Below are 57,069 nucleotides of genomic sequence, written 5' to 3'. Positions count from 1 at the left end.
GGCTCCTGGAGATCACCGGCGACTGGCAGAAGTTCAAGGGCCTGCCGGGCACCGAGGGCACCCTCAAGGTCGCCGAGCCGAAGCCGTCCAAACTGGACCTCTTCAACGCCGCGCTGGCCGCCGCCGACAACGAGCCGGTCGCCGAGGCCGTGACCCCGAAGAAGAAGGCCAAGAAGGACAAGGAAGAGGACGCCGCCGAGGCGACCGAATCCGCCGAGGCCGCCGAGTAATGAGCGTCGTCGTCGCCGATGCCGTAGAGCACCTGGTTCGCGGCATCGTCGCCAATCCGGAGGATGTCCGCGTCGAGCTGATCACCGGCCGTCGCGGACGTACCGTCGAGGTGCATGTGCACCCCGATGATCTCGGTAAGGTCATCGGCCGCGGCGGTCGTACCGCGACCGCGCTGCGTACCCTCGTCGCCGGGATCGGCGGCCGGGGTATCCGGGTCGACGTGGTCGATACCGATCAGTAGATGGAACTCGTGGTGGGCCGGGTCGCCAGATCGCACGGTGTGCGCGGCGAACTGGTCGTCGAGGTCCGCACCGACGAACCCGAGGCCCGTTTCGCGCCCGGGGTGACGTTGCGGACCCGCGCACCGCGTAGCAAGGAAGTCCGCGACTTCACCGTGGAGTCGGCCCGGGAACACTCGGGCCGGCTTCTGGTGCAGCTGGCCGGTGTCGTCGACCGCACCGCCGCGGACGCCCTGCGTGGGGCCCTGTTCCTGGTGGACAGCGACGAGCTGGGCCCGTCGCAGGATCCCGACGAGTTCTACGATCACCAGCTCGAGGGCCTGAACGTGACCCTCACCGACGGCACCGCGGTCGGTACCGTCACCGAGGTCCTGCATTCGGCCGCCGGTGAACTGCTCTCGGTCCGGGCCGCCGCGGACGGCCGCGAGATCCTGATCCCGTTCGTGACCGCGATCGTCCCCACGGTCTCGCTCGCCGAACGGCTGATCGTGGTCGATCCACCCGAAGGGCTACTGGATCCCGAATGAGGCGGTCGGCGTCATGAGAATCGACGTGGTCACCATCTTCCCCGAGTACCTGGACCCGCTGCGCACCGCGCTCCTGGGCAAGGCCATCGACAAGGGCGTGCTCACGGTCGATGTGCACGATCTGCGGCACTGGACCCACGACGTGCACAAATCCGTTGACGACTCCCCGTACGGCGGCGGGCCGGGCATGGTGATGAAACCCACCGTCTGGGGCGACGCCCTCGACGCGGTGTGCCCGGACGACGCGCTGCTGGTGGTTCCCACCCCGGCCGGTGTGCCCTTCACTCAGGAGACGGCCCGGCGCTGGGCCGATGAGCGGCATCTGGTGTTCGCCTGCGGGCGCTACGAAGGTATCGACCAGCGGGTATTCGAGGACGCGGCGCGCCGGGTGCGGGTCGAGGAGGTCAGCATCGGCGATTACGTCCTGATCGGCGGGGAGGCGGCGGTGCTGGTGATGACCGAGGCCGTGGTCCGGTTGATCCCGGGTGTGCTGGGCAATCAGTTGTCCCACGAACAGGATTCCTTCTCCGACGGCCTGCTCGAAGGCCCCAGCTATACGCGCCCGGTGACTTGGCGCGGACTGGACGTACCGCCGATCCTGCTCTCGGGCGATCACGCCAGGGTCGAAACCTGGCGTCGCGAACAATCCCTGATCCGCACCCGTGCACGCAGGCCGGATCTGGTCCCGGACGACGACTGACGCGACCGGCCCACGCCTCTCAGGGGATCAGGCCCAGCCGCCGAGCGGCGACGACGGCCTCGTGCCGGGAACGGACGCCGAGTTTGTGCATGGCGCTGCGCAGATAGCTCTTCACGGTTTCGGCGCCGACGCAAAGTCGTTGCGCGGCTTGCTGATTGGAACAACCCAGCGCTATCTGCAGCAGGACATCGGTTTCCCGGCGGGAGAGCCGGGGCGCGCCCGATACCGGTTCGCCGGTCAACGCCCGGGTCAGTCTTTCACCCAGGGCGCGCAATTCGTCCCGCAGCGCCCCGCCGGGCGCGGCCTCCGCGAGCGCCCGCAGCTCGGCCTGCACCGCCCGTAATTCCTCGGTCGCCGCGGCGTCGGCGGCGGGCTGCGGTGCCGCGGCCTCCATCAGGCGCAACCGCCGATCGACCTCGTCGCGGACCGTGATCTCGGTGGCCAGGCGACGGCCCGCGAGCAACAGCGCGTCGGCCGCCCGATCGCCGATCGGGCCGACCCCGCGACTGGCCGCGTACAGCACCGCCCGCGCCCGGCCGGCCACCACCACCGGCACCGCCACCACCGAACGGATCCCCTCGCCGAGCACCGGGCCGTCGTAGTGATGGGTGATCGACATCGCGCTGCGGTAATCGGCGACCGAGGCCGGGCGGCGGCTGTCGAGCACCTGGCCACCCAAACCCGACGCGCGGGTCACCGACAGTCCGCGTAATCCCGGGGTACGCACCCCGGAGAACTCGGTGAGCCGCAGGGTATCGGCGCGCACTTCGCCGCCGAACAGCACCGGTACGCCGATGGTCGGGGACAGGCGCCGGATCTCGGCGCGGAGGGCGTCGCCGTCGCGGGGACGCAGCAGGGGAGTCGCGCTCAACGATGTCACCCCTTTTCGGGGGTAGTGCCGGAATGAGTGTGACCTACATCCTATGGCAACACCGGATGCCGACGATCGAGGAGATACGAGATGGGCGCCCACCCGAACGTGCGAGTGCGCGAACTGCTGGACTCCTACGACCATGCCGACGCCTGTGCCGCGTATCTGCTGTGCGACCGGCACCCGGCCGAGGACGTCGCGTTCACGGTGATCGACGAGGATCTGTCGGCCGTCGACCTGACCTACGGTGAGCTGCGGGAACGGTCGCGACGCTGTGCCGCCGCGCTGGCCGGCCTCGGGGTGGGCCCAGGAGACCGGGTGGCCACACTGATGGCGAAATCCGCGGATCTGGTGGTGGTGCTACTGGGTCTGTGGCGCTGCGGTGCCGTTCACGTTCCGCTGTTCACCGCCTTCGCTCCGCCCGCGATCGCGTTCCGGCTCCGGGCGAGCGACACCTCGGTCGTCGTCGCGGACCCGGATCAGGCCGTCAAACTGGCGCCGGGTGGTGATCTTCCCGCCGATCCGCCCTGGCAGACCATCGTCGCCGGCGATACGGCGCTACCGGGCGCCCTGCGGCTGGATGACCTGCTCGCCGCCGCGGGTGCCGCCGCGCCGCCGGCCATCGTCGGTGGGGACGGACTGCTGGTCCAGCTGTTCACCAGCGGTACGACCGGAACTCCCAAGGGGGTGCCGATCCCGGTGCGTGCCCTGGCGGCGTTCCACGCCTATCAGGAGTTCGCCCTCGACGTGCGGCCCGAGGACGTGTTCTGGAATGCCGCCGATCCGGGCTGGGCCTACGGCCTCTACTACGCCATCCTGGGCCCGCTCGTCTCCGGAACGCGCAGCCTGCTCCTGCACGCGGGCTTCGCGCCGGAGCTCACCTGGCGGGTTCTGGAGCGTTTCGGGGTCACCAACTTCGCCGCCGCCCCGACCGTCTACCGGTCGCTACGCGCCGCGGGGCCCGCGGGCACCCCGATCCGGCTGCGCCGGGCCTCGTCCGCGGGGGAACCGCTGACACCCGAAGTGGTCGCCTGGTCGGCCGACGCGCTCGGGGTCGCGGTCCGCGATCACTATGGGCAGACCGAACACGGCATGGTGATCTGCAATGCCTGGCACGACGATCTGAACGTCGAGGCGCCCGGCGGTTCGATGGGCCGGTCGCTCCCCGGGTGGGAGTGCGCGGTACTCGCCGACGACGCCGATACCGAGGCGCTGCCCGGGCAACTCGGCCGGATCGCCATCGATACCGAACGCAGCGCGCTGCTCTGGTTCCTCGGCTACCTGGACGCACCCGAGCAGAGCGCCTCCCGCTACACCGCGGACGGCCGCTGGTATCTGACCGGCGATGCCGGATACCGGGACCCGGAGGGGTTCTTCCACTTCTCCGCCCGTGACGACGACGTGGTCATCATGGCCGGGTATCGGATCGGGCCGTTCGAGGTCGAGAGTGTGCTGGTGCTGCACGACGCGGTGGCCGAGGCCGCGGTCGTCGGCCTGCCCGACGAACTGCGCGGCGAGGTGCTGGAGGCGTTCGTGGTGCTGCGCGGGGGAATCGACGGCACCGAGGCGCTCGCCTCGGAACTGCAGACGCTGGTGAAGAAGAAATTCGCCGCGCACGCCTACCCGCGCCGCGTGCATTTCGTATCCACGCTGCCCAAGACACCCAGTGGCAAGGTGCAGCGATACCTGCTCCGGCAGCAGGGGCGGGTGGCGGCGGGGTGAGCGTGCGGTCGACGTGATCGCCGCGGCGCACCGGCCGCCGTGTGATCGCCGCCGGCGTACCGGCCCCGCGCGGTCGCCGCGGTGTAATGGGCACAGACCGGCTGTCGGCCGGCGGCGGTAGGGTGCGGGTCGTGACGACAGCGCCAGAGACCTCGGGTCCCGACACAACCCACACCGACTCGACACCGGGCCCCGATACCGCCCCGGCGGTATCGGCCACCGTGAGTCGCCGGATCGCCGATGAACTGGCGGTGCGGGAGAATCAGGTCCGGGCCGCCGTCGAACTGCTCGACGGCGGGTCGACCGTGCCGTTCATCGCGCGCTATCGCAAAGAGGTCACCGGCGGCCTGGACGACGCCCAGCTGCGTACCCTCGAGGAACGTATGCACTATCTGCGCGAACTCGACGAGCGTCGCGCCACCATCATCGAATCCATCCGCGGTCAGGGCAAACTCGACGACGCACTGCACAACCAGCTGCTCCTCGCCGAAACCAAGGCGCGGCTCGAGGACATCTACCTGCCCTACAAGCCCAAGCGCCGCACCAAGGCCCAGATCGCGCGGGAGGCCGGTCATGAGCCCGTCGCCGACGCGCTGCTCGGTGATCCGGACACCGATCCGGCCGGCTATACCGCCGAACAGCTCGACGGCGCGCGCGCGATCCTGGTCGAAAAGTTCGCCGAGGACGCCGATCTCGTGGGCGAACTGCGCGAACTCATGTGGAGTCGCGGCCGGGTCACCGCCGCGGTGCGCGCGGGTAAGGAGGAGGCGGGAGCGAAGTTCGCCGACTATTTCGAATTCGCCGAGGAGTTCTCCAGCCTGCCCTCGCACCGCATCCTGGCGCTGCTGCGTGGTGAGAAGGAAGAGGTGCTGAGCCTGCACCTCGATCCCGAACCGGCCGATTCCGAACTGGCCCCGGGCGAACGCAGTGTCTACGAGGCGCGGATCGCGCAGCGGTTCGCGATCGCCGATCAGGGCCGTGCGGCCGATGGCTGGCTGCTCGATACGGTGCGCTGGGCCTGGCGCACCAAATTGCAGGTCAGCCTCGGTATCGATAGCCGGATGCGGTTGCGGCAGGCCGCCGAACGCGATGCCGTCGACGTTTTCGCCACCAATCTGCGGGATCTGCTGCTCGCCGCGCCCGCCGGTACCCGCGCCACCATGGGCCTGGACCCGGGCTACCGCACCGGCGTCAAGGTCGCCGTGGTCGACGGCACCGGCAAGGTGGTCGCCACCGAGGTGATCTATCCGCACAAACCACAGAATCAGACCGAGAAATCCGTGGCGGTACTCGCCGCCCTGGTCGAGCGTTTCGGCGTGGAACTCATCGCCATCGGCAACGGCACGGCGTCCCGGGAGACCGATGCGCTCGCCGCGCAGCTGATCGAACGCATCCCGGAGAACAAGCCGACCAAGATCGTGGTGTCCGAGGCGGGGGCCTCGGTGTATTCCGCGTCGGCCTATGCCTCGCAGGAGCTGCCCGATCTGGATGTGTCGCTGCGCGGCGCGGTCTCCATCGCCCGCCGTCTGCAGGATCCGCTGGCCGAGCTGGTCAAGATCGAACCGAAATCCATCGGTGTGGGGCAGTACCAGCACGATGTTTCCGAAACACTGCTGGCCCGTTCGCTGGGCGCGGTGGTGGAGGACGCCGTGAACGCGGTCGGCGTCGATGTGAACACCGCATCGGTCCCACTGTTGTCGCGGGTCTCGGGGATCACCGGTTCGGTGGCGGAGAGCATCGTGGCCCACCGCGACGGCAACGGCCCGTTCCGCAGTCGTACCGCGCTGCTTGATGTTCCGCGGCTGGGGCCCAAGGCCTTCGAACAGTGCGCGGGCTTCCTGCGGATCCGTGCGGGCGACGACCCGCTGGACACGTCGGCGGTGCACCCGGAGGCCTATCCCGTGGTGCGGCGCATCCTGGACTCCACCGGTAGCGGTATCGCCGAGATCATCGGCAACGGCGCCGTACTGCGCACCCTGCGGCCCGCGGATTTCACCGACGAGACCTTCGGTGTGCCGACTGTCACCGACATCATCAGCGAACTGGAGAAACCCGGCCGGGATCCGCGTCCGGAATTCAAAACCGCGGAATTCGCCGCCGGTATCGAGAAGGTCGCCGATCTGCAGCCGGGCATGGTGCTCGAGGGCGTGGTCACCAATGTCGCGGCGTTCGGCGCCTTCGTCGATGTGGGCGTACACCAGGACGGTCTGGTCCATGTCTCGGCGATGTCGAAGAGCTTCGTGCGTGACCCCCGTGAGGTGGTCAAATCCGGTGACGTGGTCAAGGTGAAGGTGCTCGAGGTCGACCTCGCGCGACAGCGCATCGGATTGTCGCTGCGCCTCGACGACGAGCCCGGTGCCGGGAAACCCGAGCGTGGCCCCGGCGATCGCGGGCGCGGTCAGGGCGGTCCCGAGGGCGGCGATCGCGGCGGGCAGGGCCAGGGCCGGGGCGCGAAGAGCCGTGGCGGCCAGGGCAAGGGCGGCCGGGGCGCTGGTGGTCAGGGTAGCGGGGGTCAGAACAGTGGTGGCCAGAACAGTGGTGGCCAGGGCGGCGGTGGTCAGGGCGGCGGCGGAGCGCGCGGCGGAGGTCAGTCGCGCAATCGAGGCCAGGGACGTGACGGGCGGCGGGATAATGCACCTGTGAACGGCGCCATGGCCGACGCGCTGCGCCGGGCGGGTTTCGGGAAATAGACGGCTTCGAACCGAAGGGGGGCCGGATATGCGGGAGTGGATGTCGGAGGACGTGATCGCCGCGGGCCGGCTCCCGCTGCTGTGTTTCCTGTTCGGATTCATCATCGGATTCCTGGTGATCCGGGTCAGCGTCCGGCTGATCCGGGCCCAGGTGCGGTGGTGGCCGGGCAACCTGAAATCCGGCGGGGTGCATATCCACCACATGGTGTTCGGTGTGGTCATGGTGCTGATCTCCGGTATCGGGATGATCGCCGACGGCGGTGACAGCGGGACGGCGGTGGCCTCCGGGCTGGCGGCCGCCTTCGGAGTGGGGGCCGCGCTGGTCCTCGACGAATTCGCGCTGCTCTACTACCTGCGCGATGTGTACTGGGAGAAGCAGGGCCGCACTTCGGTGGACGCGGTATTCGTGGCGCTCGCGGTGACCGGTTTGCTGCTGCTGGGGTTCCACCCGCTGTGGCTGCTGGAGATCAACGGTCTGCGCGATCAGCCCGGCGCCTGGATTCGGGTCCTGGTCGTGGTGTTCGCGCTGGTGAACCTCGCGCTGGCCGCCGTGGTGATCGCCAAGGGCAAGATCTGGACCGGTCTGTTCGGCATGTTCTTCCTGCCGCTGCTGGTGGTCGGGGCACTGCGGTTGAGCCGTCCGGGAGCACCGTGGGCGCGCTGGCGTTACGGTCCCAGCCGACGGCGCCTGATGTACCGGGCGATCGTGCGTGAACGCCGATACCGCCGCCCCGTCATCCGGGCCAAGATCTTCGTCCAGGACCTGATCGCGGGAAAACCGGATGTCGAGCATGTACGGTCGGCGGCGGAAGAGGAGCTGGCCCGCCGGGTGATACCGGCGCCACCCGCACCGGCGCGGCATCATCCGTTGCTGCACGAACTGCATCTGCACCTGTGGTCGCACAGCGAGGACACCGATACGGCGGCGGCCACCGAGGACGCGCGCGAACGGACGGGGCCGGTTTCCGGAAGCGATCGCTGATCTGGCACAATGCTCGGGTTGCCCTGGGCGTGTATCAGGCCCCGGCGCATCCCACATTCGGAGCACGAACCGGTCGAGCGGTAGCGCCGCCAGGTTCCTCTGTTCGCGCGACCATCAGAAGGATGATCATGAACACCCTTGATTTCGTCGACGAGAGCTCGCTGCGCAGCGACGTACCCGACTTCCGGCCGGGTGACACCCTCAATGTGCACGTGAAGGTCATCGAGGGCTCGAAGGAACGTATCCAGGTCTTCAAGGGCGTCGTCATCCGGCGCCAGGGCGGTGGCATCCGCGAGACCTTCACCGTCCGCAAGGTGTCGTTCGGTGTCGGTGTCGAGCGCACCTTCCCGGTGCACAGCCCCACCATCGATCACATCGATGTGGTGACCCGCGGTGACGTCCGCCGCGCGAAGCTGTACTACCTGCGGGAGCTGCGCGGCAAGGCCGCCAAGATCAAAGAGAAGCGCTGACCTGCTCTTCCCCGCCGCGGTGCGCGTGCCACGATGCACGGCGATGACCTCGGCGAATTGCACTTGTAGCCCGGTGCCGCGTATCCGTTGCGGCGCCGGGCTACGCTGTTCGCGTGGCAGACGATAGGTGGTCGGTGTCGGGGTCCGAATCGGCGGACAGGCAGCCGGGGAGACGTCGGGCGCGACGGCCCGTCAAAGCGAAGAAGCAGCGGCCTTTCTGGCAGGAGCTGCCCATTCTGCTCGTCATCGCCGCCATCATCGCCGCCCTCATGGTTACTTTCGTGGGACGGCCCTATGTCATCCCCTCCCAGTCGATGGAACCCACGCTGCACGGTTGCGCCGGCTGCACCGGTGACCGGATCTATGTGCAGAAGGTGAGCTACTACTGGAGTGAGCCGAAGCCCGGCGATGTGGTGGTTTTCGTGGGGCCGCCGTCGTGGAACGGCCACTACCGCTCGATCCGCTCGGACAATCCGGCGATGCGCGGGGTGCAGAATTTCTTCTCGTATTTCGGCCTGGTGCCCCCCGATGAGAACGATCTGGTGAAACGCGTGATCGCGGTCGGCGGGCAAACGGTCGAATGCTGCGACGACCAGGGCCGGGTCATGGTCGACGGGGAACCGCTGAACGAGCCGTACGTCGAAGACGACTACCCGTGGATGCCGGGACAGCAGAACGCCTCCTATCCCGTGGGCCGGGTCTTCGGACCGGTGACCGTGCCCGAGGGCAACCTGTGGGTGATGGGGGACAACCGCAACGAATCCGCCGATTCGCGCGCCCATATCGGCGACGAGCTGCAGGGCACCGTGCCGGTCGCCAACATCCGCGGCAAAGCCGTGTTCAAGATCTGGCCGCCGGGTCGGATCGGGCCGATCGAGGGAGTGGATCCGCAGGAGAAGTGAGCCGGGGACGCATCGAGTGGGTACGAACGCAGGAACGAAACCGATACGGGACGGGAACTGGCCGCCGCGGGTGGTGATGCGCCGCGCCGCCGGGCTGCGCACGCTGGAATCGGCGCTGCACCGCAGTGGTCTCGGGCCGGTCGCCGGAGTAGACGAGGCGGGTCGCGGGCCCAGTGCGGGACCGCTGGTGGTGGCCGCGTGCGTGCTCGGGCCGAAGGCCCACAACTCGCTGGCCGGACTCGACGATTCCAAGAAGCTGGCCGAGGCGACCCGTGAAGCCCTCTATCCGGTGATCACCCGGCTGGCCGTGGCCTGGTCGGTGGTGGTGGTACCGGCGGCGGAGATCGATGCCATCGGCATCCATGTGGCCAATATCGAGGGTATGAGGCGCGCCGTCGCCGGCCTCGGTCTCACGCCGGGCTATGTGCTCACCGACGGTTTCCGGGTGCCCGGGCTGCCGGCGCCCTCGCTACCGATCATCGGGGGAGACGCGAGCGCGGCGTGTATCGCGGCGGCGAGCGTTCTGGCCAAGGTCACCCGGGACCGGATGATGGTCGAACTGGATCAGCGGTTACCCGGCTACGGGTTCGCCGAGCACAAGGGCTACAACACGCCGCGGCACGAGGAAGCGCTGCGCAGGCTCGGACCCTGCCCGGAACACCGCCGGTCCTGGCGCAATGTCCGGGACTGCGCCGTACCGGCGCCCACTGCCGCGGAACTGCTGGCGGAGGTCACCGCAGGCTCGGGCGGCGCGGCCTGACCGGGTCGAGCGGCGGTCGCCGTCCCGTGGCGACCGGCCGCGGTGTAGCCCACGGTGACACGCCCGGGCGGTATGAGCGATGATGTCAACACACGCAATGCGGCGAGAAGGAGGACGTTCCACCAGATGAGTGCCGAGGACCTCGAGAAATACGAAACCGAGATGGAGCTCTCCCTCTACCGGGAGTACAAGGACATCGTCGGTCAGTTCTCGTACGTGGTGGAAACCGAACGTCGCTTCTATCTGGCCAATTCGGTGGAACTGCGGCCGCAGAACGCCGACGGCGAGGTGTACTTCGAAGTACGGATGAGCGACGCCTGGGTCTGGGATATGTACCGCCCGGCGCGGTTCGTGAAGCATGTCCGGGTGATCACCTTCAAGGATGTCAATATCGAGGAGCTGGAGAAGCCCGACCTCCGTCTGCCCGAATAAGCGGTCGATCTCCGGCACTGCCGCACCGGTCCCCACTGTGGAGCGGGAGAAGTGCGGTGGAGACCGGGCGCCGGTAGACCCCAGCCGCCCGGCCGGGGCAGCTCACAGGCATCGATCCGGCCCGGCCGAGTTGTTGTCCACAGGGGCGGGGTTATCCACAGGGTCCTCGTTTCCGCAGGTCGTGTCTCAGGGCGGTCCCGATACCGGGCCGATGCTGGGCGGGTGGCACACAACACGGCGCTCGGCGCACAAGGGGAGGAACTGGCGGCGCATTATCTGCGATCCGCCGGTATGGAGATCGTCTGCCGCAACTGGCGGTGCCGGTACGGCGAACTGGACCTGATCGTCCGGGACGGGGGAACCACCGCGTTCGTCGAGGTGAAAACCCGGTCGGGGATCGGCTTCGGCATCCCCGCCGAGGCCGTCACCTTCCAGAAGCGGCAGCGTATCCGCCGCCTGGCCCTGCTGTGGCTGGCCGAGCAGGAGGGCCCCTGGCGGCGGATCCGCTTCGATGTGGTGTCGGTCCTGCTGCCCCGCGGCGGCGAACCGGTGATCGACCATCTGCCGGCGGTGTTCTGATGCCGCTCGGGAGGGCCTGCTCGATCGCGGTGCGCGGGATCGACGGGCAGGTGGTGGAGATCGAGGCCGATATCGGACAGGGGTTGCCGTCGGTGCACCTGGTGGGCCTGCCGGATACCTCCCTACAGGAATCACGGGACAGGGTTCGCGCGGCGGTGGCCAATACCGGCGAGAAATGGCCCGACGGACGGGTGATCCTGGCCCTCTCCCCGGCGACCCTGCCGAAGGTCGGCTCGGTCTACGATCTGGCGCTGGCCGTGGCAGTTCTCGACGCTGCCGATATCGTGCCCTCCGGACGGCTGGCCGGGACGGTCCTGCTGGGCGAACTCGCGCTGGACGGCAGGCTGCGACGGGTCCGGGGCATCCTGCCCGCCGTCCTGGCGGCGCGGGGCGCGGGGCGCAAGGTGGCGGTGGTTCCGGCGGAGGCACTGCCCGAAGCCGGGCTGGTGGCGGGCATCCGGGTCCTCGGAGCGCCGACGCTGCGGGCCACACTCGACTGGTTGCGCGGGGAAGGCGAACTCGCCGAATCCGGCGCGGCCCTCATCCGGCAGATGCCTCCGGCCGGAGATCTGGCCGATGTCGCCGGTCAGCAGGAGGCCCGATGGGCCCTCGAGGTCGCCGCCGCGGGCGGACACCATCTCCTGTTCACCGGAGCGCCGGCATCGGGAAGACCATGCTCGCGCAGCGGTTGCCCGGGGTGCTGCCGCCGTTGTCGGAGGACGAGGCGCTGGAGGTCACCGCGATCCATTCGGTGGCCGGCATCCTCTCCGACGATCAGCCGCTGATCACCACCCCGCCGTTCGTCGCGCCCCATCATTCGACCTCGGTGAGCGCGATGGTCGGCGGCGGCTCGGGCGCGGCCCGGCCCGGCGCGGTGAGCCGCGCGCATCGCGGAGTGCTGTTTCTGGACGAATGCGCCGAGGTCGGGGCGAAAGTCCTGGAGGCTTTGCGCACACCCCTCGAGGAGGGCGAGGTACGAATCGCCCGGCGCGACGGGGTCGCCCGGTATCCGGCTCGATTCCAGCTGATGCTGGCCGCCAATCCGTGCCCCTGCGCCCCGGCGCGGGAGGTGGACTGTATCTGTGCGCCACTGACCAGGCGGCGCTATCTCGGCAAACTGTCCGGTCCGCTGATGGACCGGATCGATATCTGGATGCAGATGCATCCGGCGGGCCCCGGATTGACGGCGGGCGAGTCGGAGAGCAGTGCCGCCGTGCGCGAACGGGTCACCGCGGCACGGGAGGTCGCTGTCGCCCGCTGGCACGAATACGGGTGGCGGACCAACGCCGAGGTACCGGGCCACGCTCTGCGCCGCCGGTTTCCACTACCGAGCGGGACAACGGCCCCGGTGGAGGCGGCCTTGCGGATGGGCCGGATCTCCGCGCGGGGTGCCGACCGCGCGCTGCGGGTCGCTTGGACGATATGCGATCTGCGGGGTGGCGGTGAACCGACGGCGCACGATGTGATGCAGGCGCTGAACTTCCGGCAGCGGGGTGCGCAATGAGCGCCGCTGTCGGATCGCCGGGAGCGCAGGGGGCCGCCGGTGAATCCGAGGAGCGGCAGCTCGCCTGGGCCTACCTGTCCCGGGTGGTGCTCGGACCATGTCCCGCGCTCAGCGCGCTGATCGATTCGGTGGGGGTACGGGAGGCCGCCCGGGCGGTCCGGGAGAGTTCGCTACCGGAGGTCTTGCGCGCGGCGACCGAGCACCGCCGTGAGCTCGACCTGGCCGCCCGGGATATCGAGACGATGCAGGGGCTCGGCGGGCGGCTCGTGACCCCGGACGATCCGGAATGGCCCGCCTGGCGGATCCTCGGACTCGCCCAACTGACACCCGGCCGCGATCCGGACGGCGCCGTACCGCTGGTGCTCTGGGTGCGGGGCGACCGGTGTCTTGCCGAACTCACCGAACGGGCACTGGCTGTGGTCGGGGCCCGTTGCAGCACCGGTTACGGCGACCGGGTCACCGGAACGATCTGCGGCGAACTGGCGGCCAACGGCTGGACGATCGTTTCCGGCGCGGCGTTCGGTATCGACGGTATGGCCCATCGCGCGGCGCTGGCCGTCGGCGGCGCCACCATCGCCGTGCTGGCCTGCGGTACCGACCGGCCGTACCCGGCCCAGCACGACCGTCTCCTCGCCCGAATCGCGGAAACCGGCCTGGTCATCAGCGAGTATCCGCCGGGTACGCCCGCCCGCAAACATCATTTCCTCGCCCGTAACCGCTTGGTGGCGGCCCTGTCCGATGCCGTGCTGGTGGTGGAGGCCGGAGTCCGCAGCGGTGCCCGCAACACGGTGAAATGGGCTCGCCGGATCGGCCGGCCGGCGCTGGCCGTGCCCGGGTCGGTCGATTCGGCGGCGTCGGCGGGTTGCCACCGGATGATCCGCGACGGAGAAGCTGTGCTGGTCGGCGGCGTCGACGATGTCGTCGCCGAAGCCGCGCCCCTGCACCTGCCGCTCGCGGCCGGGCCACAGGGCTGGCCGGCGGCTCGGCTCGGGACGGTGGAGGCCCGCGTCTACGCGGCGCTGCCCGCAGCGGGCGGCCGCTGGCCGCACCAGCTCTGCGCGGAGACGGGGTTGGCGCCGGGTGAGGTCCGGGCGGCACTGGCCGCGCTCGATCTGTCGGATTCCGCACGCTGCGGGGGAGAGGGTTGGTTCCGGACCGAGCACACCGCGGCCTCGTCTCCGGAGTGAGTTCTCGGTAGGCGCCGCCGGGGAATGCGATGCGTGCGTCCGGCTTTCCCGGTGATATCCGCGCGGGGGCTTGCGGTAGCGGAGGCGGCGGGTGACGGTGGAGCCGTGGCGGAGTTACCCCAGGACCTGGAAGCGTTGCTCACCGAGTACGGGAGACATCTCCGGCTCGGGCGGAACCGGTCGGCGCATACGGTCCGGGCCTACCTGGGGGACGCTCGATCGCTGCTGGCGCATCTGGTCGGGCGCACCCCCGATGCGTCGGTCGCCGAACTCGATCTCCCCACCCTGCGTGCCTGGCTGGCATTGCACGCCGATCGGGGGGCGGCCCGGACCAGTACCGCGCGCCGGGCGTCGGCGGCCCGGGCCTTCACCGCGTGGCTCACCCGGACCGGGCGGCTCACCGTGGACCCGGGGCTACGGCTCGCGGCGCCGAAGGCGCATCGAAGCCTGCCCGCCGTACTGGGTCAGGAGCAGGCCGGACGAGTCCTGGGCGCGGTGGAATCGGGGGCCGCTCAGCGGGATCCGATGGCCCTGCGGGATCGGCTCGTCATCGAACTGCTGTACGCCACCGGCATCCGGGTCAGCGAACTGTGCGGCCTCGATATCGACGATCTCGACCGGGAACGTCACCTCGTCCGGGTGCTCGGCAAGGGGAACAAGGAACGGTCCGCGCCGTTCGGAGGGCCCGCCGACCACGCGATCCAGGAATGGCTGACCTACGGTCGCCCGCTGCTGGCCGCTCCCGATTCCGGCCGCGCGCTGCTGCTGGGGCGGCGCGGGCGGCGGCTGGATCAACGGCAGGCGCGCAGCGTCGTCCACGCGGCGGTATCGGCGATACCGGGGACCGCGGATATGGGTCCGCACGGGCTGCGGCACACCGCGGCGACCCATCTGCTGGAAGGCGGCGCCGACCTGCGGATCGTGCAGGAACTACTGGGGCACGCCAGTCTGGCGACGACTCAGCTCTACACCCATGTCTCCGTCGACCGCCTCCGGAAGGCGCACGACCAGGCCCATCCCCGGGCCTGAACGGGTGGGTGCCGCCGCGGCCGGGCCCGGATCGCGGCGCGCACCCGGCGGCGTACCGCGATGACCCACGGTGGCGTTAGGCTGACCAGCGGATCCGTCCAACTGTGACCGGCCGGTGGCTCGGAGGTGAGCGTGCAGACCACGATCGGCGCGGGCGCCGGATGAGCCCGCGAGACCTCGGGTCCCCGGAGCCCGGCCGCGATGAACCGCAGGCCGAGCGCCCGGTGCTCGTGGACTACCGGTTCACCCTGGCCAACGAGCGCACGTTCCTGTCGTGGATACGTACCGCACTGGGGTTGCTGGCGGGTGGGGTCGCTGTGCACGCGGTGGTGCTGGAGCAGTGGGAGGGAAGTTTCCGGACGGCACTGGCGGTGAGTTGTCTGCTGCTGTCGCTGCTGGTCGCCACCGGCGCCTATCTGCATTGGCGGCGTATCCGTGCCGCCATGCACGCGGGCCGGCCGTTACCCGGGACCGTGCTCGTGCCCCTGCTGTCCGCCGGGACGGCGTTCGTGGCCGCGCTGGCCTGCCTCGCCGTCCTGCTGCACTGAGGTCGCGGACAGTGGTCGATCCCCTCGAACTACGGCTGGCGGCGGAACGCACGGCGCTGTCCTGGCGGCGGACCTGCCTGGGTGCGGTGGCCGTCGGCCTCCTGCTTTTGCGCACGGTTCTCGAAACGGGCTGGACCGCCGCTGCGCTTGCTCCCGGTATCGCCTGTCTGGTCCTGCTCCTGGTTGCCGCGCTGGGGTATCGGCGCAATCTGCTGCTGCGGCATGCCGAGGCCGGTTCGGCGGGACCGACGATCCGCTGGGTCACCGTGTCCGTGGTGGTGGCGGTTCTGGTCACCGTGGGCTTCACCGTCACCACGTCGGGACCGACCCGCCCGGACACTCGCTGGACTGCGCCGGCCGACGCGGTCTACGTTCCGGCCATGGCCGCTGAAACGCCCGGGACGGCCGAGGGAACCTCGGTGCGCGACAGGCTGCGCGCGGCCCTGACGGTCGCGATGCGGGCCCGCGATCGGGGGACGACCGCACTGCTGCGCTCGACGCTCGCGGCGATCGACAACGCGGAGGCCGTCGACATCGGCGAACATCGCGCCTCGGCCATCGAAGCGGCTCCCACGGGTCCGGCCGCCGCGGAGGTCCCGCGCAGGCACCTCACCGAGGCCGATATCGCCGCCCTCGTGCGCTCCGAGATCGCCGACCGCCTGACCGCCGCGGGCGAATACGACACCGCGGGTCGCGGCGACCGCGCCGCCGAACTCCGCGCCGAAGCCGCCACGCTCACCACCTTCCTCTGATCCGGCGGCCGAGACCGTGCGATCCGGTGATCGGACCGGCGTGAACCACCGATCATCAGGTCGAGGTCGAGGTCGAGGTCGAGGTCGAGGTCGAGGTCACGTCTCGGCCAGGACGGTGGATCAACGGACTGGATCACCGCACGGCCTGCCACCGGTTCCGATTTCATCCGGACACTGCCGGCATCTCTCATGTGGACCCTGCCGTCATCCGGACACTGCGTCCCTGCTCTCATCCGGACGCGGGGTCCACCGGTTTCAGGCGGATCGGGGAGAGCTCCAGCAGACCGAGCGGATCGAGATATTCCCGGTCGCCGTGTTCGGTGCGTTCGCGGCGTAGCCCCCAGTGCAGGCAGGCCGCCGCGCCACAGCCCTCGTGCCCGTCCTTCAACACCCCGACAGGCGTACCGCGGCTCACCCTCCTGCCCACCGTCACCTCCGCTTCCACAGGTTCGTATGTGGTGCGCAGAGCGCCGTCGTGGGCGATCGACACCACCGGCTTTCCCGCCACCTCGCCGGCGAACACCACCACCCCCGGACCCGCGGCGTATACGGTCTGCCCCGGCGACCCGGCGAGATCGACGCCGCGATGCCCCGGCAGCCAGTCGTGTTCGGGCGGGTCGAACGGCCGCACGAGCGCCGGCCGCGGCCGCAGCGGCCAGCCGAAGGTGCCCTCCGGGACGGCGGCCGCCACCCCGGACGGCAGCACCGCGGACACCATCACAACCAACGCCGACCGCACCGCGAACGCCCGGCCGGGCGAACCCCCTCCTTTCGCCCGGCCGGACCGCGGGCGGGTCATCGGGTGCGAGCCGGGCAGGGGCAGGGTGTCGTCTCCCGCGGGGCGAGCCTGATCAGCGCCCGCACCAGATCGACCAGGAGCGGAACCACTCCACACAGCGTTCCGGTCGCGGAGCCGCGCTCCACACCCGAACCGGAGCCGTGCGCCACCCCCGAACCGGAGCCGGAGCCGCATCCGGCCGACCCCATCGATCCTCCGCCCCGAGCGGGACCGGGTGCCCGGCGTGGTCCCGGCGCCGCGGTGTTGTCCTTCACGGTGCGCGTCGGCTCCCCGGCGGCGGTGCGCGGCGGCCGACCCGATCGCGTCCCGGACATTTCGCCGGCCGACCGTTCCCTCCCTGCGATTCCGGCCGCACCGCCATCACCGACGACGACCGGGCCGCCCGCCCCTCCGTCGAATGCCGGTGCGGCGTGCGCGGTGAGCGTGGTTCCCGGGCCGAGCGGGATCGCCAGGAACACCGTTGTGAAGACAATGCCCCACAGCATCCCGGGTCGGTGGCGCGCCGAAGGTCGCTTTTCCGGACCGAGGTTGCGGTTGCGGAGCCGAGGCAGGACCGGTGCGGCACGGTCTCGAGGGCCGGGGCGGAGGATCGGATTCCGGCCGGGTGAACGCCGGGCTCGGCGGTCGGGAGCACTTCGGACCGGGGTGTGCCCGGGGAACGGCGTGGCGTGCGGCGGCACGCCGGGAAACCGGGTGGGCGGTCCGGAGATGAGCGGGTGCGATTCCGCTGTCGCGCGTCCGGGCTCCGCATCGGCGTGCCGGTGGCCGGGCGGGGAGCCGCGGTGATTCATTCTGCGTTCGTAACGGCGGGCCCGGCGTTCGACATCGCTCGGCCCCGCCGGGGCCACCGGTCCGGGATCGGGGCAGTGGCGGGACTCGGCCGGCGGCCGGTCTGCCACGGGAGCGCGGTGCGCCAAGGCAGCGGCGCGGGTGGTTCCGGCGCCCGGAACGTGGGCGTGACGAGGCGATGCCCGAGGCCGGAACAGGCCGCCGCGCGGGTCGGCCCGTCGCTCCGCCGTGCGCTGGGGCCACTCGCACGGCGCTCGCCGGGCCGCCGGCTCTGCGGCCGATGTGTCGCGGTGGCGGATCGTCGTATGTGGCCAGGGCGGCGGGGCGGATAGACGATCGCCGCGCGATGCGTCGGCAGGCCGTGTCCCGGTGGTGTCATCACAGGTCATATGCCGAGCCTGCCGGGGTGCACGGCGGGCCGGAACCCGCAATTCGGCAGCTGTGGATAACCCGCCTCTGTGAACAGAGAATATTTCACTCGACGGCTTCCGGCAGGTCGCCGGCGGCCGGTCCGACCGGCCGATTTCCGGTTCTCGCAACGCAGGTCGTAAACTGGCCGAGCGGTCTGTGTTCGCGCTGTACCCGTGTACGCACTGTATTCGTATTCATACGGTATTCGCGCACGCACCGACCGACTTCGCGCACCACCGTGCTTGTTCATCACGGCGCTGCTTGCCTCGTGCTCCTCCACGGAGCCGACGGTCGTCGGCGCAATTCCGGAACAGGGAACTCTCGGCTGGTCCCGATCGACGATCGGGCCCGAGCGTTCGTGGTGCCAGGGCAGCGGGCCGCCGGCCTGCTGCGACAACCGGCAACGAAAGAGAGTACGAGAGCCATGGCTGTCGTAACCATGAAGCAGCTGCTCGACAGCGGCGCGCATTTCGGGCACCAGACCCGTCGCTGGAACCCGAAGATGAAGCGGTTCATCTTCACCGACCGCAACGGCATCTACATCATCGATCTGCAGCAGACGCTGACCTACATCGACAAGGCCTACGAATTCGTCAAGGAGACCGTCGCCCACGGCGGCACCGTCCTTTTCGTCGGCACCAAGAAGCAGGCCCAGGAGTCCATCGCGGCCGAGGCCACGCGGGTCGGTATGCCGTATGTGAACCAGCGCTGGCTGGGTGGCATGCTCACCAACTTCTCCACCGTGCACAAGCGCCTGCAGCGCCTCAAGGAGCTCGAGGCCATGGAGCAGACCGGTGGCTTCGAGGGTCGCACCAAGAAGGAAATCCTCATGCTCACGCGTGAGATGAACAAGCTGGACCGGACCCTCGGTGGTATCCGCGATATGCAGAAGGTGCCCTCGGCCATCTGGGTCGTCGACACCAACAAAGAGCACATCGCCGTGGGCGAGGCCCGCAAGCTGAACATCCCGGTCATCGCCATCCTGGATACCAACTGCGATCCGGACCTGGTCGACTACCCGATCCCGGGTAACGACGACGCGATCCGCTCGGCCGCGCTGCTCACCAAGGTCGTCGCCTCCGCGGTGGCCGAGGGCGTGCAGGCCCGGGCCGGCCGGTCCGCGGGCGACGACAAGCCCGAGGCCGGCGCCGAGCCGCTGCCGGAATGGGAGCAGGAGCTGCTGGCGCAGGCCGCGCCGAGCGCCGACGCTCCCGCCGCCGACCCGGCCGCCGCCGAAGCTCCGGCGGAAGCTCCGGCCGAGACTCCGGCCGAGGCCTGAGTCGTCACCGCGCGTTCGGGCGGCGCTCACCGGCCACTGCCGAGGTGAGTGCCGCCCGAACGGAACTTTTCCACAGTGGTGGTCACGGCTCGTGGAGTCGTGACCACCACTGCCCGGTACCAGACTTTCTCGAAGGAGGCTCGCCCCCGATGGCGAACTACACCGCCGCTGACGTGAAGCGGCTGCGGGAGCTCACCGGCTCCGGAATGATGGACTGTAAGAACGCGCTGGTCGAGACCGAGGGCGATTTCGACAAAGCCGTCGAGCTGCTGCGCATCAAGGGCGCCAAGGATGTCGGCAAGCGGGCCGAGCGCACGACCGCGGAGGGCCTGGTCATCGCCAAGGACGGCGTGATGGTCGAAATCAACTCCGAAACCGATTTCGTGGCCAAGAACGCGGAATTCCAGGCGCTGGCCGATCAGATCGCCGCCGCCGCAGCAGCCGCCAAGCCCGCGGATGTGGACGCGCTCAAGGCCGTGCCCCTCGACGGCGGAACCGTCGACGAGGCGCTGCAGGCGCTGGCCGCCAAGATCGGCGAGAAGCTGGAACTGCGTCGTGTCGTCTCTCTGGACGGCCCGGTCGCGACCTACCTGCACAAGCGGGCGTCGGATCTGCCGCCGGCCGTCGGCGTGCTCATCGAGTACACCGGCTCGGGTGACGCTGCCGCCGAAGCCGCGCGGGCCGCCGCCATGCAGGTCGCCGCGCTGAAGGCCAAGTACGTCTCCCGGGACGAGGTGCCCGCCGATCTCGTCGAGAACGAGCGCCGTATCGCCGAGCAGACCGCTCGCGAGGAGGGCAAGCCCGAGGCCGCCCTGCCGAAGATCACCGAGGGCCGGGTCAACGGATTCTTCAAGGATGTCGTGCTGCTCGAGCAGCCGTCGGTCACCGACAACAAGAAGACCGTGAAGGCGTTGCTGGACGAGGCCGGTGTCACCGTCACCAAGTTCGCCCGCTTCGAGGTCGGCCAGGCCTGACCCGTCACCCCGCGTAAACCCCCGCCGCGACCGCCGCGACGGGGGTTTCGTTCTGCGCGGCCCGCTCCTGGGTCGGCGCGGTGCCCCCGTCCTCGGGGTGCCGGGGGCGGTAGGGCAGGATAGAAGCCGCTTTCTGTTCCCCTCGCCCGTCGCGGCGTACCGCGCGGGCCGCGGAACGGGGTGGCACCGCCGCGGCGGCCACCACGGACGCGACTGCACCACGAAACCGACTACCGATCGCCGAAGGAGACGCCAGCCGATGACGCACCCGGGGACCGACCGCCCAGGATATCGCCGGGTACTGCTGAAGCTCGGTGGTGAGATGTTCGGTGGCGGCATGGTGGGCCTGGATCCGGATGTGGTGCAGACCGTGGCGGAGCAGATCGCGGAGGTCGTCTCGACCGGTGTGCAGGTCGCGGTGGTGATCGGCGGTGGCAACTTCTTCCGCGGCGCCGAACTCGAGGAACGCGGTATGGAACGTGCCCGTTCGGACTACATGGGCATGCTCGGTACCGTGATGAACAGTCTCGCGCTACAGGATTTCCTGCAGAAACAGGGCGTGGACACCCGGGTGCAGACCGCTATCACCATGGGGCAGGTGGCCGAACCGTATCTGCCGCTGCGCGCCAGACGGCATCTGGAGAAGGGGCGGGTCGTGATCTTCGGCGCCGGGATGGGGATGCCCTATTTCTCGACCGATACGACCGCCGCGCAGCGGGCGTTGGAGATCGGTGCCGAGGTGGTGCTGATGGCGAAGGCTGTCGACGGTGTGTTCACCGCCGACCCGCGGCTGGATCCCGACGCCACCATGTACCACGAGGTCACCCACAAGGAAGTGATCGAACGCGATCTGAAGGTCGCCGACGCGACGGCGTTCAGTTTGTGCATGGACAACCAGATGCCGATGCTGGTGTTCAATTTGTTGACCAAGGGCAATATCGCCCGGGCGGTGGCCGGTGAGAAGATCGGCACATTGGTTCGATCCTGATACCGCGGGCCCGCGGGTCATGACGATGACGACGCAGTGGAGGAAACGGTCGTGATTGAAGAAGCGCTCTTCGACGCCGAGGAGAAGATGGAGAAGGCCGTCTCGGTGGCGAAGGACGATCTCGGCAGAATCCGTACCGGGCGCGCGAATCCGGGTATGTTCTCCCGGGTCGTGGTCGACTACTACGGATCGCCGACACCGATCACCCAGATGTCGAGTATCACCGTGCCGGAGCCGCGGATGGTGGTGGTCAAACCCTACGAGCAGGCACAGCTGGGTCCGATCGAAACCGCGATCCGCAACTCCGATCTGGGTGTGAACCCGACCAACAACGGCGATATCCTCCGTATCTCCATCCCGCAGCTCACCGAGGAGCGGCGCCGGGAGCTGGCCAAGCAGGCCAGGCAGAAGGGTGAGGACGCCAAGGTCGCCATCCGCAACGTGCGTCGCAAGGCGATGGAAGAACTGGGCCGGATCCAGAAGGACGGCGAGGCCGGTGAGGACGAGGTCGGGCGGGCCGAGAAGGAGCTCGACAAGACCACCGCGCGCTACGTCGGGCAGGTCGACGAGCTGGTGAAGCACAAAGAAGGCGAGTTGCTCGAGATCTGAGCGGGATCTCGGGTATATCGGCGGTACCGGTGGTGGTACTTTGCGCAAGCGCGCAGGGTCCGGCCGGTACGCGCAGGAGGGTCCGGCGGCACGAGCGGTTGGTGCCGGGCGGAATACGGTGGCCGATTCGTAGGGCACCGGTCGGCGGTTCACGTGACTCGGCGAGGTCGGTGGATGCCGCACAATGAGAACAGCGGACAACGCCCGCTTTCGGGTGGGGAACGAACGGAACGACGACGAGTTGAGCGACGGGACAATCGTGGCCGAGAAAGCTGCCGCGACCGGTGCGGCCCGACCGCAGCCGCCGGCCGAGGGCATATCCGAACCGAACCCGGCACCGACCGGTGTGCCTACGGGCGCCGCATCGGCCGAGGCCCCCGCGGAGACGCAATCGACCGGCGCCCCCGCGGAGACCTCCTCGGGCGGTGCCGCCGCGGAGCATCGATCAGCGGGTGCCCCCACGGAGGGCGGCGGCCGGAGGTCCCGCGCCGGGCGTAATCTTCCCGCGGCACTCGCGGTGGGGCTGACGCTCGGGATCTCGCTGATCGCCATCCTGTTGTTCGTGCCCAAGGTCTTCATCGGTGTCGCCGGTGTCGCCGTCGGGATCGCGACCTGGGAGGTCGCCAAACGGCTGCGGGAAGCCGATGTGCTGGTACCCCGTATCCCGTTGATCGTCGGCGGTCAGGCGGTGTTCTGGCTGGGCTGGCCGTTCGGGGCGGGGGGAGTCGCGGGTTCGTTCGCCGCGACAGCACTGGCCTGTATGGTGTGGCGCCTGTTCGATCACGGCCTGCGAACCGCGCCGCGCAACTTCCTGCGCGATACCGCGATCGCCGTGTTCACTCTGGCCTGGATCCCGCTGCTCGCCTCGTTCGCCGTCCTGCTGCTGCTCGAGGATCCGGACGGCAATCTGCGGGTGCTGACGTTCATGATCCTGGTGGTGTGCTCCGATGTGGGCGGTTACGTCGCCGGTGTGCTGTTCGGCCGTCATCCCATGGTGCCCTCGATCAGCCCGAAGAAGTCCTGGGAGGGCTTCGGCGGATCGCTGGTGTTCGCGATCATCGGCGGCCTGCTCACCGTGACATTGCTGCTCGAAGCCAATTCGATGATCGGTGTCGTGCTCGGTGTCGGCCTGGTGGTGATCGCGACTCTGGGCGACCTCATCGAATCGCAGATCAAACGCGAGCTGGGGATCAAGGATATGGGCACCATGCTGCCCGGCCACGGCGGAATCATGGACCGGCTCGATTCCATGCTGCCGTCGGCCTTCGTGTCCTGGCTGGTGCTCAGCACGCTGATCTGAGCCCGGGTGCCCGGCACGGCCCGGGGGACGGATCAGTCGCGGTGGACCGCCCGCCGCAACTGGATGATCCGCACACCACCCACCAGCGCCATCACCAGGGCCCCGGCGATCACCGAGAGCAGGATCGTCACACCCAGTGGCAGGGAGAAGCTCCAGAACAGCATCTCCACATCGGCGCTTTCGGAGTTCTGGATGATGAAGATCAGCAGCACGATACCGAGCAGCGCCGCGACGATCAGCGCGATCCAGGTGATACCGACCCGGGAACGCCGCAGTTCATACGGTTCGGGTGCCAGACCGGTGGGATCACCCCCGGTAGCGGCGGGGTCGGTGCTCCCGCGGGAGCTCGTTGTGCCCGGCGGCGGCTGATTTTCCTTCGGCAGCGCGCCGGTTTCGGGGGTTCGATCGTCTGAGGTCGCCATATGTCGATGATTGCCGACAGCTATCGTCCGCGCACGGATTTCCGGTCAGCCCGTCGCTGTGGGCGCGGTCGGCGCGGGTTCGGTCGGCTCGGCGTGGATCACATTCCCCGAGATGACACACTGGAAGCACTATGACCGCCCCCCTGCCCCTGGTTTTCGATGCACCGCGCCGCGGTATGCCGCCCCGCCATCTCGCCGACCTCGATTCCGACGGTCGCCGCGCCGCGATGGCGGAGCTGGGTCTGCCCAAATTCCGGGCCGATCAGATCGCCCGCCAGTACTACGGCCGGCTGCAGGCCGATCCGGCGCAGATGACCGATCTGCCCGCGGCGGTCCGCGACACGATCGCCGAGACGCTGTTCCCACCGCTGCTCACGCCACTACGCCAGGTGGTCTGCGATTCCGGGGAAACGCGGAAGACGCTGTGGCGCGCGGGTGACGGAACCCTGCTGGAAAGCGTACTGATGCGCTATCCGGACCGCGCCACCCTGTGCATTTCCAGCCAGGCCGGGTGCGGGATGGCCTGTCCGTTCTGCGCGACCGGGCAGGGCGGCCTGAACCGCAACCTGTCCACCGCCGAGATCGTCGACCAGGTCCGGGCCGCCGCCGCCGACCTGCGCGACGGCGCGGTTTCCGGCGGGCCGGGACGGCTGTCGAACATCGTCTTCATGGGGATGGGGGAGCCGCTGGCCAACTACAAGCGGGTGGTGAACGCGGTCCGCCGCATCACCTCGCCCGCCCCGGACGGTCTCGGCATCTCCCAGCGCAATGTGGTCGTCTCCACGGTCGGCCTGGCCCCCGCGATCCGGAAACTCGCGGACGAGGATCTTTCGGTGACCCTCGCGGTCTCCCTGCACACACCCGACGACGAACTGCGCGACACCCTGGTCCCGGTGAACAGTCGCTGGCCGGTGAGCGAGGTCCTCGAGGCGGCGCGCTACTACGCCGATAAATCCGGGCGCCGGGTATCCATCGAATACGCGCTGATCCGCGATATCAACGATCAGCCGTGGCGGGCGGACATGCTGGGTGCCAAGTTGCACAAGGCGCTGGGGTCGCGGGTGCACGTCAACGTCATCCCCCTCAACCCCACCCCGGGCAGCAAATGGGACGCCAGCCCGAAACCGGTCGAACGGGAATTCGTCCGCCGGGTCGAGGCCCAGGGCGTGCCCTGCACGGTCCGCGATACCCGGGGCCAGGAGATCGCGGCCGCCTGCGGCCAGCTCGCTGCCGAAGGCTGAGCGGAACGAAGCGCCGAGATGGGCGGGGGGCACTCATAGTGGCATCTTGTCAGGTCGGGTTCGGCCGGGTCATCCGGCTGAAGCGGATCCAATACGCGGCCGCGGGTATACCTCGCTACTTGATCACCCGGCTGGATCAGAAGGAAGAGCGAATCGAGGAGATCGAGAAGTATCGGCTGGATTGGTCGGGACGCCGATATCTGGTGCACACCGTGCATCGCCGGGTTCTGTTGCTGGATGATCCGGTTGAGGCGACGATCCCATTCGACGCGCTGGAGCAGCCGTAGTCCGTGGAGCCGGACCGGCCGGGATAGGAGAACGACGGATGGCTGATCGGGTCGTCGCGATCGTCGGGGCGGGGATCGTGGGGCTGGCGATCGCGCGGGAGCTGGCCCACCGCCGCCCCGGGGACCGGATCGTGGTGCTGGAGAAAGAGGACCGGGTCGCCGCGCACCAGACCGGGCACAACTCCGGCGTGGTGCACGCCGGGATCTATTACCAGCCGGGCAGTTTGAAGGCTTCACTGTGTGCGCGGGGACGGTCGCTGCTGCGGGAGTACTGCACCGGGCATGGGCTGCCCTACGACGAATGCGGCAAGCTCGTGGTCGCGGTCGACGAGGATGAGATGCCGCGGCTGGAGGCGCTGGAAGCGCGCGCGGGTGAGAACGCGGTCCCCGGCCTGCGCCGGGTGGACCGGAACGGGATCCGGGAGATCGAACCGTTCGCGGAGGGTATCGCGGCCCTGTACTCACCGCGGACCGCGATCACCGATTTCCGCCGTGTCGCCGAATCCTTCGCGGCGGATCTGGTGAAATCCGGTGGTGAGGTGCGATTGTCGAGTGCGGTCGACGGGATCACCACCGACTCCTCGGGAGTCGATATCGCCTTGGGCGACGAGCATTTGCGGGCCGATCGGATGATCGTCTGCGCGGGGTTGCACTCCGATACCGTGGCAGGTCTGGCCGGCGCCGAACGCGGTCCCCGAATCGTGCCGTTCCGTGGGGAGTACATGAATGTCGTCGCCGCGAAGGCGGAGTTGGTGCGGGGGCTGGTGTATCCGGTACCGGACCCGCGGTATCCGTTCCTGGGCGTGCATTTCACGCGGCGGGTGTCGGGCACGGTGGAGGTGGGCCCCAATGCCGTCCTCGCGTTCGCGCGGGAAGGGTATCGGCGCGGGCAGTTCTCGGCCCGCGACCTCGGGGACACCCTGCGCTGGCCGGGTTTCCGGCGGATGGCCCGGCAGCATTGGCGGACCGGGATCGAGGAGATGTACGGCTCGCTGTCGAAGTCGGCGTATATGCGCCGGGCGCAGCGCTACCTTCCTGCTATCGGCGCCGCGGACGTGGTGCGTGGGGGCAGCGGAGTGCGGGCCCAGGCCCTCGATGCCGACGGAACCCTGGTCGATGATTTCCGGATCGACCGGCTGGGCCCGGTCATCGCGGTCCGCAACGCGCCCTCACCCGCGGCGACCTCGTCGCTCGCCATCGCCGAATACGTGGTCGACGTCCTGGAGGACGAGGACACCCGGGCACTCTGACAAGCGCCCGGGCCCCTGCTCTTTGCCCGCGGTCGGCTCATCCACCGTTCGGGGACGGCGCACTGCTCGTGACGCAACGCGCCTTGTACATCGTGAGGCCGCGCGCTGGGCTCCGTGACGCCGTGCGGATCCGCGGGCGGTTACGGGAACAGGTTGATCGGGTTCATGATGTCGGCGGCGAGAGTGAGCAGCATGTACGCACCGCCTATGACCACCGCGACGTAGGTGAGGGGTAGCAGTTTCAGGTAGTCGACCGGCGCCCCGGGGGCCAGGCCCTTCCAGCCGCGGAAGGTGTTGCGGATCTTCTCGTAGAGCACGACCGCGATATGGCCGCCGTCCAGCGGTAGCAGCGGCAGGATGTTGAACGCGCCGAGGAAGAAGTTCAGGCTGGCCAGGACCAGGATGAACATATTCCAGTAGCCGCGTTCGGCGGTCTCGCCGCCGATCTTGCTGGCGCCGTACACGCTGACCGGGGTCTCCGGGTCGCGTTCGCCGCCGGTGACCGCGTCCCACAGCGCGACCACCTTGGCCGGCATCTGGGCCAGCGATTCGAAGGTCCGGACGAACATCTCCCCGGTGAACGCACCGGCGGCGGGAATCGCCGACAGGACGTTGTACTGGACCGGTTCGTAGAACTCCTGGCCCACCCCGACCACGCCGACCTCCCGGCCGGGCCCGCCCTCGGACGGATACCGCATGGTGCGTTCCGGGACGACCTGGATCTGCAGCGTCTGCCCGTCACGTTCGACGGTGTAGGTGAACGGGCCGTCCTGCTGCTGGGTGAGGGTCTGGAATTCGTTCCAGGTGTCGACTTCCTCGCCGTCGACGGCGGTGACCACGTCGCCGCGCTGCAGGCCGGCCTTCTGCGCCGGGCCGACTCCGGTGCAGGCGCCGACGCTGCCGTCGGGGTTCTGCGGGGCGACACAGCTCATATCGCCGAGCGCGGTCTCCGGCGGCTGGTTCAGGTTCGGCAGTCCCCAGCCGACGGCCAGCACGACGATCAGCAGGAAGCCCAGCAGGAAGTTCATCGCGATACCGCCGGACATCACCACCAGGCGTTTCCAGGTGGCCTGCCGGTACATCGCGCGATCGACTTCCTCGGGTTCGAGTTCGTCGAGCGCGGTCATCCCCGCGATATCGCAGAATCCGCCGAGCGGGAGCCATTTGACGCCGTACTCGGTTTCACCGCGGCGGAACGAGAACATCTTGGGACCGAAGCCGATGAAGTACCGGCGCACCTTCATACCGGTGGCCTGGGCGGTCCACATATGTCCGCATTCGTGCAGTGCGATCGAAATCGTGATGCCGAGGGCGAACAGCACGAACCCCAACACGAACAGCATCTGGTCTACAGCCCTCCTGCGGTGCGCAGATCGAAGATCTCGGCCCGCACGAAGACCCCAGCGGCCGCGAGCACGTAACCACAGTAACCGCCCGCGCGGACTCCCTCGACCATCTGGGACACGGATTACCGGCCGATGAGGGTGCGGGCCCGGTCACGTGCCCATTCGTCGGCGGCCAGGACTTCGGCGAGTTCGGTGGGTTCGGCGCGCCATTGCCCGGCGTCGTGAACTGCTTGTTCCACGGTGCCCACGATCTGTGGGAAGCGGATCCGCCCGTCGAGGAAGGCCGCGACCGCGACCTCGTTGGCGGCGTTGTAGACGGCGGTCACGCAACCGCCCGCCGTACCGGCTTCCCGGGCGAGTTCCACCGCTGGGAACACCGAACTGTCGACAGGCTCGAACGTCCAGGTCGCTGCGGTACCGAAATCGCACGCGGCGGCGGCTGCCGGCACCCGGTCGGGCCAGCCCAGCGCCAGCGCGATGGGCAGTTTCATATCGGGCGGGCTGGCCTGGGCGAGGGTGGATCCGTCGGTGAAGGTGACCATGGAGTGCACGATCGACTGCGGGTGCACGGTGACGTCGATGCGGTCGTAGGGGATCCCGAACAGCAGATGCGTTTCGATGAGTTCGAGCCCCTTGTTCACCAGCGAGGCCGAGTTCAGGGTGTTCATCGGCCCCATGGACCAGGTCGGATGGGTTTTCGCCTCGGCCGGGTTCACGCCGTCCAGCATTTCTGTGGTCCAGCCCCGGAACGGGCCGCCGGACGCGGTGAGGATCAGCCGGTCGACCTCGTCGGCGCGTCCGCCCCGCAGGCACTGCGCCAGCGCCGAATGCTCCGAGTCCACGGGCACGATCTGCCCGGGTTTCGCGGCCCGGGTGACCAGCGAACCACCTGCCACCAGCGACTCCTTGTTCGCCAGCGCCAGCGTCGCGCCCGACTCCAGCGTCGCCAGGGTCGGTTCCAGACCGAGCGAGCCGACCAGCGCGTTGAGTACGACATCGGCCTCGGTGCGGCGGACCAGTTCGGTCACCGCGCCCGGACCGGTGAAGGGCACGCCGAGGGCGGCCCCGGCCGCGGGATCGGCGACGGCGACGTTCGTGGTGCCGGTGGCGGCCATCTGCGCGGCCAGCAGTTCGGTGTTTCCGCCGCCGGCGGCCAGTCCGGCGATCTCGAATCTGTCCGGGTTGGCGGCGATCACCTCGAGCGCCTGGGTGCCGATGGAACCGGTGCTGCCGAGCAGGAGGACTCTGCGGAGATCTGACACCCGTTCATTGTCACCGACCCCGCCCCTAGTGGCTACGACGGGCGGTCGTATGCCAGGATATCGGCAGTATCCGTTCTCTCGAGGAGGAGCGATCGTGGCCGCCACGGATGTCGAACTCACCACCGACAAGGTCATCACCAAGGTGGACCCCGCAGAGGTTCCGTCGGCCGCCTGGGGCTGGAGCGGCGAATCGCACAAGACCTTCCGGGTCGCGGCGGTGGTCGTGATCGTCATCCTGCTCGGCATGCTGATCGGCAATCACTCGGGCAAGGTCGAGGATCTGTACCTGATCGGCTTCGCGGCCGCCCTGGCCGGAACCCTGATCTACGACGTGATCTACCGGCGCAAACCGCGCTGACCTGGAGATTCTCTGATCGCGCCTATGGTCCAAGGCGTCCGGTGGGTTAAGCCACGATGACGTCCCGGTGCCGGTCGCCCGTGTTGCCCATGTCTCGGCGGCGCCCCGCCGCGGCCGGACTAGACTCGGCAGCGACCGGCCGGACCAGTACGAAAGTAGGCAGCCGAAAGTGACCAGCACAATCGGATTGGGGATGCCGACCGCACCGGCCGCGGTGCTCGCACCGCGGCGTAGGACCCGTCAGCTGACGGTGGGCGGTGTCGGTGTCGGCAGTGACCACCCGATCTCGGTGCAGTCGATGACGACGACCAAGACCCACGATGTCAACGCGACATTGCAGCAGATCGCGGAGCTCACCGCATCGGGCTGCGATATCGTCCGGGTGGCGTGCCCGCGGCAGGAAGATGCCGACGCGCTCCCCACGATCGCGAAGAAATCGCAGATCCCGGTGATCGCCGATATCCATTTCCAGCCGCGCTACATCTTCGCCGCGATCGACGCGGGCTGCGCGGCGGTACGGGTGAACCCGGGCAATATCAAGGAATTCGACGGCCGGGTGGCCGAGGTCGCCAAGGCGGCCGGCGCCGCCGGTATCCCGATCCGGATCGGCGTGAACGCCGGGTCCCTGGACAAGCGGATGCTGGCCAAATACGGCAAGGCCACCCCGGAGGCACTGGTCGAGTCGGCGCTGTGGGAGGCGAGCCTGTTCGAGGAGCACGGCTTCGGCGATATCAAGATCTCGGTCAAGCACAACGACCCGGTCGTGATGGTCGAGGCCTACCGGCAGCTCGCCGCGCAGAGCGATTACCCGCTGCATCTGGGTGTCACCGAGGCGGGCCCGGCGTTCCAGGGCACCGTGAAATCCGCGGTGGCGTTCGGCGCGCTGCTCAGCGAGGGCATCGGCGACACCATCCGGGTCTCGCTGTCCGCGCCGCCGGCCGAGGAGGTCAAGGTCGGCGACCAGATTCTGCAGTCGCTCAATCTGCGCCCGCGCAAACTCGAGATCGTGTCCTGTCCGTCCTGCGGTCGTGCGCAGGTCGACGTCTACACCCTCGCCAACGAGGTCACCGCGGGCCTGGACGGCCTGGAGGTCCCGCTGCGGGTGGCGGTCATGGGTTGTGTGGTGAACGGGCCCGGGGAGGCGCGCGAAGCCGATCTCGGTGTCGCCTCCGGCAACGGGAAGGGGCAGATCTTCGTCAAGGGCGAGGTGATCAAAACCGTCCCCGAGGCGCAGATCGTGGAAACGCTCATCGAAGAGGCCATGCGTATTGCCGAGGGTATGGGTGAGGACGCCGGGACCGGGGAGCCGGTCGTCAGCGTCGGCTGACGGTCCGGTTTCGTCCGCCCGTACTGTCCACGGGCGGCGGCGCGCCGCGCCCGGTGCCGCCGGATGGCGTGCGCTTTCCGGATATCCGTTCCACACGGGCGCGGTTCATGGCAGGCTGTTGTAGGTGCGGAGTCTGCTGGAGCCGACCCGGCGCGCGAAAACAGTTCCCGCGCGTCAGCTCGCCAAGCGGGACCTGGCGCAGGTGCTGCGGGTTCTCGACGACGATCCGGTGGCATCCTGTATGGTCGCCGCCCGGCTACAGGAATACGGTCTGGACAACCGGTACGGCCACGGTGAACTGTGGAGCCACGGCGGTCCGGCCGAATCGCTGTGCTTCTCCGGGGTCAATCTCATTCCCCTGCGTGGTGGACGCGATGCCCTGCGCGCCTTCGCCGACCGGGCGATCCGGTGGCCGCGGATGTGTTCCTCCGTGGTGGGCCGCCAGGAGCTCGCGCTGCCGTTGTGGGAGATGCTCGCCGATCACTGGGGTCCGGCACGCGAATTGCGCGCCGCCCAGCCTCTGCTGGCACTCACCGATACCGCGTTGTCGGCGGCCGACTCCGAAGTGCGCCCGGTCCGGCCCGATGAGCTCGACCGGTATCTCGTCGCCGCCATCGCCATGTTCATCGAAGAGGTCGGGGTGGATCCGCGGGCCGGCGACGGCGGCCGGGGATACCGGCGCCGGGTCGCCGGACTGATCGAGGCCGGCCGGGCCTGGGCGCGGTTCGTCGACGGCGAGGTGGCCTACAAGGCCGAGGTCGGTGCGATGTCCGCCCGGACCGGGCAGATCCAGGGGGTCTGGGTACATCCGGAGCACCGGGGTCGGGGCCTGGGAACCGCCGGGACGGCAGCGGTGGCCAACGCGGTGCTCGCCACCGGCCGGACGGCCAGTCTGTACGTCAACGACTACAACGAGATCGCACGTCGGGCCTACCGGGCGGTCGGATTCCGGCAGATCGCGACCTTCACCACCGTGCTGCTCGACTGATCGGAGCAGGATCCGGTGCGCCGCAGGTGATCACCGGTGCTGTGTGATTACCATCGGGGCCGATGACGATCCGTCCGGTAGTCGTACTCGTGCTCGCGGTCGCTGCGCTGGCCTCCGCGGTGACCGCCTGCGGGATGGGCGCCCACGGGCCGATCACGGCCGCGCAGGCGTTCGCCGGGGCATTCGCGGCCCGGGACACCGAGGCCGCCGCCGCGCATACGAACCGGCCCGAAAAGGCTGCCACCGCCCTGACTTCCGTCTGGGAGGAACTGGCCGCCGAGGGCCTGCACGCGCAGACGGGTGCCGCCCGGATCACCGGTGATACCGCCACCGTCGACTACACCTACGAATGGCAGCTGCCCGGCGACCGCGTCTGGACCTACTCCGGACAGCTGCCGCTGGTGCGTACCGGCGGTGCCTGGACCGTGCGCTGGAGCGGGTCGGCCCTCCATCCTCGGCTCGGCGACACCCAGTCCATGGTGCTGTCCGTGCGACCCGCCCCGCGGGCGCGGGTCAACGAGCAGTCGGGCAGTGACGTGCTGGTGCCTGGCACGGTATCCCGGGTGACCTTCGACGCCGCGGACAGCCCTGATCCGCAACGGGTCGCGGACGCGCTGTCGGTGGCGCTGAGCGATATCGACGAACGGCTCACACCGGAGCGGATTCTGGACTCGGCACGCGGCGCGGAGGGCGCGTACACCGTGATCGTGCTGAACGAGACGGAATTCGGCCGGGCCGGGCCGCAGCTCATCGGGCTTCCGGGGGTGCGGGTCACCCAGGAATGGGATATGACGCCCACCGACCGGAAATTCGCCCCCGATCTGATGACCCAGATCCGCCGGACGGTGATCGACGAGGTGGACGGGCGGGCCGGGTGGCAGGTGGTGGCGCGCAACGCGAACGGTGCCGAGACCGGGGTGCTGTACGAGGTGGCGGCCCGGCCCGCGCCGTCGTTCGCGCTGAGTGTGGACCGCCGGGTGCAGAACGCGGCCCAGCGGGCGGTCGACGGCCGCCGCGAGCAGACCATGATGGTGGTGATCCAACCCTCGACCGGCGGCATCCTGGCGGTCGCGCAGAACACGGCCGCCGACCGCGACGGTCCGGTCGCCACCATCGGCCAGTACCCGCCGGGGTCGGTATTCAAAACGGTCACCGCCGCGGCGGCGATATCCGAGGGCGTGGCGACCCCCGAGACCGTGCTGGCGTGCCCGAGCGCGATCACCATCGGGGAGCGAATGATTCCGAACTACAACGGGTTCACGGTCGGCGACGTTCCGATGACCACCGCTTACGCTCGGTCCTGCAATACCTCGTTCGCGAAATTGGCCAGCCGGTTGCCCGGTGACGCGTTATCCGGCCAGGCGGCGGAATTCGGAATCGGACCGGAGTACACGATCCCCGGGCTGCCCACATTTTCCGGTTCGGTCCCCGCCGCCGAGGATCGGACGCAGCGCACCGAAGACGGAATAGGCCAGGGCCGGGTTGTCACCAGTCCCTTCGGCATGGCCTTGATGGCCGCGACGATCGCGCACGGCAGCGCACCCACCCCGTTCTTGATCGCCGGCCGGCCCACCGTGGTCGACGGACAGCGCCCCGCGCCCGATCCGGAGGTGGTGCGGGGGCTGCGGACCATGATGCGAGAGGTGGTGCTCGCCGGCACCGCGAACCGCATAGCCGATCAGGGCGAGGTGTTCGGGAAGACCGGAGAGGCCGAGGTGGACGGCGGCTCCCATTCCTGGTTCGTCGGGTACCGCGGCGACCTGGCGTTCGCAACATTGCTGGTCAAGGGCGGAAGCTCGGATAACGCGGTGGCCGTGACCCGGGATATGCTGGCCGCTCTCGCCGCGGGCGGCTGAGCGGGCGGCGGGTCAGGGCCCGATGCCGGTGGCTGCCGACGCGGTCGCGAAACGATGGCCGATATACGGGAAGCCGGTATCGGTGGTCACCGCATCGCTGACCCGGGCCGGCGCGACGACCGAAACTGTCCGGTCCGCGACCGGGGCGGACGAGGCGGTATCTGTTCCGAGGATTTCGACCACCCCGGTACCGCCGAGAATCATCCCGGCGGTGATGAGAGCAACGGTGGAACGCTTCATTTCCGGCTCCCTCCGAATCAGAGGTTCGACAGCTGAAGAGCTCGGGCGGCTCCTGCGCGACCGGGCTCTACGGAAGAGTTGTCTGATGATTTGCTGCTCAGGTCAACCTAAGCCGGGGGCGTGTGCCGAGACAAGATGGAAAGCTGAGGAAAATCGATGACGAGCAAATCGTGACCCGCCCCCTGATATCCGTGATTCTTTCGTTATCCGTCGTTCAGGTCTTCTGCAAACTCGCGGTGAGGTGATGCTGTAGCGGCAGGCCCACCGCACCCATCTGCAGGGTGTAGTCGATGGTTCGCCCGTGCATATGGATGGTGCGGCTGAGGGCGGTCACCGACTTCGCGGTACTGCTCAGCCCGACGGCGGTCGACTCGAGTTCGAGTCGTACCTCCTCGTCGCCCAGGGTCAGTTTGCCCTCGCAGATCTCGGTGATGCCGGTGGGATGGGAGAGGATCAGTTCCACCCGGTCGGGCCCGGGACAGCGCAGGTAGCCGGTCTCCACATGCAGCGGGCGGTTGTCGTCGGCATGCCGGGTGTGCTGCCGGTAGGTCAGGAAAGGCCGGCCTATATGCCCGACCACGATCTCCTCGAGGTAGCCGAACGGCTCGATCGTCGGATAATCGCCCTGCCCCGCGCCGCGCCAGGTGCCCAGCAGGCCGCTCAGCGGAGCGATCGCGGGGTGCACCATGGCGGGATTCTGCTCTTCGGCCACGGCGCACAAGAGTAGACCCTCGGTGCGTGATCCGGTATATCCGGACGCTCGTCCGCGCGGCGCGCCTACTTGTTCTTGCGGCGCCCGAAGGGCCAGAACGAGCGGCTGCGCCGGCGGGGCAGCGCCGCGTAGACCATCGTCATCTCGGCGAAGACGCCCGCTTCGCGTTCCCGGTCGGCGCCGAAATCGTCACGACCCAGGATCTGGGTGATCGACCCGGGGGCGATCGTTGCGAGGGCGTCGAGCAGGGCCGGGTTGAGCGCGCTGATCGAGATCCTGGTGGTATCGGGGTCCTCGGCGACGGTTCCGCCGTGGCCCAGCAGCATATGACCGATCGCGTGCAGCACGATGTGATCGGCGTTGCGGCCGGACGCCGACGCGTCGAAGACGACGATATCGTCGTGTTTGCGGGCGATCCACAGACCGTTGCCGTTACAACCCAGGTCGGCCAGTGCCGACCGGTGCGCCGGCTGGAGTGAGATCGGCCGCTTACGGTGTGCGGCCACCTCGGCGAGGTAGGCGTTGAGGTCCCACGGGCTGGGCAGGGGCACCGACCCAGCAGCATCGCCGAACCTGGCGTCCATGCTTGTCATCGGCGCATACGTTACCGATCGCACGGGCGCTCGTCACTTCCACGAATTCCGGCCCGCCGCCGGACAAACCGGCGGCGGGCCGGAATTGCGGGGTGCGGCTAGAGATCGCTCCCCGGGCCCAGGGGCCTGACGTTGTGCGGTTTGTTCCAGAACGCGGTGAAAGCCCACAGCACCACACCGACCGCCAGCAGCACGCCGGCGATGGCGTACTGCTGCGGGTTGCGATCGGTGAACGGCGTGGCCAGGTACGCACAGCACAGCGCGCCGATCACCGGCAGCGCGGTCGGCGTGCGGAAATGGTGGTGCGGGACCTCGTCGCGCCGCAGCACCAGCACCGCGATGTTGACGATGGTGAACACCACCAGCAACAGCAGCGCGGTGGTGCCGCCGAGTTCGGGAACCTCGTCGACGACCAGCAGCAACCCCAACGCCAGCACGGTGGTGAACAGGATCGCCACATGCGGTGTGCGGCGGGCGGCATTCACCCGGCCCAGCGCGCGGGGCACCACCTTCTGCCTGGCCATGCCGTACAGCAGACGGCTGGCCATGAGCATATTGATCAGCGCCGAGTTGGCGACCGCGAACATGGTGATGAACGCGAAGACCTGGGTGGGGAACCCGGGTGCGCCGATCTCCACCACCTGCAGCAGCGGGGTATCGCCCTCGGCGAGCTTCTCCGGGGGAACCAGCGCCACCGCGGTGATCGAGACCACCACGTAGATGGCGCCGGTGACCAGCAGGCCGGTGAGCAGGATCTTGGGGAAGATCCGGCTCGGTTCCTTGGTCTCCTCGGCCATGTTCACCGAATCCTCGAATCCGACCATGGCGTAGAAGGCCAGCGTGGTCGCCGCGATGACCCCGCCGAACGCCGACCGGTCGCCGGTGTCGAATTCGACGATCCGGCCGAAATCCCCGTTGCCGAAGCCGAGCGCCCACAGCCCGATACAGATCACGATCAGCAGCCCGGACAGTTCCACACAGGTGAGCAGGACATTCGCCTTGACGCTCTCGCCGACACCGCGCAGATTGATCGCGGCCACCGCCGCCATGAACGCGAGCGCGATGAGGGTGAGAACCAGCCCGTCGCCCACACCGTCGAATTCGAAGGCCTCGGCGAAGTTCGACGCGAACGCCTTGGCCGCGGTGGCGGCGGAGGTGATGCCGGAACTCATCACCGCGAAGGTCACCATGAAGGTCAGGAAATGGATTCCGAAGGCCTTGTGGGTATAGAGCGCGGCCCCGGCGGCCTGCGGGTACTTGGTAACCAGCTCCAGATAGCTGAAACCGGTGATCAGGGCTACGCCGAAAGCGACAAGGAACGGCACCCACACCGCGCCGCCGACCTCCCCGGCGACCCGGCCGGTGAGCGCGTAGATGCCGGTGCCGAGGATATCCCCGACGATGAACAGCAGGAGCAGCCAGGGACCGATGACCCGTTTCAGTTCGGGTTGCTGCTCCGGGTCGGTCCGGGCGCCGACTTCTGCCAAGGGAACCCCCTCCTTCCGCGATGGCCGGTACGAGCCGTGATCGAACAGGTTCGCTCTTTATACCCATTCGGCCCGGCGGGAACTCCTGTCCCGCCGGGCCGATGTGTGGTGGCGCCGGATCCGCGCGTCAGCACATCGATTCGGCGGCCGCGGCGATCACCTCCGCGGAATCCCGCGGACTCAGCGCCATCGCGCGCAGCTGATCGAACATCACCCCGAAGCGCCGGATCTCCGAATGCCCTTCCACCAGCGCGTCGCCGGAGATTCCCTCGACATATACCAGTTCCGGATCGGTGGGGTCGGGGAAGTCGAGAATCGTGAAGGACCCGGCCATACCGGGATGCGCGCCGGCGTCGAACGGCAGGATCTGCAGGATCACGTTCTTACGTTTGGTGGCTTCACCCAGCTGCCGTAGCTGACCGCTCATGACCTCCGGGCCGCCGACGACGCGCCGGATGGCGGCCTCGTCGAGCACCACCCACAGTTCCAGCGGTTCGTCTTTGGCCAGCACCGCCGCGCGGTCCATCCGGGCGCGCGCCCGGCGTTCCAGGTCGGAGGCCTCCAGTTTCGGCATACAGGTGTCGATCACCGCCATCGCGTACTGCTCGGTCTGGAGCAGGCCGGGAATGAACGAGGTCTGATAGTGGCGCGCCGACAGCGCCACCGATTCGAAGTTGATATAGGCGGCGTAGACCTCGGAGAGGCTGGCCTCGTAGGGTCGCGACATTCCGGGCTTCTGGGCGTCGGAGAGCAGCTCGAGCGCCTCTTGGCGGCGGGTCGCCTCCACGCCGTAGAGGTCCAGCATCGTCATCAGGGTGCGGCGCTGTGGGCGGGCCTGCGCCGTCTCGATCCGGTACAGGGTGGTGACATTGATCCCGGTGCGGCCGCTGACCTCCTCCTTGCTCAGCTCGGCGTCCTCCCGCATTTCCAGCAGCAGCACCGAGAGCCGGCGCAAACCAGCGGTGAGGACGGTGCGTTTGCCTGCCATGTCATCCCTTTCGCCGGCGTGTTGCGCGGATCGCGGCGCCCGCGGCGCCCGCCGTCCGTGAGCCTGTCGAGCAACAATAACGAGGGGACCGCACCGTCGGCGAGGGAGTGTCACGCGGGTGGGCGGTGCCCGGCCGGGGTTCGGTGTTTCTCAGGGCGTGATCTCGCGGCGCAGCACCTTGCCGGTCGCATTGCGCGGTAGTGGCTCCCTGGTGAGGGTCCACCGCTCCGGGACCTTGAAATAGGCGAGCCGCTGCGCGGTGAACGCCCGGAGTTCCTCGGCGTCGACGGCGCCGTCGGTCACCACCACCGCGGCGACCCGCTGACCGAGGTCGTCGTCGGGTACGCCGAGTACCGCCGACTCCCGTACGGCCGGATGTTCGTCCAGGACGTTCTCGATCTCGGTCGGATACACGTTCTCTCCACCCCGCAGGATGAGATCGCTACGGCGCCCGGCCATTCGCAGGCGGCCGTCCCGCAGAGTGCCGAAATCCCCGGTCCGCAACCAGCGTTCGGCGTCGAGGACGGCGGCGGTGGCCGCATCGTCGCGCCAGTAGCCGAGCATGACGTACGGGCTGCGCACCCAGATCTCGCCCTCGGTGCCGTCGGGCACCGGCCGCCCGTCCGGATCGCGGATCTCCACCGCCACACCGAGGATCGGGTGGCCGACCGTTTCGGGATCGGCGGCCAGTTCGGCCGGTGTCGCCACGGTGGCCGCCGTACCGCTCTCGGTGAGGCCGTAGCTGGTGGTCAGCGCGATGCCGGTACCCGGCAGCCGGGCCCGCAGCCGCTCCTGGAACGCGGGGGAGGACGGGGCGGCGTTGAGGGAGAGCGAGACGAGCGCCGACAGATCATGGCCGGACGGGTCGGTGTCCAGCAGCCGGGCTGCCAGTGTCGGTACCGCGCCCCAATTGGTGACACCTTCGCGCGCCATCAATCCCAGTACCCGCTCGGGGTCGAACGCGCCGGTGTGCATGATCACGGCGGCGCCGGAGGCGAGCCGGGGCACGACCAGATTGTGCAGGCTGGCGATATGGAACAGCGGTGAGGTGAGCAGGAATCGTTTTCCGCTGGGCTCGCCGGGCGCGGCACCCGCGGCGAGTGCGCCCAGTGCGTCGGTGCACCGGTGGTAATCGGTGATGGAGAGCAGATTCCGGTGGGTGTGCACCACTCCTTTGGGCCGGCCGGTGGTACCGCTGGTGTAGAGGATTACGGCCGGATCGTCCTCCGCGACCGGCACGATCGGGGCCCGGCCGCGGTGCGCCTCGATCAGCCGGGGCAGGTCCTCCTCCACGGTGAGCACCGGTACGGAGATTCCGGCGTCCGCCGCGAGCCCGGCGCGCCGGGAGTCGGCGACCAGTACCGCGGGCTCGGTGTGCTCTAGCCCGTAGGCGATTTCCGGTGCGGCCCACCAGGCGTTGTAGGCGACGGCGACTGCGCCGAGGCACTGTGCCGCCCAGAAGGTGATCACCCACTCCGGGGTATTGGCGGCGAGGATGCCGATCCGGTCGCCTCGTCCGATTCCGTACCGGCCGGCGAGCGCCAGCGCGAGCGACTGCGCGGCGGACGCATGCTCGGTGAAGGAGAGGCGCTGCCGCTCGGTGACCAGATAGTCGCGGTCGCCCCAGCTCTCCGAGGCGTCGAGAAGTTCGCGCAGCGAACGGCGCCGGTGGCGGAAAACCGGGATCGGGGATCCCAGCACCTCTTCGGCCGACATCTCGAACGGCCCGCCCGGGCCGGTGAGCTCGGCGGCCCGTTTCGCGGCGGCTGCCAGGGGGTCGGCATCAGTGCTCATGAGTCCACATCCTTGTCGGCTTTCCTGCACAGAATCCATACCCCATGACAGCGGGCGGACCGTATCCGGATGTCGTGCCTGCCGCATGCACGGGCACGCGGGCCGTTCCGGAAACGACCGGGATACAGGGCATCCGAAACGATGAGCAAACTTCAGGCTACCGATGCTGGGGCATCACCGGCGGCGCCGAATGCTGTCCGTTCTGCCGGGTGTCCGGCGCGAAACGGGTTCGGGCCGCGCCTGGTTCGGCTCCGCGCATCGCGAAGGGCAGGTGCCGGGGTGGATGTCCCGGTGGACCATAGGGTTCGGTATGGTTCCGCCGGGTGCGGCGCGGGTTGGTCTCGGCCCGGTTTCGATGTGGTCGCGTAACGCGTTGTCGCGCGCGGTTCGCTGGTGGTAGCGGGTAACGTTCGGCGCGGCGCGGATTCGGACCGCGTGCGGGAACGAGCATGGCGGGTACGCGTTTTCGACGGGACCGCGCTCCGGTTCCGTGAGAAGGGTCGTTAGGCTTGCGCACGACGCTGTTCGCAACATTGCGTACCGAAGTCTTGTGTTCTTGCATCTGTAAGAGCATGATCCAGCTAGCCTTGTTGTGAACAACGATCCGATGTCCGGGAAAACCGAATCGAGAGCCGATCATGTTGGTGCAGAGTGTGATGGTGCCGGGTGAGTTCGAGGGGTGCCGATGAGTGCGCCCACTCTGGGAAGCCTGCCGACCGCGCCGCAACTGCTGTGCGCATTCCAGGGGCGACGGTTCCAGGAGCGTGTACTACTGCGTTTCGCGCACGCGCTGGTCGAACTCCACAAGCGCCGCGCGCAGGTTCGGGATATGGCCGAGATCGCCGAAATAGACAGTCGCAGACGCGAACTCGTGGACGATATCAACGCCTGGATCACCCGGAAGATGCCGCAGCACCGTCACGGTGCGTCGCTGCACACCGAGAGCCTGGGCGCGGTCATCGATCGGATGGCGAACAGCTGGGTCGCGGCCAATCAGGCCATAGAGGACGACGGGGCGCGCAGTGACCGCACGCATCGGCACTGGTATCACCTGGCCGAACTCGTCGACGGTTACACCGATTTGATCGCCGAGGTGGCAGGCGGTCGGCGCCGGCTACCGGTGCAGTAAGGGTTCGTGGACCGGCGGAGTGTCCAGTCCACTGGACGCGGACTTTCCGGCACCCACCGGGAGCGACCACAGAATGTCGAATGGACCGGACCATAGCGCGACCCGGTGGCGAATGCCTGGTTAACGATATGGTGCGGGCCAATGGGAGGTAGTTCTGCCATGGGGCAGCGGGATGGCAGCGCAAGTACGGTGTCGACGCGCGACGACTACGGCGCAGCGGCGGCTGTAATGGCCGGAACCCCGGCGATGGCGGCAACTCCGGCGATGGCCGGGGCTCAGACGCTGTCGAAGGTCTATCGGGTGCGCGCCGAAATCGATACCATGCTCGGCGAGCTACGGCCCGGCGACCGGGTTCCCGCGGAGCGGGAACTGGCCGGACGTTTCGGGGTTGCCCGCGAAACGGTCCGGCACGCTCTCCGGGATCTGGCGGTGGAGGGCCGGATCCGCAGACAGGGTCGCGGCACCGTACTGGCCCGGCCGAAGGTGGTACGCCCGCTGGCGCCCGAACCCACCGGAGAAGAAGGCGCGGGGGTGGTGCGCAGTCTGCTGTCCTGGGTGGACGGCCTGGCCGACGTGGAGGTCGCCCGCGATCTCGACCTGCCGCCGCAGACCCCGATCATGACGCTGGAACGGTTGATGCACGCCGACGGGGAGCCGATCGCGCTGGAGCGCACCGATCTGTCCCTGGACCGTTTCGGCTGGCTGCGCGCGGGTTTCGACCCGGCCGGTTCACTGTCGGCGACCATCGGCGGGTCCGGTGTCGAGTACGGCGGCTCCACCGAGCGGATCGAGACCGTACTGGCCGCGCCCCGTGAAGCAAGCCTCCTGTGTTGCCGGCCGTCGGTGCCGCTGTTCCGGGTGGTCCGCCGGGGTATCGATACCGAGGGCCGTCCGATCGAACGCGTCGCCGCGCTCTATCGCGGCGACCGCGTGGCCTTCGAGGTGAGCACCGCCGGCCGTCGCCGCTGAGCGAAGGCCCGCCCGGGCCGCCGCGACCCGGGGCCACGGCCCGGCGGCGCGGGCCGCGGACGGGTACGTTCCCGGCGACCCTCCGGGCCGCGCCGACTACTCTGGACGCATGTCCGTGCGTACCCGCCAGCCGCTGCTCCCCGGAACTCCCACCCCGATCCGCGAGGTCCCCCGCGCGATCGAACGGCCGGAGTACGTCTGGAAGAAGACGGCCGCGGAGGGTTCCGAGCCCTGGGTGCAGACCCCCGAGACCATCGAGAAGATGCGGATCGCCGGGAAGATCGCCGCCCAGGCGCTGGCCGAGGCCGGTAAGGCGGTGGCGCCCGGCGTGAGCACCGACGAACTGGACCGGATCGCCCACGAGTACATGTGCGACCACGGCGCCTACCCCTCGACGCTCGGCTACAAGGGGTTCCCGAAATCGTGCTGCACCTCGCTCAACGAGGTGATCTGCCACGGCATCCCGGACAGCACCGTGATCGAGGACGGTGACATCGTCAATATCGATGTCACCGCCTATATCAACGGGGTGCACGGCGATACCAACGCCACCTTCCTCGCCGGTGAGGTCGACGAGGAGGTGCGGCTGCTGGTGGAACGCACGCGTGAGGCGACCACCCGGGCCATCAAGGCCGTTCGTCCCGGGCGCGCCCTCAACGTGATCGGCCGGGTGATCGAGTCCTACGCCAACCGCTTCGGTTACGGGGTGGTCCGCGATTTCACCGGCCACGGGGTCGGCCCGACCTTCCACAGCGGTCTGGTGATCCTGCACTACGACCAGCCCGCGGTGGACTCGGTCATCGAACCGGGGATGACCTTCACCATCGAACCGATGATCAACCTGGGCGGGATCGACTACGAGATCTGGGACGACGGCTGGACCGTCGTCACCAAGGATCGCAAATGGACCGCCCAATTCGAGCACACGCTGGTGGTCACCGATACCGGGGCCGAAATCCTGACGCTGCCGTGACCCGGCCCGGCGGCGCGCTGCTGGTCGCCGGAACGACCTCCGACGCGGGCAAGAGCGTCGTGGTCGCCGGAATCTGCCGGATGCTGGCGCGCCGGGGAGTGCGGGTGGCGCCGTTCAAGGCGCAGAACATGTCGAACAACTCGGTCGTCACACTGGACGGCGGGGAGATCGGCCGGGCCCAGGCGCTCCAGGCGCAGGCCTGCGGGCTGGAGCCGAGCGTCCGGTTCAACCCCATCCTGCTGAAACCGGGTAGTGACCGCCGCTCGCAGCTGGTGGTCCGCGGCCGAGTCGTGGACACCGTCGGGGCCGCCGACTATTTCACGCACCGCACCCGGTTGCGCGATGTGGTGGCCGCCGATCTGGCCGCGCTGCGTGCCGAGTTCGATGTGGTGATCTGCGAGGGTGCCGGTTCCCCCGCCGAGATCAACCTGCGCGCCACGGATCTGGCGAATATGGGTCTGGCGCGGGCCGCGGATCTGCCGGTGCTGGTGGTCGGGGATATCGACCGCGGTGGGGTGCTGGCCCATCTGTTCGGGACTCTCGCGGTCCTCGAGCCCGAGGATCAGCGGCTGATCGCCGGGTTCGTGGTCAACAAATTCCGGGGCGATGTCGAACTGCTGCGCCCCGGACTGGATCGGCTGGCCGCGCTGACCGGACGCCCCACCCTCGGCGTCCTTCCCTTCAGTGACGATCTGTGGCTCGACGCCGAGGACTCGCTGAGCACCGTGGCCGGAGCCCAGGTCGGCCGCCCCGCCGCGCCGGTCGGCGGCGAATGGCTCTCCGTTGCCGCCGTCCGGCTGCCGCGGATCTCCAATTCGACCGATGTGGAGGCACTCGCCTGCGAACCGGGCGTGGCGGTGCGCTGGGTGAGCGATCCGTCCGGACTGGCGGATGCCGATCTGGTGGTGCTGCCTGGCAGTAAGGCCACCGTCGAGGATCTGAGCTGGCTGCGGCGCACCGGTTTGGCCGACGCGCTGCTGCGGCGGGCGGCCGAGGGCCGGCCGATCCTCGGGATCTGTGGCGGCTACCAGATGCTGGGCCGCCGGATCGTGGACCCGGTGGAATCCGGGGCAGGGGAGGTCGCCGGGCTGGGTCTGCTGGACCTGGATATCGAATTCCACCCGCGCAAGACTCTGTGCCGCAGCACTGCCGCCGGCGCCCCCGGCGGTGGTGGCACCGCGGATATCGCGGCGGCCGGATATGAAATCCATCACGGCCTGGTGCGGCGTACCGCCGAACCGGCCTGGCTCCGGATCACCGATCGCGTCGCACCGGAGTCCGGTGCGGCGGAACCGCGCCAGTCCGCCGCGGACGGATCGAGCGACGAGGGCAGCGTGCGCGACGGTATCTGGGGCACCCACCTGCACGGACTCCTGGAATCCGATGAATTCCGCCGGGCCTGGCTCACCGATGTCGCCCACCGGGCGGGGCGCACCGGATTCACCGTCGCACCCGGTACTCGGGTGGCAGCGGTCCGCGCCGCCCAGCTCGATCTGCTCGCCGACCTCGTCACCGCGCATATCGATGTGGCCGGGCTGGAGCGGCTGCTGAACGAGGGCGCCCCGGCCGGTCTGCCGGTCGTGACCTCCACGGTGACCGCGCTGTCCGGGGCGTACTGAGCGGTCGCGGCGGGGGCGGTACCGGGCCGAGACCGCATGGGTCACGATCGCCGGGCGGTTTGCCGGCGGCCGCCCCACACCGCGGGTCGGCGGTGTAGCGTCAAGCGCCATGGAATCTCGGCGCATCGCGGTCGGTGACCGGGGCTGGACGGTGCGGGTGGACGGGCCGGTGACCCAGCACAGTGTGCTGCTGCTACCCGATTCCGGCGATCCGCCGGATGTGTACGACAGGGTGTGCGCACGCCTGCACAGCTCCGATCTGCGGACCATCGCTTTCGAGACCACGGACGGTCTCGACACCCCGGGGGTGTACGCCGTACTCGACGAACTCGGCGTGTCCTGGGTGAATGTCGCGGGCCGGGGCGCCGGCGCCAGCGTCGCCTGGCAGGTGTGCGCGACGGGCTTCGGCCGGTTCGTCAGCCTGGTCGTCGCCGACCGCGGTCATCCGGCGGTACCCGATGACTCCGGTGCGGTCCTCGAGGCCGGGTGCCCGGCGGTGGAACTGCCCACCACCATCCTGGTGACCAAGGGTGTCTCCCGGCAGGTCGCCGATACCTCCGGGCGGCATGTGTACGGCGAGTTCCGGGTGGTGGATATCGACGTCGACAATGTCGCGGCCGAGGCCGATCAGGAGTTCGCCACCGAGATCGTGCTGCGTACGAGTATGTGGTGAGCGCCGGGCGGGTTCATTCCCGCGGCGCGGGGCCGCCACCGGCGAGCCAGTCCAGCCAGTTGTCGAGTTCCCGGAACGCCTCCGTGCGCGGGCCCTCCGCGGAGAGGAACACATCGTGGCGGGCGCCGTCGATGGGCACGATATTGGTGCGATCGCCCAGGCACCCCGACCAGCGCTGGATCTGTGCCACGTCGAGCACCGCGTCGGCGACATCCACCGCGGGGCCGTACTGCCGGGCGAACGTCGTGAGCTTGGAGCGCAGCAGCAGCGCGGGTACGCCGATATCCAGGCCGCGATGCAGCCGCGCCTGCCCCAGCCGGATCGCCCGCAGCCAGCCGGCCCGCACCGGGAAGCCCTCGCGTGGCTTCCAGTCCAGGTCGTAGTCCCATTCACCGGCCACGCTGTGGTGCAGACTGTCGCCATAGGCGCTGGATTTGCCGAGCGGCAGCGCGGACTTGGCCCGGAAGCGGCCCACGGTGTTGATGACCTGGGTGCCGACCGTGCGGAAATAGGCGGGACCCTGCAGATCGAACCAGGGACTGTTCAGGATCAATCCGCTGATCCCGGCCGCCGCGGTACCGCCGTCGCGCTGCAGGCGGTCCAGCCACAGCGAGGCCACCAGGCCGCCGGTCGAATGCCCGACGACCAGCACATTCGCACCGGTCTCCGCTCGGATGGCGCGCAGCGATCGGTCCAGCTCCTGGTCGTAGAGCGCCAGATCGCTGATGAAATGCGGAGTCTGCCCCGGCCGCAGCGACCGGCCGCATTTGCGTAGGTCCAGGGCGTAGAAGCGGTGCCCGCGTGCGGTCAGGTGTTCGGCCACATGGCGTTGGAAGAAGTAGTCGGTGAATCCGTGCAGGTAGAGAACCGCGTCCCCGGTTTCCGCGATATCCGCGGGCAGATGCCGGACCAGGGTCGCGACAGCCTCGCCCTCGCCGTCGGGATCGGGCCCGAGTTCCAGGGTGCGGTATTCGTACCCTTCGCCGAGGACGTCCGGGTGCCAGTCCCCGGCCTGCTCCGGCGCGCGGGTATCGGCCCGGGATTCGTTCGTCACGCCGTCCAATCTAGGCGACCACCGCGGCACCCGCGGAGCACAGTGTGACGGACGAGACCGCTCCAGCAGAGGAATTTACGTCACAATCGCCGCCCTGGCTGCGGATTCCGCGCGTGTCGAGGTGCACAATTGGCAGTAGTGAACGACGGGTAACCTACATTCGGCCGGGCCCTCGAGGGCTCATCCGGCCGCCCGTAATACAACTGCACACGCGCCCGTGCCCCAGCGGCCCCGTTATCCAACGCCGGATATGCGGCCGCGCACCAGGACAAGGAAGTCGAACACCCGTGCCGAACGCTGCCCAGACTGAAAAGACCGATGTAGTCCTCATCGGTGCCGGCATCATGAGCGCCACTCTCGGCGCACTGCTGCGCCAGTTGCAGCCGGACTGGTCGATCTCGGTGTTCGAGCGGCTGGACGCCGCCGCGGCGGAGAGCAGTGACCCGTGGAACAACGCCGGTACCGGGCATTCGGCGCTGTGCGAACTGAACTACAGCCCGCAGAAGCCGGACGGTTCGGTGGATATCGGCAAGGCGGTCGATATCAACGAGCGGTTCCAGGTGTCGCGGCAATTCTGGGCCTACGCGGCGGAGAACGGCATCATCGGCGATCCTTCCCGCTTCATCAACCCCATTCCGCACGTGAGTTTCGTGCACGGCGCCGCCGATGTGGAGTACCTGCGCAAACGGTACGAGGCGCTGTCGCGGCATCCGCTGTTCGCGGGGATGGAGTACATCGACAGCCCCGACGAGTTCGCCCGCCGGCTGCCGCTGATGGCCCGCGGCCGGGATTTCTCCGATCCGATCGCGCTCAACTGGTCCGAAGGCGGCACCGATATCGATTTCGGTGCGCTCACCAAGGAGTTGCTCGCCTATATCGGCGCCAGCGGCGGGGAGATCGGCTTCGGTATCGAGGTCCGCAACCTGTCCAAGCAGAGGGACGGCAGCTGGAAGGTCACGGTGCGCAATACCCGCACCGGACGCACCCGCACGCTGATCAGCAAATTCGTCTTCGTCGGGGCCGGGGGCGGGGCGCTGCCGCTGCTGCAGAAGGCCGGGATCAAGGAGATCCGCGGGTTCGCGGGCTTCCCGGTCTCGGGCCAGTTCCTGCGGTGTACCAACCCCGGCCTGATCGACCAGCACGGGGCCAAGGTGTACGGCAAGGCCGCGGTCGGGGCGCCGCCGATGTCCGTGCCGCACCTGGACACCCGCGTCATCAAGGGCCGGCCCGGCCTGCTGTTCGGCCCGTACGCCGGTTGGACCCCCAAATTCCTCAAGGACGGCAGTAATGCCGATCTGTTCAAATCGATCAAACCCGGCAACCTGGCCCCGATGCTCGGGGTCGGCGTCACCGAGTTGAGCCTGGTCAAGTACCTGGTCACCGAGCTGCTGAAATCGCAGTCCGGCCGGGTGTACACCATGGAAGAGTTCATCCCGCGCGCCGAGGGCCGCGATTGGGAACTCATCACCGCCGGTCAGCGGGTGCAGGTGATCCGCCGTAAGGGCGCGGGCGGGGTGCTGGAGCTGGGTACCGCCGTCATCGCCGCACAGGACGGATCCATCGCGGGTCTGCTGGGCGCCTCGCCGGGCGCCTCGACCTGTGTTACCGCGATGCTCGACGTGCTCGAACGCTGTTTCCCGTCCGAATACGCGGCGTGGACTCCCAAGCTGAAGGAAATGATTCCGTCGCTGGGTGTGAAGCTGTCGGAGAACCAGGGCCTGTTCGCCGAGGTCTGGGACTGGACCGGTAAGGCACTGCAGCTCACCGGAACCGGCGCGCACGCCCCGGTCGCGGCCGGCGTCTGACCGAAAATGCCCGAAGCGGCCCGCGGAAGTTCTCCGCGGGCCGCTTCGCCGTGTTTCGGCCCGTGAGACGGGTTACGGGAGTTCGCGTGCATCTCGCGCCGAGGTGTGATAGCAAGGCGCGATGATGTCAACGGTTGCACTCCGACGGTCATGGGCGCAGGATCTCGACACCCCGACCCTCTACGAGCTGCTGAAGCTGCGGGTCGAGGTGTTCGTGGTCGAGCAGAAATGCGCGTACCCGGAGCTGGACGGGCAGGACCTGCTGCCGGAGACCCGGCATCTGTGGCTCGACGACGAGGGTGAGGTGATCGCCACCCTGCGACTGCTCGAGGAGCACGACGACGGGGTCAAATCCTTCCGGATCGGCCGGCTGTGTACCGCGGTCGAAGCCCGGGGGCACGGTTACACCACCCGGCTGCTGCAGGCCGCGCTGGCGGAGACCGGATCGCATACGGTCCGTCTGAACGCGCAGACCTATCTGATCGACCTGTATACCAAGCACGGGTTCGAGGTCGACGGGGAGGAATTCATCGAGGACGGTGTCGCGCACGTGCCCATGCGCCGGGGGTAGCCGGACCCGGTCCGGTGCCCCGCGACCGATAGGGGGCACCGGACCGCGTCCCGCCACGTCCTAGAGTGGGTCCGTGTCGTCTACCGAAACCGCCCGGCCCGCGCACCGCACGCCCGCCCCCGAGAGTTCGGAGGCGGGGTTCCCGTTTTCGGCGGTGGTGGGGCAGGAGCGGCTTCAGCTGGCGCTGATCCTCTGTGCCGTGCATCCGGGAATCGGCGGCGTCCTGGTGCGCGGCGAGAAGGGCACGGCGAAATCGACCGCGGTGCGGGCGCTGGCCCGGTTGCTGCCGCCGGTGCCGGCCGAATCGGGTGCCCGCCCCGCGCGCCTGGTGGAGTTGCCGGTCGGCGCCACCGAGGACCGGGTCGTCGGATCGCTGGATCTGGAACGGGTACTGCGCGACGGTGAACAGGCGTTCCGTCCCGGTCTGCTCGCCGCGGCCCACCACGGCGTGTTGTACGTGGACGAGGTGAACCTGCTGCACGACCATCTGGTGGATGTGCTGCTGGACGCCGCGGCGATGGGCCGGGTGCATATCGAGCGGGACGGTATCTCGCATTCGCATCCGGCGCGGTTCGTGCTGGTGGGCACGATGAACCCCGAGGAGGGGGAACTGCGGCCCCAGCTACTCGACCGGTTCGGGCTCACCGTGGACGTGGCCGCCTCCCGCGATGTCGACGTCCGGATGGCCGTGGTGCGCCGCAGGCTGGACTACGAGGCGGATCCGGCCGGTTTCGCGGCCGCCTACGCGCCCGTCGACGCCGAGATCGCCGAGCGGATTCTCGGGGCGCGCGACCGGTTGCCCGGTATCGGGCTCGACGATGTGGAGTTGCGGCGGATCGCCGCGGTCTGCGCGTCGTTCGATGTGGACGGGATGCGCGGCGACCTGGTGGTGGCCCGCACCGCCACCGCGCACGCCGCCTGGTGCGGACGCACCGCGGTCACCGCCGACGATGTCCGGGTCGCGGCCGAACTCGCGCTGCCGCACCGGCGCCGGCGCGACCCGTTCGACGAACCGGGTATCACCCCCGAACAGCTCGACGATGCTATGAACGATGCCGCCGAACAGGCCGGTGACCACGCCGAATCCCCGACGCCGGAGCCCCCGGCAGGAGAGCACCGCACCGATACCGGCCCCGGCGATCGTGAGGGTGAAGGCCCCGATGACGATCCCGGCGGCCCCGGCGGCGGCGCGCCCGAGCCCGGCGATCCCGAGAGCGAGAAGCCCGGTAACTCCGGAGGTTCCGGGGGAACCGGCCGGACCTCCACCCCCGCGGCCGCGCCGGTGGTACCGCCGCGCTGGGAGGTGCCCGGTGTCGGCGAGGGTGCGCCCGGGCGGCGTTCCCGCGCGCAGACCCGGCAGGGCCGGGTGGTGAACACCCTCGCGGATCCGGCCACCGGCCTGCACCTCCTCGGCACCCTGCGGGCCGCCGCGCCGCAGCAGTGGGCCCGCGGCCGCAGTTACGGACCGTTGCGCCTGGCCGCGCAGGATCTGCGTGGGGCGTATCGCGAAGGGCGCGAAGGGAATCTGGTCGTTTTCGTGGTGGACACCTCCGGGTCCATGGCGGCCCGGGACCGGCTCTCCGCGGTCACCTCGGCGATCGTCACACTGCTGCGTGACGCCTATCAGCGCCGCGACAAGGTCGCGGTGATCTCGGTACGCGGAAGCGAGGCCGAACTGGTGCTGCCGCCCACCTCCTCGACCGATATCGCGGTCCGGCGGCTGGCCGGGCTGCGCACCGGCGGGAAGACCCCGCTTGCCGCGGGCCTGCGCAAAGCCCGCGAGGTGGTGCAGCGGGAGCGGGTCCGCGATCCCCGGCGCCGTCCGATGCTGGTCCTGCTCACCGACGGCCGCGCCACCGGCGGAACCGATCCGATACCCCGCGCCCGCGTCGCCGCCGCCCGGCTCGCCGCGGACGGCGTCACCTCCGTCGTCGTCGACTGCGAGCGCGGCATGATCCGGCTGGGATTGGCCGGTGAGCTGGCCGCGATGCTGCGCGGTCCGGTGGTCCGGCTGGCCGAACTGACCGGTGCCGCGGTAGCGGATGTGGTGCGGACCGGAGTGTCCGGCGGGGATACGCGGGCGGCCTGACCGGGCCCGTCCGCGTACACGAACGAGAACCGAGGAGAACTCAGATGCCCAAAGGGGTGCCGGAGAATGTGCCCGACGACGGGCTCACCACGCGGCAGCGGCGTAACCAGCCGGTACTCGCCGTGCACACCGGCCCCGGCAAGGGCAAATCCACCGCGGCCTTCGGGATGGCGTTGCGGGCCTGGAACCAGGGGTTCGATCTCGCGGTGTTCCAGTTCGTCAAGAGCGCGAAATGGAAGGTCGGGGAGGAGGCCGTGTTCCGGGAACTCGGCCGAGTGCATACCGATACCGGGGCGGGCGCTCCCGTGCAATGGCACAAGATGGGCGAGGGCTGGTCGTGGAGTCGTAAACCGGGCACCGAAACCGACCATGCGGCCGCGGCGCTCGCGGGCTGGCGGGAGATCGCCCGGCGCCTCGGGTCCCAGGAGCACCGGTTCTACGTACTGGACGAATTCACCTATCCGCTGAAGTGGGGATGGGTGGACGTCGACGAGGTGGTCGAGACCCTGCGCGCCCGCCCCGGCAATCAGCACGTTGTCATCACCGGTCGCGATGCTCCGGCCGCGCTCGTGGAGGCGGCCGATCTGGTCACCGAGATGACGAAGGTGCGCCACCCGATGGATACCGGCCGCAAGGGCCAGCGGGGTATCGAATGGTGACGCGGACCGGGGTCACCGGGATCCGGGGTACTGTCCGCCGGTGCCGCCGGGCCGGGAATATCGTGCGATGAACGCCGCCTCGGGGATAGTGCTCGCGGCCCCGGCCTCCGGCAGCGGGAAGACCACTGTCGCAACCGGACTCATCGGCGCGCTGCGCCGGGCGGGCCACCGGGTCGCCCCGTTCAAGGTGGGGCCCGACTACATCGATCCCGGCTATCACGGCCTCGCCGCCGGACGCCCCGGCCGTAATCTGGACCCGGTTCTGGTCGGGCGCGACCGGATCGCCCCGCTGTACCGCCACGGCGCCCGCGGCTGCGATATCGCGGTGGTGGAAGGCGTGATGGGCCTGTTCGACGGACGGATCGACGAGCAATCCGCCGATCCCGTCGCGGAAGGTTCCACCGCCCAGGTCGCGAGCCTGCTGGGGCTACCGGTGATCCTGGTCGTGGACGCGCGCGGCCACAGCCAGAGCCTGGCCGCGTTGCTCCACGGGTTCGCTACCTTCGACAGCGGGGTCCGGTTGGGCGGGGTGGTACTCAACCGGGTGGGTAGCGCCCGGCACGAACAGGTGCTGCGGGCCGCCTGCGACCGGGTGGGCCTGCCGGTGCTCGGCGCGCTGCCCCGGCTGGCCGAGCTCGAGGTCCCGTCCCGGCATCTGGGCCTGATCCCGGCGGTGGAACACGGGGTCGCGGCGATGCGTGCGGTGGACGCGATGACCGATCTGGCCGCGCGTCATATCGACCTCGCCGCGGTCGCCGCACTGGCCGCGACACCGGAGTCCGGGCCGAGCTGGGACGCGGTATCCGAAACAGCGGACGACACACCGCTGCCGGATGGGCCGGATCCGGTGATCGCGGTGGCCGGCGGGCCCGCCTTCACCTTCGGCTACGCCGAACACCGGGAACTGCTCACCGCCGCGGGCGCGCGGGTTGCCGTCTTCGATCCGCTGCACGACACCTTGCCGCCCGATACCGCGGGGCTGGTGCTGCCGGGTGGATTCCCGGAGGAGCATGCGGGCACGCTGGCGGCGAATACCGGACTCCTGGCCGCGGTGGCGGATCGAGCCCGGGAGGGGCTACCGATCCATGCCGAATGCGCCGGCCTGCTGTACCTCGCCCGATCTCTGGACGGGCATCCGATGGCGGGGCTCATCGACGCGGCCGCCGAATTCGGGCCCCGCCTCACACTGGGTTACCGGGAAGCGGTGGCACTGGGCGATTCCACGCTGTGGCGGACCGGTGAACGGGTCCGCGGCCACGAGTTCCATCGGACCCGGCTGGTGGAATCCGGCGATGCGCCACCCGCGTGGGGCTGGCGGACCGCGGGGGAGCGGGTGCGCGAGGGTGCGCTCGTGCACGGGGTGCACGCCTCGTACCTGCATACCCATCCGGCCGGCAACCCGGTAGCGATGCGCCGGTTCGTCGCCGCGGCGCGCGCCCATCAGCGGCTGGGTCCCGCAGCGCGAGCCCGGTGAGCGGCGGAGACCGGTCCGAAACCGGCGCACCGCGCGCGACGCCGGACCCGGGAGCGCTCGCGGTCGGTCTCGGTCTGCGCCCGGATCTGTCCGCCGAGCGAATTCTCGCGGCACTGGTGGAAGCCCTTCCCGGGCAGCGGATAGCCTGCCTCGCGACGCTGGACCGCCGGGCCGGTGAGCCGGGCGTCCGCGATGCCGCCGCCGCGCTGGGCGTGCCGCTGCACGGCTATGCCGCCGAGCAGCTGGCGGGGGTGCCGGTCCCGAACCCGTCTGAGCGGGTGGCCGCCGCGCTGGGTATCCCGGGTGTGGCCGAGGCCGCGGCGCTGCTGGCCGGTACCGGGCCCTTGCTCGTACCGCGGCAGGTGGCCGGGGGCGTCGTGATCGCCGCGACTGCCGCGCCCGACTGATCGGCCGACTGCACCGGCACCGGTTCGACCACGGGGTGCCGGTCGTCGCCGCCCTCGACCGCTACGGCGCCACCGACAGCAGATCGGCGAAACCCGTGGGATCGTGCCGCCCGACACTGGCGTGTTCGAAAAGCCCCCAGCCCTCGGCATCCCCGCAGCGGGCGTGCGCGATATGGTCGGTGACACCCCAGGGCATCCGGCCGGCGATCGCCGGATCGGTCAGATCGTAGGTGTTGGCCCACGACCAGTCGCGGCCCTTCCACTGTCCGTGCAGCCAGTCCGGGTCGCCACCGTAACCGCAGCCGATATGCAGCGGAATCCCGGTGACGGTGCGGATATCGATGGTCAGCGGTTTGCCGTCGGAGGTCCGCAGCTCCAGGCTCGCGCTTTCCGGATGGCGGGTCCCGGACCGGTAGTCGATGGTGATCCGCGGCCAGCCCAGCTGTTCGACCGAACCGTCCGGGAACACGCGCACGGCGTCGTTGAGGGTGCGGTAGCCGTCCGGGTTCTCCTGGAGGATGACCACCACCGCGAAATCGTCGAAACGCAGCGGTACGTACAGCCACCAGAACCCGCCGGACCCTTCGGTGGCCGCCCGGCCGGGTGGTTCGGCCTCGCCGACGGGGCGGATACCCCAGGATCGGTCCCGGGTGCCTGTCCAGATCGCCGGATCGACCGCGATATCCTCGCCGTGCAGCGCGATCGTGCCCGCCCAGGCGCCGACCTGGGCGAACCGGGAGGCGTCCAGGGTCGGGCGGTTACCGGTGAGCATGACGTGCGGCTGTTCCTGGACCGCGGGGAAGGCGCCGGTCCAGGTGAGGTCCAGGCCGAGATCCTCGTGCTCGCACACCACCCGGACCCGGTGCAGTGGTTCCACGACCTCGATCCGGTAACCGCCGACCGCCATATCCAGGCTCCGGTCGGTGCGGGCGTCGGAGAACCGCACCGAGGTGATCTCGTTCCCGCGGCGCAGCGCCGCGTAGGCGTCGACGACACCGAGATTCGGATACACCCCGAATCCGGTCACCAGCATGAGCGCGCCGTCGCGGTTGTGCGCGTTGAAATAACTGCGGTCGTAGAAGTTGCGATCACTGGACGCGGCCCGGGCGATGGGCAGCGGCGTCTGGTGGATCGGATACTCGTCCAGGGGACCCGGTGCCATGGCCGGGGTGTGGGCGGCGTTTTCGCTCATCTCAGTCCCATCCGTAGGTGCCGTCGAGCATGGCTTCCAGGGTGGCGCGGTGCATGATGTAGTCGTCGCGCTCCGCCGGTGCGGTGTCTTCACCCATATGGATCATGCGGCGTTTGATGCGCGCCATGACGATCGCGTGCCGCAGCGCGGAATAGGTGAGGTAGAAGTCCAGATCCCGGACGGTGTGGCCGCTGACCTTCTCGTAGTGCGCCACCACCTCGTCGCGGCGCAGGAAATCCGGGAGCCCGGGGAAATCGAATCCGGTGGCGATGTCCTGGAAGAAACGGTGCAGGAAGATCATCCACGCCAGATCGAGCTCCCGCGGCCCCAAAGCGGCCATCTCCCAGTCCAATACGGCGATCGGGGTGAACCCGTCGTAGATGATGTTGCCGGGCCGGGCGTCGCCCCAGCTCAGCACCTCGGGTCCGGGGTCGTCCGGGAAGTTGCGGTCCAGCCAGTCGAAAGCGCGCTCGATCAGCGGGATCTCGTAACCGTCGTCGGCCAGCGCCCACTTGTACCAGGCTCGATCGGCGTCGAGATGGCGGCGCAACGCCGAACCCGGCCCGTCCAATTCGGGGAACCGCCGCGCCGGATCGGGCAGCGCGTGGATGCGGGCCAGGATATCGAGGGTGTTGCGGGTGAGCTCGGCCCGTTCGGCGGGGGTGGCGTCGTAGAGCCAGCCGGCGAAGACATAGGGCGGATTGTCGCCCGGGATCCGGCCCTGCACCCGGTCCATGACGAAAAACGGCGCACCGCACGCGGTGCTGTCGGTTTCCAGCCAGCGCAAGCGCGGAACGGGGACGTCGGTGGCGGCCGCGATCTCGGTGATGACGCGGTACTGCAGTGCCAGATCGTATTTCTCGAAGACCGGGAACGCGCCCTCCTCCGGGATCATCCGCGCGACGAAGGCACCCTCGCCGGGCTCGCCGCCGGACGTCCAGTGCGCGTCGAACAACACCGACGCGCTGGACAGGCCACCTGCGAGCGGGCGCTGCAGATTGCCGATCACCGGTGGATCGTCGGCCCCGACCCGCTGTCGTAGCCATTCGGCGAGCTGGCCCGCCAGCGAATCCAGATCGCGTTCGCTGGTGGTGAGCTGCATATGTTCGGTGGGGTTCACATCGTCGGGCATCATCGTCCTCCTGACGCCATCCGGCCTGGACGCGGAGACCGGCCCACCACCGTCCCGGTGACACGCCATCGGGCCGCCGCGTGCGGGAACTGTAACGTGTTTCAGTCCGGTCGGTGTGCGATTCGGCGGATCATCGGCCTGCGAGAACATCGCATATCGGCCCCCGTGCCCGGAGGGCGGACCATAATCCGTCGATACCGGGGTGTTGGGCGGTTCGAGAGGACTGCGCGGTCCTGGCCAGTGTGATTCGGGAGGACTGTGTGGTTCGTGAGGGCGAGGACGGGCGTGGCGCGGTATCGGTGCCGCCCCGACGGGGCGGGTCCGGGCCGGGCGGCCGGAGGGCGATCGTGAACCGCGTGCGAAGCGGCGTCGCCGTCGCCGTGGCGGCCGGGTTGCTGCTGGTGCTGGGGGCGGCGATTCGTCCTCTGTTCGTCGACGACCCCGTGGCACCGGAGATCCTGTCCGCCACCGAGATCGGTTTCGTCCAGGATATGGCCGCCCATCACCACCAGGCCCTGGTGATGGTGCAGCGACTCGATCCCGGCGCAGAACCCGCTGTGCGGGGCCTGGCCCGGCAGATCGAGGACACCCAGCTCTCCGAGATCGGTACCCTGCTCGGCTGGTTGCGGCTGGCCGGGGCGCCGGCGGCGGGTCCGGCCCCGATGAACTGGATGCCGGAGCGCACTCGCGACCACCATGGGGCGCACGATCCGGGCGCGTCCGCCATGCCGGGAATGGCCACCCAGAGCGAACTCGACTCGCTGTCGGCCGCGCGGGGCCGTTTCGCCGCCATCCTCTTCCTGCAGCTCATGCAGCGGCATCACGAGGGCGGTATCGCCATGGCCCGGGTGGCCGACGCGCTGCTCACCCGCGGAGTGGTGAAGCAGGTGGCACGCGAGATGATCACCGCGCAAACCCAGGAGTCCGGGTTGATGGCGCTACTGCTGGCACAGCTGGATGCGAATCCGCCGGGCTGAGCCGGAATGAACCTCCGGCGGTGTGGGTTGCTCGTGATCATGAGCGCTATCTCGTTGCCCGATACCGTCAAGAAGCACATCGACGAAGGGAAGCTGTTCGTCACCGTCGCCACCATCGGGCGGGACGGGCATCCGCATCTGACCGTCACCTGGATAGACCGTGAAGGCGACGAGTTGGTCTACTCCACCACGACCGACCGGGTACAGGGCAAGAACCTGGCCCGCGACCCGCGCATCACCGTACTGATCACCCCGCCGGACAACCCGTGGGTATACGCGGAGATCCGCGGGACCGCCACGCTCACTCCGGACCCCGACATGGTGTTCGGCGACCGGATGTCGATCAAGTACACCGGAAAGCCCTACGCCGAGTTCAACCCGGCGGCGGCGGACGACGGGCCGCGAGTGGTGGTTCGGATCACCCCTACCAAGATCACCGGGAGGATGTGAACCCCGCGCCACCCGGAGCGCTGTCCGCTCTGTAGGACTGCCTCAGCGGGTGGGCCCGTCCTGGGTCTGTTGCGACGGAGCGGAGGTGTGCGTACCAGCCATGGGCTGTGGTCGTTGAGCACTTACGTGATCGCGGAACGTACTCGGGTGGTTGAGCAGGCTTGGTCGTGAAGGTGGGGGGTGGTCTTGCTCGCCGAGGTGAGGCAGGTGGCCTTGCCCGTGAAGGTGGGGAGGTGGCCTTGCCCGCCGAGGTGGGGAGGAGCCCACTCGCCAGGGTGAGGGGTGACCTTGCTCGTGAAGGTGGGGAGATGACCCCTTCTCGCCGAGGTGAGAAGGTGACGCCACTCGCCGAGGTGAGAAGTGACGCCACCCGCGGAGGTGAGAAGTGACGCCACCCGCGGAGGTGAGAAGTGACGCCACCCGCGGAGGTGAGAAGTGACGCCACCCGCGGAGGTGAGAAGTGACGCCACC

Annotated in this window: 56 protein-coding genes and 1 pseudogene (1 of these 57 only partly in view); 42 read left to right on the top strand and 15 right to left on the bottom strand. The window is 69.2% G+C overall.

From position 1 onward, the window contains the following. The 4 genes in view from rpsP to trmD are tightly spaced (at most 13 nt apart) and all read left to right on the top strand, a layout consistent with a single transcriptional unit that may run on beyond the window. On the top strand, positions 1-230 hold the 3' portion of the coding sequence (gene rpsP, locus AB0F41_RS20885; protein ID WP_357426184.1) for a 30S ribosomal protein S16. It extends 214 nt beyond the left edge of the window; 230 of the gene's 444 nt are visible here — the last part of the coding sequence; the start codon falls outside the window, past its left edge; its stop codon occupies positions 228-230. Next, the gene (locus tag AB0F41_RS20880; protein WP_063041718.1) at positions 230-472 is read left to right on the top strand and encodes an RNA-binding protein; all 243 of its coding nucleotides are present in this window, start codon (positions 230-232) and stop codon (positions 470-472) included. The genes rpsP and AB0F41_RS20880 overlap by 1 nt, the downstream gene beginning before the upstream one ends. Beyond that, on the top strand, positions 473-997 hold the full coding sequence (rimM, locus tag AB0F41_RS20875) for a ribosome maturation factor RimM (protein WP_357426182.1): 525 nt from the start codon (positions 473-475) through the stop codon (positions 995-997). A gap of 13 nt (positions 998-1,010) precedes the next feature. Continuing rightward, positions 1,011-1,697 carry a tRNA (guanosine(37)-N1)-methyltransferase TrmD gene (trmD, locus tag AB0F41_RS20870; protein ID WP_357426180.1) on the top strand — a complete coding sequence of 229 codons (687 nt, stop codon included), beginning with the start codon at positions 1,011-1,013 and terminating at the stop codon, positions 1,695-1,697. A 19-nt stretch (positions 1,698-1,716) separates the two neighbouring features. Here trmD and AB0F41_RS20865 read toward each other — a convergent pair whose 3' ends face one another. Beyond that, the gene (locus tag AB0F41_RS20865) at positions 1,717-2,568 is read right to left on the bottom strand and encodes a LuxR C-terminal-related transcriptional regulator (RefSeq protein ID WP_357426178.1); all 852 of its coding nucleotides are present in this window, start codon (positions 2,566-2,568) and stop codon (positions 1,717-1,719) included. Between the two features lie 90 nt (positions 2,569-2,658). Between AB0F41_RS20865 and AB0F41_RS20860 the strand changes: the two genes are divergently transcribed. The 13 genes and pseudogenes from AB0F41_RS20860 (at position 2,659) to AB0F41_RS20800 (ending at position 16,125) form a co-directional block, all read left to right on the top strand. Next, positions 2,659-4,290, top strand: a complete 1,632-nt coding sequence (locus tag AB0F41_RS20860) for an AMP-binding protein (RefSeq protein ID WP_357426176.1) — start codon at positions 2,659-2,661, stop codon at positions 4,288-4,290. A gap of 221 nt (positions 4,291-4,511) precedes the next feature. After that, positions 4,512-6,980 carry a Tex family protein gene (locus tag AB0F41_RS20855; protein ID WP_357426206.1) on the top strand — a complete coding sequence of 823 codons (2,469 nt, stop codon included), beginning with the start codon at positions 4,512-4,514 and terminating at the stop codon, positions 6,978-6,980. 28 nt (positions 6,981-7,008) lie between these two features. Then, positions 7,009-7,962: a hypothetical protein gene (locus AB0F41_RS20850; protein ID WP_357426174.1), complete on the top strand. Its 954-nt coding sequence runs from the start codon at positions 7,009-7,011 to the stop codon at positions 7,960-7,962. Between the two features lie 128 nt (positions 7,963-8,090). Continuing rightward, positions 8,091-8,432: a 50S ribosomal protein L19 gene (rplS, locus tag AB0F41_RS20845; protein WP_030521783.1), complete on the top strand. Its 342-nt coding sequence runs from the start codon at positions 8,091-8,093 to the stop codon at positions 8,430-8,432. 134 nt (positions 8,433-8,566) lie between these two features. Further along, positions 8,567-9,334, top strand: coding sequence for a signal peptidase I (gene lepB / locus AB0F41_RS20840; protein WP_357426204.1), 768 nt, complete (start codon positions 8,567-8,569; stop codon positions 9,332-9,334). Positions 9,335-9,377: 43 nt separating this feature from the next. Continuing rightward, entirely contained in the window at positions 9,378-10,094 is a 717-nt protein-coding gene (locus AB0F41_RS20835; RefSeq protein WP_357426202.1) for a ribonuclease HII, read from the top strand. A 126-nt stretch (positions 10,095-10,220) separates the two neighbouring features. Continuing rightward, a complete protein-coding gene (locus AB0F41_RS20830; RefSeq protein WP_011210678.1) occupies positions 10,221-10,526 on the top strand; it encodes a DUF2469 domain-containing protein in 306 nt (101 codons plus the stop codon). Between the two features lie 222 nt (positions 10,527-10,748). Continuing rightward, complete coding sequence (locus tag AB0F41_RS20825) at positions 10,749-11,105, top strand: YraN family protein (RefSeq protein ID WP_357426172.1); 357 nt, start codon at positions 10,749-10,751, stop codon at positions 11,103-11,105. After that, a pseudogene (locus AB0F41_RS20820) lies at positions 11,105-12,609 on the top strand (YifB family Mg chelatase-like AAA ATPase). The gene AB0F41_RS20825 and the pseudogene AB0F41_RS20820 overlap by 1 nt, the downstream one beginning before the upstream one ends. Beyond that, a complete protein-coding gene (gene dprA / locus AB0F41_RS20815) occupies positions 12,606-13,796 on the top strand; it encodes a DNA-processing protein DprA (RefSeq protein ID WP_357426170.1) in 1,191 nt (396 codons plus the stop codon). The pseudogene AB0F41_RS20820 and the gene dprA overlap by 4 nt, the downstream one beginning before the upstream one ends. Before the next feature lie 105 nt (positions 13,797-13,901). Then, entirely contained in the window at positions 13,902-14,825 is a 924-nt protein-coding gene (locus AB0F41_RS20810; RefSeq protein WP_357426168.1) for a tyrosine-type recombinase/integrase, read from the top strand. 161 nt (positions 14,826-14,986) lie between these two features. Continuing rightward, positions 14,987-15,373, top strand: coding sequence for a DUF202 domain-containing protein (locus AB0F41_RS20805; RefSeq protein WP_357426166.1), 387 nt, complete (start codon positions 14,987-14,989; stop codon positions 15,371-15,373). Between the two features lie 11 nt (positions 15,374-15,384). Beyond that, the gene (locus tag AB0F41_RS20800; protein WP_357426164.1) at positions 15,385-16,125 is read left to right on the top strand and encodes a GatB/YqeY domain-containing protein; all 741 of its coding nucleotides are present in this window, start codon (positions 15,385-15,387) and stop codon (positions 16,123-16,125) included. A gap of 229 nt (positions 16,126-16,354) precedes the next feature. Here AB0F41_RS20800 and AB0F41_RS20795 read toward each other — a convergent pair whose 3' ends face one another. After that, on the bottom strand, positions 16,355-16,843 hold the full coding sequence (locus AB0F41_RS20795; RefSeq protein ID WP_357426200.1) for a M23 family metallopeptidase: 489 nt from the start codon (positions 16,841-16,843) through the stop codon (positions 16,355-16,357). Positions 16,844-18,548: 1,705 nt separating this feature from the next. Between AB0F41_RS20795 and rpsB the strand changes: the two genes are divergently transcribed. Further along, complete coding sequence (gene rpsB / locus AB0F41_RS20790; protein ID WP_357426162.1) at positions 18,549-19,403, top strand: 30S ribosomal protein S2; 855 nt, start codon at positions 18,549-18,551, stop codon at positions 19,401-19,403. A 149-nt stretch (positions 19,404-19,552) separates the two neighbouring features. After that, positions 19,553-20,377, top strand: a complete 825-nt coding sequence (gene tsf, locus AB0F41_RS20785; RefSeq protein WP_357426160.1) for a translation elongation factor Ts — start codon at positions 19,553-19,555, stop codon at positions 20,375-20,377. A 4-nt stretch (positions 20,378-20,381) separates the two neighbouring features. Here tsf and AB0F41_RS20780 read toward each other — a convergent pair whose 3' ends face one another. Then, a complete protein-coding gene (locus AB0F41_RS20780) occupies positions 20,382-20,582 on the bottom strand; it encodes a hypothetical protein (protein WP_357426158.1) in 201 nt (66 codons plus the stop codon). Between the two features lie 54 nt (positions 20,583-20,636). Here AB0F41_RS20780 and pyrH point away from each other — a divergent pair, with 54 nt between their 5' ends. The 3 genes from pyrH to AB0F41_RS20765 all read left to right on the top strand — a co-directional run bounded on the left by pyrH (position 20,637) and on the right by AB0F41_RS20765 (position 23,274). Further along, positions 20,637-21,365 carry a UMP kinase gene (gene pyrH, locus AB0F41_RS20775; RefSeq protein ID WP_357426156.1) on the top strand — a complete coding sequence of 243 codons (729 nt, stop codon included), beginning with the start codon at positions 20,637-20,639 and terminating at the stop codon, positions 21,363-21,365. Between the two features lie 51 nt (positions 21,366-21,416). Beyond that, complete coding sequence (gene frr, locus AB0F41_RS20770; protein WP_357426154.1) at positions 21,417-21,974, top strand: ribosome recycling factor; 558 nt, start codon at positions 21,417-21,419, stop codon at positions 21,972-21,974. 259 nt (positions 21,975-22,233) lie between these two features. After that, complete coding sequence (locus tag AB0F41_RS20765; protein ID WP_357426198.1) at positions 22,234-23,274, top strand: phosphatidate cytidylyltransferase; 1,041 nt, start codon at positions 22,234-22,236, stop codon at positions 23,272-23,274. 32 nt (positions 23,275-23,306) lie between these two features. Here AB0F41_RS20765 and AB0F41_RS20760 read toward each other — a convergent pair whose 3' ends face one another. Next, entirely contained in the window at positions 23,307-23,696 is a 390-nt protein-coding gene (locus AB0F41_RS20760) for a lipopolysaccharide assembly protein LapA domain-containing protein (protein ID WP_357426152.1), read from the bottom strand. 131 nt (positions 23,697-23,827) lie between these two features. Between AB0F41_RS20760 and rlmN the strand changes: the two genes are divergently transcribed. From rlmN to lhgO, 3 genes are read left to right on the top strand one after another with little or no spacing between them, the layout of a single operon-like run. After that, complete coding sequence (gene rlmN, locus AB0F41_RS20755; RefSeq protein ID WP_357426150.1) at positions 23,828-24,937, top strand: 23S rRNA (adenine(2503)-C(2))-methyltransferase RlmN; 1,110 nt, start codon at positions 23,828-23,830, stop codon at positions 24,935-24,937. Positions 24,938-24,975: 38 nt separating this feature from the next. Then, the gene (locus AB0F41_RS20750; protein WP_357426148.1) at positions 24,976-25,224 is read left to right on the top strand and encodes a hypothetical protein; all 249 of its coding nucleotides are present in this window, start codon (positions 24,976-24,978) and stop codon (positions 25,222-25,224) included. 38 nt (positions 25,225-25,262) lie between these two features. Beyond that, positions 25,263-26,474 (top strand): L-2-hydroxyglutarate oxidase, encoded by a 1,212-nt coding sequence (lhgO, locus tag AB0F41_RS20745; RefSeq protein ID WP_357426146.1) that lies wholly within the window; start codon positions 25,263-25,265, stop codon positions 26,472-26,474. A gap of 140 nt (positions 26,475-26,614) precedes the next feature. Here the strand turns inward: lhgO and AB0F41_RS20740 are convergent, their stop codons facing one another. After that, the gene (locus AB0F41_RS20740; RefSeq protein ID WP_357426144.1) at positions 26,615-27,817 is read right to left on the bottom strand and encodes a M50 family metallopeptidase; all 1,203 of its coding nucleotides are present in this window, start codon (positions 27,815-27,817) and stop codon (positions 26,615-26,617) included. A gap of 125 nt (positions 27,818-27,942) precedes the next feature. Then, positions 27,943-29,082: a 1-deoxy-D-xylulose-5-phosphate reductoisomerase gene (dxr, locus tag AB0F41_RS20735; RefSeq protein ID WP_357426142.1), complete on the bottom strand. Its 1,140-nt coding sequence runs from the start codon at positions 29,080-29,082 to the stop codon at positions 27,943-27,945. A 94-nt stretch (positions 29,083-29,176) separates the two neighbouring features. On the opposite strand from dxr, the gene AB0F41_RS20730 reads away from it, so the two are divergent. From AB0F41_RS20730 to AB0F41_RS20715, 4 genes are all read left to right on the top strand, one after another. Further along, positions 29,177-29,440 (top strand): DUF2631 domain-containing protein, encoded by a 264-nt coding sequence (locus AB0F41_RS20730; protein ID WP_357426140.1) that lies wholly within the window; start codon positions 29,177-29,179, stop codon positions 29,438-29,440. 169 nt (positions 29,441-29,609) lie between these two features. Next, positions 29,610-30,767: a flavodoxin-dependent (E)-4-hydroxy-3-methylbut-2-enyl-diphosphate synthase gene (ispG, locus tag AB0F41_RS20725; RefSeq protein ID WP_357426138.1), complete on the top strand. Its 1,158-nt coding sequence runs from the start codon at positions 29,610-29,612 to the stop codon at positions 30,765-30,767. 124 nt (positions 30,768-30,891) lie between these two features. Further along, positions 30,892-31,755 carry a GNAT family N-acetyltransferase gene (locus AB0F41_RS20720; RefSeq protein WP_357426136.1) on the top strand — a complete coding sequence of 288 codons (864 nt, stop codon included), beginning with the start codon at positions 30,892-30,894 and terminating at the stop codon, positions 31,753-31,755. A 62-nt stretch (positions 31,756-31,817) separates the two neighbouring features. Next, positions 31,818-33,611: a penicillin-binding transpeptidase domain-containing protein gene (locus AB0F41_RS20715; RefSeq protein ID WP_357426134.1), complete on the top strand. Its 1,794-nt coding sequence runs from the start codon at positions 31,818-31,820 to the stop codon at positions 33,609-33,611. Positions 33,612-33,623: 12 nt separating this feature from the next. Here the strand turns inward: AB0F41_RS20715 and AB0F41_RS20710 are convergent, their stop codons facing one another. From AB0F41_RS20710 to AB0F41_RS20685, 6 genes are all read right to left on the bottom strand, one after another. Continuing rightward, a complete protein-coding gene (locus AB0F41_RS20710; RefSeq protein WP_357426132.1) occupies positions 33,624-33,851 on the bottom strand; it encodes a hypothetical protein in 228 nt (75 codons plus the stop codon). A 214-nt stretch (positions 33,852-34,065) separates the two neighbouring features. After that, positions 34,066-34,539: an FABP family protein gene (locus AB0F41_RS20705; RefSeq protein ID WP_357426196.1), complete on the bottom strand. Its 474-nt coding sequence runs from the start codon at positions 34,537-34,539 to the stop codon at positions 34,066-34,068. A gap of 89 nt (positions 34,540-34,628) precedes the next feature. After that, positions 34,629-35,156, bottom strand: a complete 528-nt coding sequence (locus tag AB0F41_RS20700) for a hypothetical protein (RefSeq protein WP_357426130.1) — start codon at positions 35,154-35,156, stop codon at positions 34,629-34,631. A 98-nt stretch (positions 35,157-35,254) separates the two neighbouring features. Beyond that, complete coding sequence (locus AB0F41_RS20695; protein ID WP_357426128.1) at positions 35,255-36,643, bottom strand: APC family permease; 1,389 nt, start codon at positions 36,641-36,643, stop codon at positions 35,255-35,257. A gap of 127 nt (positions 36,644-36,770) precedes the next feature. Further along, a complete protein-coding gene (locus tag AB0F41_RS20690) occupies positions 36,771-37,631 on the bottom strand; it encodes a helix-turn-helix transcriptional regulator (RefSeq protein ID WP_357426126.1) in 861 nt (286 codons plus the stop codon). Positions 37,632-37,781: 150 nt separating this feature from the next. Further along, the gene (locus AB0F41_RS20685) at positions 37,782-39,425 is read right to left on the bottom strand and encodes a class I adenylate-forming enzyme family protein (RefSeq protein WP_357426124.1); all 1,644 of its coding nucleotides are present in this window, start codon (positions 39,423-39,425) and stop codon (positions 37,782-37,784) included. A 685-nt stretch (positions 39,426-40,110) separates the two neighbouring features. Here AB0F41_RS20685 and AB0F41_RS20680 point away from each other — a divergent pair. The 5 genes from AB0F41_RS20680 to AB0F41_RS20660 all read left to right on the top strand — a co-directional run bounded on the left by AB0F41_RS20680 (position 40,111) and on the right by AB0F41_RS20660 (position 44,788). Next, positions 40,111-40,554, top strand: a complete 444-nt coding sequence (locus AB0F41_RS20680; RefSeq protein WP_357426122.1) for a DUF4254 domain-containing protein — start codon at positions 40,111-40,113, stop codon at positions 40,552-40,554. A gap of 264 nt (positions 40,555-40,818) precedes the next feature. Further along, positions 40,819-41,523, top strand: a complete 705-nt coding sequence (locus AB0F41_RS20675) for a GntR family transcriptional regulator (RefSeq protein ID WP_357426194.1) — start codon at positions 40,819-40,821, stop codon at positions 41,521-41,523. Positions 41,524-41,632: 109 nt separating this feature from the next. Next, on the top strand, positions 41,633-42,496 hold the full coding sequence (gene map / locus AB0F41_RS20670) for a type I methionyl aminopeptidase (RefSeq protein ID WP_357426120.1): 864 nt from the start codon (positions 41,633-41,635) through the stop codon (positions 42,494-42,496). Beyond that, positions 42,493-44,115 (top strand): cobyric acid synthase, encoded by a 1,623-nt coding sequence (locus AB0F41_RS20665; RefSeq protein WP_357426118.1) that lies wholly within the window; start codon positions 42,493-42,495, stop codon positions 44,113-44,115. The genes map and AB0F41_RS20665 overlap by 4 nt, the downstream gene beginning before the upstream one ends. A gap of 109 nt (positions 44,116-44,224) precedes the next feature. Beyond that, positions 44,225-44,788: an alpha/beta hydrolase gene (locus AB0F41_RS20660; RefSeq protein ID WP_357426116.1), complete on the top strand. Its 564-nt coding sequence runs from the start codon at positions 44,225-44,227 to the stop codon at positions 44,786-44,788. Positions 44,789-44,801: 13 nt separating this feature from the next. Here the strand turns inward: AB0F41_RS20660 and AB0F41_RS20655 are convergent, their stop codons facing one another. Next, positions 44,802-45,842, bottom strand: coding sequence for an alpha/beta hydrolase (locus tag AB0F41_RS20655; RefSeq protein ID WP_357426114.1), 1,041 nt, complete (start codon positions 45,840-45,842; stop codon positions 44,802-44,804). Positions 45,843-46,129: 287 nt separating this feature from the next. Between AB0F41_RS20655 and mqo the strand changes: the two genes are divergently transcribed. From mqo to AB0F41_RS20625, 6 genes are all read left to right on the top strand, one after another. Beyond that, positions 46,130-47,647: a malate dehydrogenase (quinone) gene (gene mqo / locus AB0F41_RS20650; RefSeq protein ID WP_357426112.1), complete on the top strand. Its 1,518-nt coding sequence runs from the start codon at positions 46,130-46,132 to the stop codon at positions 47,645-47,647. Positions 47,648-47,768: 121 nt separating this feature from the next. Continuing rightward, complete coding sequence (locus AB0F41_RS20645; RefSeq protein WP_357426110.1) at positions 47,769-48,218, top strand: GNAT family N-acetyltransferase; 450 nt, start codon at positions 47,769-47,771, stop codon at positions 48,216-48,218. Positions 48,219-48,372: 154 nt separating this feature from the next. Further along, the gene (locus AB0F41_RS20640) at positions 48,373-50,307 is read left to right on the top strand and encodes a VWA domain-containing protein (RefSeq protein ID WP_357426192.1); all 1,935 of its coding nucleotides are present in this window, start codon (positions 48,373-48,375) and stop codon (positions 50,305-50,307) included. A gap of 44 nt (positions 50,308-50,351) precedes the next feature. Next, complete coding sequence (gene cobO, locus AB0F41_RS20635) at positions 50,352-50,966, top strand: cob(I)yrinic acid a,c-diamide adenosyltransferase (protein ID WP_357426108.1); 615 nt, start codon at positions 50,352-50,354, stop codon at positions 50,964-50,966. Between the two features lie 67 nt (positions 50,967-51,033). Beyond that, entirely contained in the window at positions 51,034-52,440 is a 1,407-nt protein-coding gene (locus tag AB0F41_RS20630) for a cobyrinate a,c-diamide synthase (protein ID WP_357426106.1), read from the top strand. Beyond that, positions 52,437-52,847 carry a cobalamin biosynthesis protein gene (locus tag AB0F41_RS20625; protein WP_357426104.1) on the top strand — a complete coding sequence of 137 codons (411 nt, stop codon included), beginning with the start codon at positions 52,437-52,439 and terminating at the stop codon, positions 52,845-52,847. The genes AB0F41_RS20630 and AB0F41_RS20625 overlap by 4 nt, the downstream gene beginning before the upstream one ends. A 61-nt stretch (positions 52,848-52,908) precedes the next feature. On the opposite strand, the gene AB0F41_RS20620 is transcribed toward AB0F41_RS20625, so the two are convergent. Together AB0F41_RS20620 and AB0F41_RS20615 are read right to left on the bottom strand one after the other, a co-directional pair. Beyond that, on the bottom strand, positions 52,909-54,039 hold the full coding sequence (locus tag AB0F41_RS20620; RefSeq protein ID WP_357426102.1) for a hypothetical protein: 1,131 nt from the start codon (positions 54,037-54,039) through the stop codon (positions 52,909-52,911). 1 nt (position 54,040) lies between these two features. Beyond that, on the bottom strand, positions 54,041-55,171 hold the full coding sequence (locus AB0F41_RS20615; RefSeq protein ID WP_357426100.1) for a phosphotransferase family protein: 1,131 nt from the start codon (positions 55,169-55,171) through the stop codon (positions 54,041-54,043). Between the two features lie 347 nt (positions 55,172-55,518). On the opposite strand from AB0F41_RS20615, the gene AB0F41_RS20610 reads away from it, so the two are divergent. Further along, positions 55,519-56,148: a DUF305 domain-containing protein gene (locus tag AB0F41_RS20610; protein WP_357426098.1), complete on the top strand. Its 630-nt coding sequence runs from the start codon at positions 55,519-55,521 to the stop codon at positions 56,146-56,148. 39 nt (positions 56,149-56,187) lie between these two features. Then, a complete protein-coding gene (locus AB0F41_RS20605) occupies positions 56,188-56,598 on the top strand; it encodes a PPOX class F420-dependent oxidoreductase (protein WP_357426096.1) in 411 nt (136 codons plus the stop codon). Positions 56,599-57,069 lie beyond the last annotated feature (471 nt).

Origin of the sequence: Nocardia sp. NPDC024068 (assembly GCF_040638875.1) — a bacterium.
GTDB lineage: Bacteria > Actinomycetota > Actinomycetes > Mycobacteriales > Mycobacteriaceae > Nocardia.
This window is presented reverse-complemented; position numbering and strand designations above follow the sequence as displayed.

Bases quoted from the DNA above. Each gene is read 5' to 3' on its own strand.
- map (WP_357426120.1), top strand. From the start codon at position 41,633: ATGTCCGTGCGTACCCGCCAGCCGCTGCTCCCCGGAACTCCCACCCCG.
- AB0F41_RS20620 (WP_357426102.1), bottom strand. From the start codon at position 54,039: ATGAGCGAAAACGCCGCCCACACCCCGGCCATGGCACCGGGTCCCCTG.
- rimM (WP_357426182.1), top strand. From the start codon at position 473: ATGGAACTCGTGGTGGGCCGGGTCGCCAGATCGCACGGTGTGCGCGGC.
- lhgO (WP_357426146.1), top strand. From the start codon at position 25,263: ATGGCTGATCGGGTCGTCGCGATCGTCGGGGCGGGGATCGTGGGGCTG.
- AB0F41_RS20675 (WP_357426194.1), top strand. From the start codon at position 40,819: ATGGCCGGGGCTCAGACGCTGTCGAAGGTCTATCGGGTGCGCGCCGAA.
- AB0F41_RS20700 (WP_357426130.1), bottom strand. From the start codon at position 35,156: ATGACAAGCATGGACGCCAGGTTCGGCGATGCTGCTGGGTCGGTGCCC.
- AB0F41_RS20615 (WP_357426100.1), bottom strand. From the start codon at position 55,171: ATGCCCGACGATGTGAACCCCACCGAACATATGCAGCTCACCACCAGC.
- AB0F41_RS20805 (WP_357426166.1), top strand. From the start codon at position 14,987: ATGAGCCCGCGAGACCTCGGGTCCCCGGAGCCCGGCCGCGATGAACCG.
- AB0F41_RS20690 (WP_357426126.1), bottom strand. From the start codon at position 37,631: ATGGCAGGCAAACGCACCGTCCTCACCGCTGGTTTGCGCCGGCTCTCG.
- AB0F41_RS20860 (WP_357426176.1), top strand. From the start codon at position 2,659: ATGGGCGCCCACCCGAACGTGCGAGTGCGCGAACTGCTGGACTCCTAC.
- AB0F41_RS20660 (WP_357426116.1), top strand. From the start codon at position 44,225: ATGGAATCTCGGCGCATCGCGGTCGGTGACCGGGGCTGGACGGTGCGG.
- AB0F41_RS20830 (WP_011210678.1), top strand. From the start codon at position 10,221: ATGAGTGCCGAGGACCTCGAGAAATACGAAACCGAGATGGAGCTCTCC.
- rplS (WP_030521783.1), top strand. From the start codon at position 8,091: ATGAACACCCTTGATTTCGTCGACGAGAGCTCGCTGCGCAGCGACGTA.
- tsf (WP_357426160.1), top strand. From the start codon at position 19,553: ATGGCGAACTACACCGCCGCTGACGTGAAGCGGCTGCGGGAGCTCACC.
- AB0F41_RS20685 (WP_357426124.1), bottom strand. From the start codon at position 39,425: ATGAGCACTGATGCCGACCCCCTGGCAGCCGCCGCGAAACGGGCCGCC.
- AB0F41_RS20880 (WP_063041718.1), top strand. From the start codon at position 230: ATGAGCGTCGTCGTCGCCGATGCCGTAGAGCACCTGGTTCGCGGCATC.
- AB0F41_RS20630 (WP_357426106.1), top strand. From the start codon at position 51,034: ATGAACGCCGCCTCGGGGATAGTGCTCGCGGCCCCGGCCTCCGGCAGC.
- AB0F41_RS20680 (WP_357426122.1), top strand. From the start codon at position 40,111: ATGAGTGCGCCCACTCTGGGAAGCCTGCCGACCGCGCCGCAACTGCTG.
- rlmN (WP_357426150.1), top strand. From the start codon at position 23,828: ATGACCGCCCCCCTGCCCCTGGTTTTCGATGCACCGCGCCGCGGTATG.
- rpsB (WP_357426162.1), top strand. From the start codon at position 18,549: ATGGCTGTCGTAACCATGAAGCAGCTGCTCGACAGCGGCGCGCATTTC.
- AB0F41_RS20715 (WP_357426134.1), top strand. From the start codon at position 31,818: ATGACGATCCGTCCGGTAGTCGTACTCGTGCTCGCGGTCGCTGCGCTG.
- AB0F41_RS20760 (WP_357426152.1), bottom strand. From the start codon at position 23,696: ATGGCGACCTCAGACGATCGAACCCCCGAAACCGGCGCGCTGCCGAAG.
- AB0F41_RS20710 (WP_357426132.1), bottom strand. From the start codon at position 33,851: ATGAAGCGTTCCACCGTTGCTCTCATCACCGCCGGGATGATTCTCGGC.
- AB0F41_RS20645 (WP_357426110.1), top strand. From the start codon at position 47,769: ATGATGTCAACGGTTGCACTCCGACGGTCATGGGCGCAGGATCTCGAC.
- dprA (WP_357426170.1), top strand. From the start codon at position 12,606: ATGAGCGCCGCTGTCGGATCGCCGGGAGCGCAGGGGGCCGCCGGTGAA.
- AB0F41_RS20605 (WP_357426096.1), top strand. From the start codon at position 56,188: ATGAGCGCTATCTCGTTGCCCGATACCGTCAAGAAGCACATCGACGAA.
- AB0F41_RS20740 (WP_357426144.1), bottom strand. From the start codon at position 27,817: ATGCTGTTCGTGTTGGGGTTCGTGCTGTTCGCCCTCGGCATCACGATT.
- cobO (WP_357426108.1), top strand. From the start codon at position 50,352: ATGCCCAAAGGGGTGCCGGAGAATGTGCCCGACGACGGGCTCACCACG.
- AB0F41_RS20705 (WP_357426196.1), bottom strand. From the start codon at position 34,539: ATGGTGCACCCCGCGATCGCTCCGCTGAGCGGCCTGCTGGGCACCTGG.
- AB0F41_RS20795 (WP_357426200.1), bottom strand. From the start codon at position 16,843: ATGGTGTCCGCGGTGCTGCCGTCCGGGGTGGCGGCCGCCGTCCCGGAG.
- trmD (WP_357426180.1), top strand. From the start codon at position 1,011: ATGAGAATCGACGTGGTCACCATCTTCCCCGAGTACCTGGACCCGCTG.
- AB0F41_RS20850 (WP_357426174.1), top strand. From the start codon at position 7,009: ATGCGGGAGTGGATGTCGGAGGACGTGATCGCCGCGGGCCGGCTCCCG.
- pyrH (WP_357426156.1), top strand. From the start codon at position 20,637: ATGACGCACCCGGGGACCGACCGCCCAGGATATCGCCGGGTACTGCTG.